The sequence below is a fragment of the Bradyrhizobium sp. S3.2.6 genome (assembly GCF_040546885.1).
GTDB lineage: Bacteria > Pseudomonadota > Alphaproteobacteria > Rhizobiales > Xanthobacteraceae > Bradyrhizobium > Bradyrhizobium cytisi.
Map to the genome: position 1 here is coordinate 113,182 of NZ_JBEPOS010000018.1, position 41,641 is coordinate 154,822.

Sequence of the window (41,641 nt, forward strand, 5' to 3'; positions counted from 1 at the left end):
GCACGAAGGGCAGGCGTGCCTGCCGGCAGGTCATGATCGCATCGGCAACGCCCTGCGCATCGAGCGGCCGGATCACTGCGAGCGGCGTCTGCGGCAGGCTCGCGCTCCAGTCGTTGCAATTGCGCGCGGGCACGTCCCTGCCGGTCAGCACGGCTGCGGCACCGAGCTTGTTACGCAACGCGGCGAGCGATGGCTCGGGATATCCCGCGGGGGTCACCATGTTCATGCGAGACCTCCTCTGGATTTGGCTGCGCCTCACGCGCGCCGCGACGGCGGAAAGGATTTGCGCCTATCTTGTATGTAAGGTACAAGATAAAAAGTAAAGCAAAAACAAGGCTCGGTAGGCTCTCTGAGATCATTGGAGATCAGGGGCTTATTCGGGAGCCGCAACAATGGGTGGTGCTATGACGGAGGCAATTCGCGGGTTCTGGGTGGCGTCGGCGACGCCGCTCGCGATGGACGGCAGCGTGGATTCCGCCAAGCTTGCCGCCCATGCCAAAAAACTCTTCGGCAAGGGCGTCGACGGCGTCGTGCTGTACGGCACCACCGGCGAGGGCACCTCGTTCAATGTCGCCGAACGCATAGCGACCATCGAAGCCGTGCTCAAGGCCGGCGTGCCGGCGGAACGCATCGGCATCGGCGGCGGCTTCCCCGCCATCGGCGACAGCATCGCGTTGACGCGCGCCGTGCTCGGCCTTGGTCTGCGCCACGTGCTGTATCTGCCGCCTTACTTCGATCGCAGCGTCACGCCTGAAGGTATCGAGGATGCGTTCGCGACGATCTTCGATGGTGTCGCCGACGATCGTCTGCGTGCCTATCTCTATCATATTCCGCAGGTCTCGGGCGTCGCGATCCCGACGACGGTCGCGGCGAATTTGCGCAAGCGTTACGGCAAGGTGGTCGCCGGCCTGAAGGACTCCAGCGGCGACTTCAAGCAGTTCCAGGCATTCCGCGCTGCTGCGCCGGAGCTCGCCATCACGGTCGGCAACGAAACCGACATCGCGCGTGCGATCGCCGGCGGCGGCGCCGGCACTATCTGCGGCATGGCCAACATCGCGCCGGAGCTGGTGAAGGCGATGTTCGACGGCAAGGATGTCGAAGCCCGCATGCAGGCCGCGGTCGATATCGTGGTGAAATCGCCATCCTTCCTCACGACGCTGAAGGCCATTCTCGCCGCACAGACCGGCGACGCCGGCTGGTTGCGCGTGCGTCCGCCGCTGCGTGCGTTGTCGGACGGCACCGCGCTCAAGGCGAAGCTGGACGAGCTGACCAGCCCTGCGCTCGCGTAGCTGCAAAAACCGCACGGCCGATCCATAACATCCGCAGCTTGTGGTCACGCCGCCACGCGACGCTTGGTTGGTACATGCGCCCTTGTTGCTGCTTGCGGAGCGACGCCGATCAGGCTGTCCGGGTCGCACGCCGCATCATAAGCGCGCCGGCGGGCGCTGTTTCGCCATCGCTCACGACTTTGCAGACGTAGATGTTTTGCTCGCTGCTCCAGTCGCAACGCTCGAGCTCGCCGTTTGGCCCTGAAACATAGATTGGCGAGCTGGGGAGCGCCGCCTTGGCCGTCAGACTCTGGCGGCGGCTCGCTACTTTCTTTGCTTTTTTGACCTTTCGCGCCGTCGTTGCCTTTTTCCCCGTCCTTGCCTTCTTTGCACGCTTTTTGGCCTTTGCCATTGCCTGTTCCTCGATGGTGCGACGTCATTGATGTCCGATTGCTATCGGCCTTTCAGATTGGTTGAGACCGCAAGCCCGACCTGCTTAGCGAAGTGCGCTTCGAGTGCTGGCAGCGCCAATTTCTGACCGCCGTTGGGCCCGAACGTAATCGTCAGATCATGCGTGCGATCGCGACTTGCCGAGAGGAGTGCTCCATTCTGGTTGATCGTCGCCTGGACGAGCGTCCAGGCTGGCGTCAGGTCGCCCGCGGTCGATATGACGAATTTGACCTCGTGAGAAATCGCATTTCGCTCGAGCGGCCCACCGGGGTCGCTGGGGGGCGAGATGTCCTGCGTCGCGACCGGTCCGACCTGCGCCTGTAGCCACTCCCTGAGCTTCAGATCACTTCGAACCAGGGGAGAGGGCGAGTTGCCCATCTGCACGCCGGCCTGGCAATACTTGCGATAGTAGAGGTCATGGATGGTATAGAAAAAGTTCAGCGTGTCGGTCCTAGTCGCGTCGGCCGAGACTGTCGCTCCTCCGGCAAGCGTGAATATCGAATTTGCCGGTGTGGGCGGCAGCCAGACCGCGTTTGGATTGAGGGACGACTTTTCTTCGATGGTCAGCGTGAGGCTGACCTGGACGCCCCAGGTCTCCAGCCACTCCGCATATCGCTTTCCGTGATTCAAACGGGCGAGTTCAAGATCGCGATTGATTACAAACTTGACGGCATTCGCAATTTCGCAGTGCACGCTGGTGACAATCGACTGGACCATGAGCTGTCCGTCGATCGGCGCGGCTGGAAATTCCTGCAAATCGGGCACTCTCAAGCCGCACCCGCCAAGAAATGCGCCAAGCAAAACCGCGGCTGTGACTCGGATGCCCATGGTCCGATCCCCCCGTTGAAGCGCCCTCCGGAAAATTCGCACGATCCGGATGAGCTCCGCAACCAAAGGTAGCTGTGCCGTTGCCGAAAGTTCCTGCGCTGTTGCGCCCAAGCAACGTCTCGATCGATGTGACGGCTTGGGGCGCATCGCGATGCCAGGATGGCTTGCATCTTGTGGCCGCGCGTTTCGCCCAGTCGCGGTAACCGGCGACCGACGCCGGCGTGGTTGGGCGGCAAGCCGATTCGCGGGCGAGTTCGCCATCGCCTGAGATCGCACGAGGGCGCGACACGTTGTCGCGAATTCGCGATCTGCGTGTCGTGCGCCCTGCGATGGCAAGCGACGATTGCCGCACGGCGAGCAACAAAGCTTAGAACGCTTCAACACTAGAGCGATTCAAGTCGCTGCCAGGTTCTCTTCATTCGCCGCGGCTGGTAGATGCGCCAACTTCAATGCTGTGACTTGGAAGTGAATCGAAAGTGCGTGCTCCTGTGGATGGCCCTCGCGTCAGTGGTCATCGAAATCGCGCCGGCAACAGCCGCGCCAGCCTTCTCATCGGAACGGCCGTGCTGCTCGCCGGATATCCCTTCGACACCACCAATGCGCAGGCGCAAACGGCGCTGCCGCCGGTGAATGTGGATGCACCGGCGCAGCGGCCGAAGCAGGCACGCGCTTCGGAGCAGTCGCAACGACGCACACAGGCAGTCGCGCGCCGTAGCCCGACGGCCGGTCCGCCCGCGGCGCCGACGCCGTCCGAACGCGCGGCGACTGAAGCCGCCGCACAACAAGCCGCAAAGCTCGGCTATCGCGCGATGCCGAGCGCGAGCACGCTGCGCTCGGGCGCATCACCGCTCGACACCTCCCAATCCGTCAACGTCGTGCCCGCGCAGGTCATCAAGGACCAGCTGCCGCGCAATATCGACGATGCGCTGGTCAACATCAGCGGCATCACCCAGACCAACACGCTTGCCGGTACCCAGGACGCGGTGATCCGCCGCGGCTTCGGCGATAATCGCGACGGTTCGATCATGCGCAACGGCATGCCGCTGGTGCAGGGCCGCAGCCTGAACGCCGCAGTCGACAGCGTGGAGGTGCTGAAGGGACCGGCCTCGCTGCTCTACGGCATCATGGATCCCGGCGGTATCGTCAACACGATCAGCAAGCGCCCAGAGCTCTATCAGCACGGTTCGGTCACGCTGCTCGGCTCGACCTACGCGAACAACCGCAACGGCGCCGACGGCACACTCGACGTCACCGGTCCGATCGGCGATGGCGGTCTCGCCTATCGCTTCATCGGCTATGGTGTTAGCGAGGACTACTGGCGCAATTTCGGCCGCCATCGGGAAATGCTCGTGAACCCGTCGCTCGCCTGGTACGGCGAGACCACGACGGTTCAGCTCACCTATGAGCACCGCGAATTCATCTATCCGTTCGACCGCGGCACCGCCTTCGTCAAAGGCGCCCCGCTGGCGATCCCCGCGACGCGCCGGCTCGACGAACCCTTCAACAACATGTGGGGCACGTCCGACCTGGTGCAGGCCTCGGTCGAGCAGAGGCTCGACGACAACTGGAAGGTCACGGCGGCTTACAGCTACAACACCGAGACCTACAGCGCCAACCAGCTCCGCATCACCAATGTCGACGCCACGACCGGCGTCGAGAAACGCAGCAACGACGGCACCCAGAACTCGCTAAGCAACGCCAGCTATGGCACCTCCTATCTGCAGGGTGACGTCTGGGTGGGCGGCTTCCGCAACGAGATCCTGTTCGGCGGTGAGGCGCTGTATCGCACGATCGATCGCCGCGACCTGATCCGCCAGGCGACGGCGAACTTCAATTTCTACAACCCCGTCTACGGGCTGGTCACGCCGGGTACGACCGTTTCTGCAATCGACAGCGAGCAGACCGACAAGCTCGGAACCCGCGGCTTCTTCGCCCAGGACACGTTCCACCTGACCAACTGGCTATCCGTGGTCGGCGGCGTGCGCTGGATGGAATACGAGCAGCTCGCGGGAAAGGGCCGGCCTCTGTTCATCACCAACACCAATCTAGCGGGCGACAAGGTGCTGCCGCTCGGCGGCGTCATCGTCAAGCTGAGCGAAGAGCTCTCCTATTATGTGAGCTATACGCAGTCGTTGAAGCCGACTTCGGTCATTGCGCAGTTCGCGGGTACGACCGTGGGTTTCGTGGTCACCGGCAATTTCGCGCCCGAGGAAGGCACACAGTGGGAAACCGGCTTCAAATTCGACGTCAACAAGCGGCTGTCGGGTACCCTGGCGTTCTACGACATCCAGAAGAAGAACGTGCTGGTCAGGGACGATCTCGGCAACGGGACGGTTTCGGCGCGAACGTCCGGCGCGGCCCGCTCGCGCGGAGTCGAGTTGGACGTGACCGGCAAGCTGACTGACGATTGGAGCATGATCGGAAGTTACGGCTATACCGATGCGCGCTTGATCAACGATCCCGATGTCGGCAACGCCAAGCTGTTCAACGCCGCGATGAACACGGCCTCGCTCTATCTCGTCTACGATTTCGGCGAGCGGCTGCCCGGACGTCTGCGGCTCGGCGGCGGCGCGCACTATGTCGGCGACCGGCCGGGCGACTCCGCTAACACGTTCGTTCTGTCGGCCTACACCGTCGCAGACGTCTTTGCGACCTACGACACGAAGATCGACAAGCTGCCGGTGACCTACCAGTTCAACGTCAAGAACCTGTTCGACAAGGTCTACTATACGTCCACCACCGGGAGCGCTTTAGCCGTCGCGATCGGCGATGCGCGGCGGTTCTCGCTGTCGGCCACGGTGAAGTTCTAGCGATGGCGATGCAGCGCAAAGCCATCGCGGTCCTGATCGCGTCGGCGTCTGCCTGCCTTGTGGCCACAGGTGCGAGTCGCGCCGAGGAGATCACGCTGTATTCGACCAGGGAGACTGCCCTGGTTGCGCCTGTTGCCGCGGCCTTCAGGGAAACGAGCGGCATCAACGTCAAAATCGTCTTGGTCGAGGACAGTCTCGTCAAGCGCCTGGCGTCGGAAGGCGAGGCATCGCCCGCCGACATCCTGCTGACAATCGGACTGGATAAGACCACCCAGCTTGCTACAGGCGATCGGACACAGGCTTTCACGTCGCCGCGTCTCGAACAGGCCGTTCCGGCCAACCTTCGCGGGGGCAGTTCGCAGTGGATCGCGCTTGCGATCCGCCCGCGCGTCGTGATGGCGCGCAACGACAGTGGAATCACGGCGATCGACTATGAAGACCTCGCGCGTTCGCAATGGCGCGGAAAGCTCTGCGTGCGTTCGCTGCTGCATCAGAACAATGTCGCGCTTGTTGCCGCCTATCTCGCTCACCATGGTGAAACGGCGACCGAGGCCTGGCTCGCCGGTCTGAAGGCCAATCTCGCCCACAAGCCTGCTGGCAAGGACAACGACGTGATCCGCGAGATCGCGCAAGGGACGTGCGAGATCGGTATCGGCAACACCGTGGCATTGGCGCAATTGCGTGACGGACGGGAAGGGGCCGACTGGCGCGCCTGGGCGATGGTGGTCAAGGCGGTTCCGACCGCTTTCAACGGCGGCGGTACGCATGTGAACCTCACCGGTGCGGCCATCGCGAAACATGCGCCGCACGTCGCCGGCGCGCAGAAATTCCTGGAGTTCCTGGTCACGTCGCCGGCGCAGTGGATGTTTGCGGCCGCGGAGCTTGAATATCCCGTGCTGGCCAATGCCAAGCGCGCGCCGATCGTTGCCGAAATGGGCTCGTTCACCGCCGATGCGCTGCCGATCGACGAGATCGGCCGGACCCAGCAAGCCGCCATCGCGCTCATCAAGAAGGCGGGCTTCGATGAGTAGGCTCGGGCACAGGATCAAGGCGGCGCTGCTTCAGGTCCATTCCATTGCCGGCCTTGTGCTCGCGCTGCTGTTGTCCCTGATCGCGCTGACTGGCGTGATCATGAGCTTCGAGGACGAGATCGTCGACCATCTGAACGCCGGCATCATGCGGGTCGTGCCACCGACTGCTCCGGCGCTGATGCCGGACGAGCTGGTCGCGCGGCTGAGGGCGGTGCCGGATGCCGGCAAGGTTGCGGCCATCATGCTGTCGAGCGATCCGTCGGCGGCCGTGCATGTTCGCTTTGCCCGCGACGAGCAGGGCGCGCGGCCGTCCTCGTTCTATGTCGATCCCTATGACGGCAGCGTGCTTGGCGTTCCGCGCGGCGAGGAGTTCTTCGCAGCGGTGCGCAGGCTGCATCGCTGGCTACTCATCCCCGGCGATGCCAAGGGCTGGGGTCGTCAGGTTACCGGTGTTGCCGCGCTGGGCCTGATCGTGATGCTGATCTCCGGGCTCGTGCTGCGCTGGCCGCGCCGGGCAAGCAGCGTGAAGATGTGGCTGAAGCCGAATTTCGGGCTCAGTGGCCGCGGCTTGTATCGCTCGTTGCACGCCGTCATCGGCACCTGGGTCCTGCCGGTCTATCTCGTGATGACCTTGACCGGGCTCTGGTACTCGTTTGACTGGTACAAGGACGGCGCGGTCTGGCTGCTGTCGCGTCCGCATGCGGCGGCGGCGAAGATGCAGCCGAAGCAATCGCGTCCACCCGGCCGTTCCGAACCGGCTCAGCCGGTCGGGTTCGATCGGGCCTGGACGACGTTCCGGCGCGAGGAGGGTGGCCGCTTTTCCAGAGCGCAGCTGACGCTCCCGGCCGGCGTGGGCACGGTGATGCGGATCCGGTCGTGGCCGAAGGACTCCACGCTCGAGTCCATGCGCGATGAGTTCCGCATCGATGCCGTCACCGGCCAGATCATTTCGGCGGAGCGCTATGCCGACAAGACGCTTGGTGAGAAGGCGATCGCGAGCGTGCTCGACGTCCACCGCGGCGCGGTCCTGGGCTGGCCCGGCAAGCTTGCGTTCATGATCGCCGCGGCGCTGATGCCGATGTTCGCAGTTACGGGTGTCCTGCTGTACCTGTCGCGTCGCAAGCTGCGGCGCCCTGCGCAGCAGCCGCTCGGGCGGCTGGTTCCGGGCGAGTGAGTTGCTGCCGCAAAGGCTAGCCAATGTCTCGACAATGGTTCAAAAGCCGATGGCCTGTCCTCGCCCAGGGTTCACGTCATGAAGCTTTCGACCGTCACCTCCGCCGATATCCGCCGCGCGCTGCTGTTGCGCGAGGAGATCGCGCTGCTCGATCTCAGGTATGAGGCGGTCTTCGCCACCGGCCATCCGCTGTTCGCGGCCAACATGGCCGTGGACCGGATCGTGATCGAGGCCGCGGTGCGGCTGCCGCGCAAGGACGCGCCGGTCGTGCTGTTTGACGACGGCGAGGGGCTGGTCGCATCCGGCGCCGAGCGCCTCGCGGCACTCGGCTACAGCAATGTCCGTGCACTCGATGGCGGGCTGAAAGCCTGGCGCGCGGCGGGCTACGAGGTGTTTGAAGACGTCAATTCCTATTCAAAGGCGTTCGGCGAGCTGGTCGAGGCGCGCCGGCACACGCCGTCGTTCAGCGCTGACGAAGTGGCAAAACTGATCGCGGACAAGGCCAACATCGCCATCCTCGACGTCCGCCGCTTCGACGAATATGCGACCATGAACATTCCGGGCTCGGTCAGCGTGCCTGGTGCCGAGCTGGTGCTGCGGGCCGGGCAGGCCGCGCCCGATCCTGACACCACCATCATCGTCAATTGCGCCGGCCGCACCCGCTCGATCATCGGCACCCAGTCGCTGATCAATGCCGGCGTGCCCAACAAGGTGCGGGCGCTGCGCAACGGCACGATCGGCTGGACGCTGGCGCAGCACACGCTCGCTCATGGTGCTGACCGGCGTGGCGCGATCGGGCCCTTCGAGGGCGGCCCGGCCAAGGCCCGCGACGTCGCCTATCGCGCCGGCGTCCGCCATATCGGCGCGAACGAGATGTCGGCGCTGGTCGCTGAGACCAGCCGCACGCTCTATCGCTTCGACGTGCGCGACGCGGAGGAGTATGCAGCCGGTCATCTCCCGGGCTTCCGCCATTATCCGGGCGGCCAGCTCGTGCAGGAGACCGACATGGCCGCGCCGGTGCGCGGCGCGCGCATCCTCCTGAGCGACGACAAGGGTGTGCGCGCCGACATGACGGCGTCCTGGCTCGCGCAGATGGGGTGGGAGGTCTATGTGCTCGAAGTCGGCTATGCCGGCACGCTCGAGGTCGGTCCTCCGCTGGGCCTGCCGAAGCCCGACCCCGCGCATCGCTACCGCCGCCCCTATGAGGGAACCGGTATCGCCGAGCGCGCGATGCAGGCCTATCTTGACTGGGAATACGGCCTCGTCGACCAGCTCCGCCGTGACGGCACGCACGGGTTTTACGTGATCTGATACCGTTATCCGTCACCCTGAGGTGTGCGCTCTGCGGCGCGATCGCGCCGCTGAGCAAGCCTCGAAGGATGACGGGTCTGGTACACCGAGCATATCTACCGCCGGCGCCATCTTCTCCCAATATCGAAAGCCTATTGTGCTGCGTGCTGTCCGCGGTCTATGAGCTGCGGCAAAACCGCTACTTACGGAGATTCCATGCCAGCCCCAGGCCAAAGCCCTGAGCGGAGCGCGAAGGCGCTGCTGCTTGAAGGTGTCAATGACAGCGCCGTGGATATGTTCAAGAGCGCGGGCTTCACCAATGTCGAGCGCCTGACCAAGGCGCTGGATGGCGAGGCGCTGCGCCGGGCGCTCAAGGGTGTCTCGCTGCTCGGCATCCGCTCCCGCACCCAGATCACCGACGAGGTGCTGGAAGCCGCCGACGGGCTGCTCGCAATCGGCTGCTTCAGCGTCGGCACCAACCAGGTCGATCTGCCGGCAGCGCGCAAGCGCGGCATTCCCGTGTTCAACGCACCGTTCTCCAACACGCGCAGCGTCGCCGAGCTCGTCATCGGCGAGATCGTGATGCTGCTGCGGCAGATCTTTGCGCGCTCGGTGTCGGCGCATGAGGGCGGCTGGGAAAAATCGGCGGCCGGCAGCCGCGAGGTGCGGGGACGTACGCTCGGCATCATCGGCTACGGCAATATCGGCTCGCAGCTCTCGACGCTCGCGGAAGCCATGGGCATGCGGGTGATCTATTACGATCGCACCGACAAGCTCCGCCATGGCAACACCGAGCCGGTCGAGAAGCTGGAAGAGCTGCTGGCGCAGAGCGACGTGGTCAGCCTGCACGTGCCGGAGACGCCGGAGACAGCCGGCATGATCGGCGAGAAGGAACTGCGGGCGATGAAGCCGGGCTCGTTCCTGATCAACAACAGCCGCGGCACGGTGGTCGATCTCGACGCGCTCGCAGGCGCGCTGCGTGACGGCCACATCGCCGGTGCCGCCATCGACGTGTTCCCGGTTGAGCCGTCCTCGAACGCGGAACGCTTCAAGAGCCCCGTGCAGGGCCTCGGCAATGTCATCCTCACGCCGCATGTCGGCGGCTCGACCGAAGAGGCGCAGGAGCGCATCGGCGGCGAGGTGGCACGCAAGCTGGTCGACTATTTCATCACGGGATCGACCATGGGGGCGGTGAACTTCCCGGAGGTGCAGCTGCATTTGCGTCCCTCCGGCGTGCGTTTCAGCCACGTCCATCGCAACGTGCCGGGCATGCTGCGCCGGCTGAACGAGGTTTTCCTCCAGCGCGACATCAACATCGCTGCGCAATATCTGGAGACGGCCGGCGACCTCGGCTATGTCGTGCTGGACGCCGATCTCGGCGGCGAGGAATCAGGCGCGCTGCTGGCGCAAATCCGTGCGCTCGAAGGCACGATCGGCGCACGGCTGGTATTCGAACACTAGACTAGGCCGCCGTCACGTTCCGGTTGCATTCCGAGGCCAAGTCTCCCTAGACTGCTGTTATCCTCGGCGTGTTACAAATCGCGTCGAATTTGAGCTTCAGTTGCGTGAGTGTCCGCCATGGAACGGGACGCCGTACTGATTGATCTCGCGCTTCAGGGCGGCGGTTCGCACGGCGCCTTCTCCTGGGGTGTGCTCGACCGCCTGCTGGAGGAAAAGTGGCTCACCATCGCCGCGATCTCCGGAACCTCCGCAGGCGCGATGAACGCGGCGGTGCTGGCGGATGGCTGGACGGCGGGCGGCGCCGAGGGCGCGCGTGATGCCTTAGAACAATATTGGCGCCGTGTCGCGAAGGCCGCGGCCTTCAGCCCGCTGCAGCGTTCGCCGCTCGATCGGCTGATGGGGCGCTGGACGCTCGATACATCGCCCTTCTACATCCTCACCGACCTGATGTCGCGGGTGCTGTCGCCCTACGATCTCAATCCGACCGGCTACAATCCGTTGCGTGCGGTGCTGGCCGAGAGCATCGATTTCGAGCGGCTGGCGCGCTCGCCGATCCAGCTCTTCGTCACTGCAACGCGGGTGCGCACCGGTCGCGGCCGCATCTTCCGCAACGCCGAGATCACGGCAGATGTGCTGCTGGCCTCGGCCTGCCTGCCGACCATGTTCCGTGCGATCGAGATCGATGGCGAGCCCTACTGGGATGGCGGCTATGCCGGCAACCCGACCATCACGCCGCTGGTGCGCGAGAGCGACGCGCACGACACTATTCTCGTTCAGATCAATCCAACCGAGCGGCTCGAGGTACCGCGGACAGCAGCGGAGATCCTCAACCGTGTCAACGAAATCTCCTTCAACTCACCGCTGATGAAGGAGCTGCGGATGATCGCGCTGCTGCGCCAGGCGGCGGATCCCGGCAGCGGCGAGGGCGCGCGCTGGGCGAAAATGCGGACGCATCGGATCAAGAGCGACATGCTGGCGAAGTTCGGCGCATCGTCCAAGCTCAATGCGGAATGGGAGTTCGTCTCGATGCTGCGTGCCGAGGGGCGCATCGCCGCGGATGTGTTCCTGGCCGAACACGGTGCGGATATCGGCCGGCAATCGACCGCCGATCTCGATGTGCTTCTGGCGGAGTGCTGAGGCATGGGGCTTCTTGGCCTCTTCGTCGGGGTGGGCCTGCTCGTGCTGTTTGCCTTTCGCGGCTGGAGCGTGCTGCTGCTTGCGCCGCTCGCAGCGCTCGTTGCTGCACTGTTCGGCGGCGAGCCGCTGCTTGCGAACCTCACTCAGGTCTTCATGGTGAACGCGGCGGGATTTCTCGCGCAGTTTTTTCCGATCTTCCTGCTCGGCGCCCTCTTCGGCAAGCTGATGGATGACAGCGGCGCGGTCACGTCGGTCGCCGCCTTCATGGCGAAACGTCTTGGCGAGCGGCGCGTGATCCTGGCGGTGGTGCTGGCCGGTGCGCTGGTCACCTATGGCGGTGTCAGCCTGTTCGTCGCGTTCTTCGTCATCGTGCCGATGGCTCGTTCGCTGTTTCGTGCCGCCGCGATTCCGCGCCGGCTGATTCCGGCGACGATCGTGCTGGGGACGTCGACCTTCACCATGTCGGCCTTGCCGGGCACGCCGTCGATCCAGAATGCGATCCCGATGCCGTTCTTCGGCACGACGCCCTTCGCCGCGCCGGGCCTGGGCATCGTCGCCTCCCTCATCATGCTCGGCACCGGATTGTGGTGGCTGCATCGCGCCGAAGCCAAGGCTCGCCGCGTCGGAGAAGGCTATGGCGATGACGTCGAGGATGTGACCGAGCGAGCCGCCGCCGATGAGCTCGTCCGCGAACGTGCGACGACGGCACGGGAGTTCGATCCGGCGGAAATGCAGCATGGCCATCGCAGCGGCGAGCCGTCGCCGGCCCTGAGTGCCGTCCTGCCGCTGGTCGTCGTCGTGGTCGTCAATCTCGTGATGTCGCTCGTGGTGCTGCCGCGGCTCGACGTCTCTTATCTCGCCGAGCAGCGTTTTGGCGGAACGTCGCTTGCCGCTGTTGCGGGCGTGTGGTCGGTCGCGGTCGCCCTGGCAGCGGCGATCGTCACGACCATCGCGCTGAACTGGGCGCGGCTGCCGGCATTGCGGCAAACCATGGACGCCGGGGCCAATGCGTCGGTGCTGCCGGCGTTCAGTGTCGCGAGCCTCGTCGGATTTGGCGCGGTTATCGCCTCGCTGCCAGCATTCGCGCTGGTGCGCGAATGGGTGCTCGCGATCGAAGGCGGTCCGCTGGTCTCGCTCGCGGTCGCGACCAATATCCTGGCAGCGCTGACCGGCTCGGCGTCGGGCGGCCTGACGATCGCGCTCGACGCGCTAGGCCAGACCTATGTCGATCTCGCCGCACGCACCGGCATCGACCTCGCGCTGATGCATCGTGTTGCAGTGATCGGTTCGGGGACGCTGGACATCCTGCCGCACAATGGTGCGGTGGTCAGCCTGCTCGCGATCTGCGGCCTGACCCATCGCGACAGCTATCTGGACATTGTGATGGTGGGCATCGTGACGTCGCTGCTGGCGCTGGTGGCTGTGATTGCGCTGGGCAGCGCCCTTGGATCGTTCTGAAGCGATTGACGCAGGCACGAAGGTTGCGTTGAATGCGGCCAACTGTCGGACGCAAAAACCGAGAAAGCCGGGTGGAAACGATGAGGTTAACAAGGGCAAGGCTGTGTGCATGGCTGGTGGGGATTGCGGCAGCGCTGAGCGCGACCGGCGCGTTCGCGGCGACACTGGCCGAGGATGCGGATACCGTCTGTAAAGGTCTCGCCGGCGGCACCGACGCCGTCAAGATCGATACCGCGACGTTTCTGGCCGCGTCCCAGCTCGTTGTTGCCGAGCGCGGACCGACGCCGTCGGGACGCATCACGCCGGCCAATCCCGCCTTCTGCAAGGTGCTCGGCCATATCGACCCGGTCGATCCCAAGGCGCCGCCAATCAAGTTCCAGGTCAACCTTCCGGTCGAGTGGAACGGGCGCTCGGTGCAATATGGCGGTGGCGGTTTCAACGGCGTGCTGATCACCGGCCTCGGTTTGCCGCCGGCCTATCCCTTCGACAAGCCGTCGCCGCTCGCGCGCGGCTTCGTCACCTACGGCACCGACTCCGGTCATGAGTCCAGACCGGGCGAGCCGCCGCAGCTGTTCGCGCTCAACGACGAGGCGTTCGAAAATTTCGCCCACGGCGCTTACAAGAAGGTGCGCGACGCCGCTGTTACGCTGATGCAGCGCGCTTACGGCAAGAAGCCGGACAAGATGTACTTCATGGGCTCGTCCGAAGGCGGCCGCGAGGGCCTGACGATGGCGCAGCGTTATCCCGACGATTTCGACGGGATCTTCGCGCGCGTGCCCGTCATCAACTGGGTTGGACTGCAGCATGCGGGCACCCGTTCCGGCATCGTCACCATGGGCGAGGGCTGGATCAATCCGGCGCAGGTCAAGCTCGTGGGCGATGCCGTGCGAGCGGCCTGCGACAAGGCCGACGGATCCGAAGATGCGCTGGTGCAGGACCCCGTGGGCTGCAAGGCAGCCTTCAAGGTCGAGACGTTGCGCTGCGCCGAAGGCAAGAGCGGCGATCAGTGCCTCACCGACGCGCAGATCAAGGCGGTCGACACGCTGCACGCCACCTACAAATTCCCGTTCACGCTCGCCAATGGTCTCGACGATTATCCAGGCTGGGGCGTGTCGGGTGAGGATACGCCGGCGATCGGACCGACCGGCGGCTGGATGGCGTGGTGGCTCGGCGCCGCGCCGCCAGCGCAGCCGCCCGCGCCCAACAACGGCATCGCCTGGATCTATGGTGCCGGCGGCATTCAATACGTGTTCGCGCGCGATCCCAAGCTCGACGTCACCACCTACAAGGTGGAGGACCACAAGGCGCGGCTGCTCGAGGTGTCGGCACTGATGGATTCGACAGATCCCGATCTCAGCCGTTTTCGCGCCCGCGGCGGCCGGCTGATCATGCTCGAGCATATGGCGGACTACGCGCAGAGCCCTTATGCCGGCATCCGCTATTTCGAGAGCGTCGAGCGCAAGCTCGGCAAGGCCGAGACGGCGGAATTCGCGCGGCTCTACACCGCGCCCGGTGTCGACCATGTCGGCTCCGGCGCGCCCGCCAATGTCGACATGCTGAGCGCGCTGGTCGACTGGGTCGAGAAGGGCACGGCGCCCGGCGATCTCGAAGTCACCGAGCAGAAGGTCGAGGCGCCGTTATTTGCGGTCACACGCGCGATGCCGCTGTGCCGCTGGCCGGCCTGGCCGCACTACAAGTCCGGCCCCGTGACGGAGGCGGCGAGCTTCACCTGCGCGCCGTAGGGACAATGCGTGCTGAGCGCGATGGCGGTGGAATCACCCCGCCGCCATCGCCTGTGCGCCGCCAAGCAATTGCGCATTGAGCCGACCGCCGGAGAACAGCATGTCGTCGAGCGCCTCGTCGATATCGGCTGACGTTACCGAGTTGCCGCCATCGCGCGCCAGGCTCGCCTGGGCCAGCCGTCGCATTAATTCCTTGATGAATGCGCAACTCGTGCCCTCGCTGCGGCGTGCCGCCTCCGTGATGACCGCATCGTCGAGCGGCAGCCCCTTGCCGTAGAGCCGGACCAGCTTGCCGCGGCCCTGCTCGTCAGGGAGCGGCACTTCGATCGCCTGATCGATCCGGCCCGGGCGGCCGGCGAGCGCGCCTTCGAGGTCCTCTGGCCGGTTGGTGGTCAGGACGAACAGGATGTCTGCATCCTCCTTCAGTCCGTCCATCTCGTTGAGCAGCTTGTTCAGCATCGATTCTTCACACGGCCCCATGTCGTCGCGATCGCGGGCAATGAGATCGACGTCCTCGATCACCACCATCGATGGCTGCAGCAGGCGCGCCAGGCTCATATAGGCGCCGAGCAAGCCGATCTGCTCCGCGGTGATGATCAGCGTCGTATGACCGGGCAAATGCGTCGCGAGATAGCGGATCGTGTGGGTTTTGCCGGTGCCCGGTGGGCCATACAGCAGGATGCCCTTCCGGGTGGACTGGCCAAGCCGGCGCAATTGATCGCGCGTGCCGACGAAAGTCAGCACGTTGCGATCGAGTAGCCGCAGGGTCTGCTCGGGCAGGATCACATCGTTGCGCGCGACCTCTGGCAATCGGTGCACGGTGATGCCGCGCGAGCGACCGCGATAGTCGGAGTCGGCATCGAGCGAGAGGATCTTGCCGCGATAGGTTCGTGCGGCCTGCACGGCCTCTTCCAGCTCGCTGAAGCACTGCTGGACCAGGGCTGCGCCTGCGGTGCCTGACGGCACCAGGATCTCGATCCGAATTCCCGGCTCGCGGCTGTATTCGCGGTGTGCGCAGAGCAACACCGCATAACGGAGACCGTCCTGCTGGCACAGCCACAGTCCGTTATCCAGACACTTGACCGGGCTCTTCTCGCCGACGTCGACGTCGGAATATTGCAGCGGGGCGATCGCGACCGCATAGCGGCCGCTCTTGAGAAGGCGCGAAATCGACAGCGTTTCGTAGCGCTGCTCCTCGTTCAGCCCGAACAACCGGATGGCTTTGCCGAAGAGCCGGTCGATCGCGGCCTGGACATCGACCCGCATGTGGCCGGGAAATTGGCGGATCGTGGTCACGAGTTTGCTGCGCGCAGTGCCGGCAAAGTGCCAGTCAAGGACGTCGCAAGCAAACTCGAAATTCTCTTCCTGTCCGCTTGCGGGCTCATCCGCTGCACGCATGCATTCGCTGCAAAGCGAGATTGTGCGATTGCCGATCCGAACGTCCGTCTGTCCCTCGGGCTTGCCGCAGAGTTCGCAAGGAGTCTTGATCGCCTCGAGCGTGACCTGCAGTTTGTGGCCGGCCAGTGTGATGGATTTTTGCGCGGACTTGAGAAGAGCCTCGGCGACGGGTTGCGGGTAAGGGCCGCAAACTCCCTTTTCCTTCTGTTCGATCTGGGTGATTAGCGCAGCCGCTTCACGCTCCGATTTGCCGAAAACCTGACGGAGCAGATCCATCACGAATTGGTCCGGCGTGTCCTCGTCACTATGAATGACGAGTTGGGTCGGCTGGGTTTCGCCACGCATACTATTCATCACCAAAGGCCTCCGGAACAATCTATGATTGAACGGAACGAATAGGGAACACAAAAAGAAGCGGCCGTCAAGCGTGACGGCCGCGGCAAATTGCAATCGACGGGCGAACCCTTAATGGGCACCGCCCCCGCCGGCCGCCTTCACCCGCCGCGTCAGCAGCACTGCGATTGCGGCCAGCACCAGCACCACGCCGATCACCGCAAAGGTGTCGGAGAAGCCCATCACCAGCGCCTGGCGTTTCACGGTCTTGCCGAGCGCGATGATGGCCTGCTCGCGTGCGGCGTTGGGGTCGGGGACGCCGTGCGCCATGAAGTAATCGGTCGTCTGGGCGATGCGGGCGCGGACCTCCTCACGGCCGAGCGTGACGGAATGGCCGATGATGTTGGAGTGGAACTGCTCGCGCTTGGTGACGATGGTCGCCAGCACCGCTGTGCCGATGGCGCCGCCGAGATTGCGCATCATGTTGGAGATGCCGGAGGCGGCGGGCGCATCCTGCGGCGCGACGCTGCCGAGGCTGAGCGCAGACAGTGGCGTCAAGGTGAGGGCCTGCCCCACCGCGCGCACGACGTTGGGGATGAAGAACTGATCGCCTGAGTAATCGAGCGACATCGTGATGTTCATGAAGGAGCTGGCGGCGAACAGCAGCAGGCCGACCGCTGCGATGTAGCGGGTGTCGAACCGCTGCATCAGCTTCGGCACCAGTGGAATCAGCAGCAGCTGCGGCAGGCCGGTCCAGGCCAGCACGTTGCCGATCTGCTCGGCATTGTAGCCCTGCACCTGGCCGAGATAGGCCGGCAGCAGATAGACCGAGCCGAACAGCGCGAAGCCGAGGAACACCGCGGCGATGGTGCCGACGCCAAAATTCCACTGTGTCAACAGACGCAGGCGGAGCAGCGGCTTCTCGACCACGAGCTCGATATAAATAAACAGCGACAGGCTGACGGCGGAGATGACGGCGAGCCGCACGATGAAGGGCGAGCCGAACCAGTCGTTCTTGTTGCCTTCCTCGAGCACGGCCTGGAGCGAGGCCAGGCCGACCGCCACGGTCGCGATGCCGAACCAGTCGCCCTCGCGCAGCAGGGCGAGATTCATGGGCTGGCGCTCCAGGGTCGCGAACAGGATCGCCACCATGACCGCAGTGGGCAGCACGTTGACGAAGAAGATGGTCTGCCAGCCGTAATTTTCTGTGAGATAGCCGCCGATGGTCGGGCCGATTGCAGGCGCAAAGGTCACCGCGAGGGAGAACATGGCAAGGCCGATCGGCTGCTGGCCCTTCGGCAGCTTGGTGAAGACCAGCGTGAAGGCCATGGGGATCAGCACGCCGCCGAAGAAACCCTGAAAACCGCGCATCGCGATCATAGAGGTCAGGTCGTGGGCAAACGCACATGCGACCGAGAAGGCCGCAAACAGCGTCGCGAAGCCCAGCATGACGTTCCGGAACGAGAACACCCGCGACAGATAGTCGGTCAGCGGGATCACGATGATCTCGCCGATCAGGTAGGACGTCGAGATCCAGGAACCGTTGTCGACACCGGTGCCGATGCCACCCTCGATGTTGAGCAGCGAGGCGTTGGTGATCTGGATGTTCAGGATCGCCATGAAGGCGCCGATCATCGCCGCGAAGACGGCGATCCAGACCGTGGCGCTGGCGCGGTTCGGATCGACGGCGACGCGCTCAGGCGTCGCGGGCGATGTTGCGGGCGTCGAGATTGAGAGGCTGTTTGACATGGCACGACCCTCCGGAAACAAGCTTCGCTTTAGATGTTGCTTGGAGCGTCGTTGCCGCTTGCGCGGCCGGCGCTGAACGGGTTGCGATCGTCGGAATCACGGACATGCCGGGCCGCAGCTCGATGGCAGGCTGCGTTTCGGCATCCAGCGCGATCTTCACCGGAATGCGCTGCACGATCTTGGTGAAATTGCCGGTGGCGTTGTCCGGCGGCAGCAGGGCGAACTCCTGGCCGCTGGCCGGCGCGATGGAATCGACATGACCGTGCACCACCTGGCCCGGGAACGTATCGACCTCGATCTCGACCAGCTGTCCGGCGCGGACGTGGGTAAGCTGGGTCTCCTTGAAGTTGGCAACCACATAGGCGCCTTCGGCAGGCACGATCGACATCAGCTGCGTGCCGGCCTGCACGAACTGGCCGACGCGGAGCGTACGGTTGCCGATGACGCCGTCGATCGGGGAGACGATCGTGGTGTAGCCGAGATTGAGCTCGGCCTGACGCTGGAGCGCGGCGGCGCGGGCGGCGGCTGCGTTGGCTTGCGCGATCTCGGCCTTCAGGAGCTCGACCTGCTTGAGGGCGGACGCGAGATTGGCAGTGTCGCGCTGGATCGCTGCGTCGGCGCCGGCGTTGCGCGATTGTGCCTGCTGTGCGTTTTGCACGCTGCCGTAGCCTGTCGCGGCGAGATCCGTGTAGCGCTTGTTCTCCTGCTGCGCGAAGGTCTTTGCGGCAGTATCGACATCGATGGTCGCCTTGGCTGCGGCGATCACCGCATCCTGAACCTCGAGCTGCGCCTGCTTGCTGGTCACCGTTGCATTCGCGGCGGCGACATCGGCCTTGGCCTGGTCGAGCGCGACGCGGAAGTCGCGGTCGTCGATCCGGGCCAGCACCTGGCCTGCCTTCACATGCTCGTTATCGCCCGCCAGAACGCGATCGAGATAGCCGCTGACTTTCGGCGCGATCGTGGTGTTGTCGGCCTTCACATAGGCGTCATCGGTGGAGACGAGGAAGCGCCCGACGGTCCAGTAGTCGTAGCCGTACTGGCTGGCGCCCGCGAGGGCGACGACCGCCACACCCGCGAGCAAGAGCTTGCGAAAACTGAGCTTTTGGCGGCGGACCGGGGGCGGTACGGCAGGCAGGATGCTCTCCGGCGGAAGGGTTGGAACAACGGTGGATTCGGACTTGGACGGGGTGGCGTGCACGGTCATGGCCGGCTCCCTGAATTAGGAAACTTGACGATTTCCAAAATAGAACTAACGTTGGGATAGTCAATGGAATGACAGGCATCATTTAAAACATGGCTCAGGCGAAATCGAAAACTGAGAGCCGTCCGCGCGGACGACCGCCAGTGCGTAGCGACGACGAGACGAAGCGGATCGTCTTCGAAGCCGCACGGCACGCCTTTGCCGTCGACGGCTATGCCGCGACCAGTACCGAAGAGCTGGCGCGGAGTGCGGGGATCTCCACCAAAACGCTCTATCGCCTATTTCCGGGCAAGGCCGCGCTGTTCGAGGCGATGTGCGCGGACCGGCTGGAGCGGCTGCTGTCCGCTGTCGATCTCCAGGCAAACGGAGACGTCGATATCGACACGGGCCTGCGTGCCGCGCTCCTTGCCTGCGCCGATCTCGCGCTCGATCCGGAGGTCGTGGCGTTGCAGCGCATGGTGCTGCAGGAATCCGCCGCGTTCCCCGATCTTGCCGCGAACTTCTACAAGAACGGTATTGCCCGGACCGCCATCGCGCTCGCACGCTGGCTTCGTGTCCAGGTCAAGAAAAAGCTCATCGCGATCGACGACGTCGACGAGGCCGCCGGCATGCTGATCGGCATGGTCGCCTCGGCGCCGCAGCGCGCGGCGATCTATGGCGGCCTGCCCTTGCCGGCGCGCAAGGATATCGAGCGGCGCGTGCGAACCTGCGCGGCCATTTTCCTCGACGGTAGTCGCGTAAAAGCGACCTAGCGGCTTCCTTTTGACAATCCAATCCCGACCGGCTATATATTTCGCATGCGAAATAAAGTAGCCGCGGCGAAACACCATCGGCTGATCTACCTCCTCAGCGTCGCACAACGTCGCCTGCAGCGCTGGATGGCGGCGCAGCCCGCGAGCGAAGTGACGCCGGCGCAGGCGGGGCTGTTGTTCATTCTCGGCAAGCAGGACGGTGTTCTGATGGGCGAGGCAGGTGCTGCGCTTGATCTCGGTCCGGCCGGCATTTCCGGCCTTGTCGATCGCACTGCGACGGCGAGGTTGGTCGAGCGTCGCGCCGATCGCGAAGACGGTCGGGCTTGGCGGGTCTGGCTGACGCCGAAGGGGCGGACCACGCTGGCGCAAGCAAAAGCGTCGACCGCGGAGATCAATGCGAGACTGACGGAAGGATTTACGAGCGCGGAGATCGACATCGTCGCGCGCTGGCTGACGAGCATTCAGGACAAGTTTCCAAGGGATCCGACAAGGGACCCGACAAGAGACCCCACAAGAGATCCAGAGGACTAGGAGAAGAGACAAATGACCGAGCATGTGCGAGTTGAGAACAACGGCGGAATTCTCACGCTCACCCTGGCGCGCCCCGACAAGAAGAACGCGCTGACGGATGCGATGTACGGCAAGCTCGCCGACACCATCGAATCCGCCGAGTTCGATCCGTCCGTGCGCGTGCTGCTGATCCGCGGCGAGGGTGACATGTTTACCGCCGGCAATGATGTCGGCGAGTTTGCGGCCGTCGCGTCAGGCAAGTCCGAAGGCAGCCGCAATGTCGGCCGCTTCATCCAGTCGCTGGCGCGCTGCACCCGTCCGCTGGTCGCAGCCGTGCAGGGCCGCGCCGTCGGCGTCGGTACCACAATGCTCCTGCATTGCGACCTCGTCGTGCTCGCCGAAAACACCCAATTGTCGACGCCCTTCGTCAGCCTCGCGCTGGTCCCGGAGGCCGCATCGAGCCTGTTGATGCCGGCGCGTATCGGATACGCCCGCGCCTATGAGATGTTTGCGCTCGGCGAGACCGTGCCGGCCAGGGCCGCGCTGGAATGGGGTCTCGCCAACCGCGTGGTGCCGCTCGACAAGCTCGACGCCGAAGCGCTTGCGCTCGCCCAGCGTCTTGCCCGACAGCCGGCCGGTGCACTCACGGCGACCAAGAAGCTGATGCGGAATGGCGAGATGCTGGTCGCGCAAATGCAGGCAGAGGGCGAGCAGTTCGCGCAGCGCCTGCGCACGGCGGAAGCGCGCGAGGCGTTCACCGCGTTTGCCGAGCGCCGCCCGCCGGATTTCACGAAGGTTTCGTGACGCCGGGCCTGCCTGAAGGTTTGGCAAATCGGGAACTCCCGGCATTTGACTACAACCTTAACGGAACATTGGCATGTCGCGGGGCAAGGTGGCCACTCCTAAAGTGGTGGCTCCGCGACTCATGACAATGTTTAAGAAATCGGTAAGTTCGCTTCTCCTGGTGCTGATGGCCTTGCTGGCAGCCGGTGCGCTCGCCAGCACGGCGATCCAGATGGTTGGGGCCTTCGGCCGCTACAGCGACAGTCTCGCGACCGCGCGGCTCGCCGCCGCCGACAAGGCGATCTTCCACGGCGTATTGTCACTGCGCAACAATCGCGGCGACGCCCAGAGCGCGCTGCTCGGCGACGACGATCCACGCAGCAAGCTCGGTGAGGCCGAGAAGGCGGAGCAGGGCGGCTATGACGGTATCGGCGCGGCGCTCGCCACGGTCGATTTCGCGCACCGCGACGAGCTCGCCAGCACGCTGAAGCAGCGCTGGGGTGAGGCCGCACCGCAATTCCAGCTGTTCTACGACGAGGCCAAGCGCCCGCGCGCCGAGCGCAAGATCGAGCGCACCAACTCGTGGTACGACGCCGTCACCAAGGTCATCGACACGGCGAACCTCGCCTCCACCGCCGTGTCGAACCGCGCCTGGATGAACGATCCCTTCATTGCCCGCATGATCCAGGTCCGCCGCCTCGCCTGGCAGGTGCGCGACCGCTATGGAATCCACTGTTCGTCACTTCGCTCCAACGTCAACAGCAGCAAGCCGCTCGACGACGCCCAGAAGCGGTCGCTGGCGCAATGGGACGGTACCATCGCCTCCGGCTGGTCCGGCATGGCCGACTTGCTGGCCGCGCCCGACGTGACAGCGGAACTGGTGACGGCAGCTACGGACGCGAAGGTCAAGACAGACGGTGTCCTCAAGCAGATCGGCGATCTCACCAAGAACTTCGACGGCAGCGGCAAGCCGGCGATGCCCGCTTCGGAATGGAATACGCTCTGCCAATCGCCGTTCCCGCTGATCGTTGCGGTCGCGACCACGGCGCTCGACCAGTCGATCGCGCGTGCCGAGACGGTGCAGGCGAAGGCGCTGACCAATCTCGTGATCCAGTCGCTCGCGTTCCTGGTCGCGCTCGCCGTGACGCTCGCCGGCGTTTACGTCGTGCGCAATCGCCTGATGCGTCCGGTGCGCGCCATTCTCGACGCCATCGCCAGGATCGGTGCCCGCGACTACGCGACGCCCGTCCCGCAATCGCGTTATCCCGACGAGTTCGGCACGATGGCGGCCGCGCTCGAAAGCCTGCGCGAGAGCGCGGCGACCGCGGAACGTCTGGGCCGGGAACGCGAATCGCAGCAGGCGCTGCAGCTCGCCCGTTCCGGTACCGTGGACGACGCGTGCCGCAGTTTCGACGCCACCGTGCAGGCAGTGATCCACAGCGTCGCCGCGTCGGCCAAGGAGCTCGATGCCACCGCGACCGATGTGCGTACGCTGGTGTCGGAATCGAGCAGCCAGACGGCTGCAGTCTCCTCCGCCGCCGAGCAGGCCACCAACAATCTCGAGAGCATTGCGGCTGCGACCGAGGAGCTCTCGGCTTCTGTCGGCGAAATCTCCGCGCAGGTGCAGTCCAGCGCGCGCGATGCGCGCGAAGCGGTGTCGCAGGTGGAGCAGACCAATGCCACGGTCGAGATCCTCGACCAGACCGCGGGCCGCATCAGCGAAGTCGTGAAGATGATCCATGCCATCGCCGGCCAGACTAATCTGCTCGCCTTGAACGCCACCATCGAGGCGGCCCGCGCCGGCGAAGCCGGCCGCGGCTTTGCGGTGGTCGCCGGCGAGGTCAAGAGCCTCGCGGCGCAAACCGCGACCGCGACCGAGGAAATCTCGCGTCAGGTCGAGGAGATCCAGGGCGCGACCGGGCAGGCGGTCGCCGCCATCCGCTCGATCGGCGGTGCCATCAGCGGCATCGACGAGAAGATGACCGCGATTGCCGCCGCCGTCGAACAGCAGCGTGCGGCTACCACCGAAATCTCGCGCAACTTCCAGCATGCCGCCCAAGGCACCCGTGAGGTCACCGACACCATCGGCAGCGTCGCCAAGCTCAACCAGGAGACCGGCAACGCCGGCACGGTGCTGTTCCAGTCCGTGACAAAGATGTCGGCCGACGCCGACCGTCTCCGCGTCGCGGTCGAGGGCTTCCTTGGCGCGGTAAAGACAGCTTAAGATTTCATTCCCTGTTCCAACGGCGCGGATCGGCATTGCAGCCGATCCGCTCGCCGGGTACATCTGTCGCGCCGCACGAGCGCGGCGACAGCTGTAAGAGATGGCTGTAAGAGAATTTTGGGGATGGAGAGTTAGATGCCGGTTACGCCACAGCACAAAGCCCAGCGCCCCTATCGCGGCGTGTTCCCGGTCGCGCCCACCATCTTCGATGAACGCGGCGAGCTCGATCTCGAGGGCCAGCGCCGCTGCATCGATTTCATGATCGATGCCGGTTCGCACGGCATCTGCATTCTCGCCAATTTCTCCGAGCAATTTGTGCTGACCGATGCCGAGCGCGAGACCGTGATGCATGCGGTGCTGGAGCATGTCGCGGGCCGGGTGCCCGTGATCGTCACCACCACCCATTTCAGCTCGGCCGTCTGCGCGGCGCGCAGCCAGCAGGCCGAGGCCGCCGGTGCCGCGATGGTGATGGTGATGCCGCCTTATCACGGCGCGACCTTTCGAGTCCCGGAGAAAGGCGTCGTCGAATTCTTCAGGGTGCTTTCGGGTGCGATCAACATCCCGATCATGATCCAGGACGCTCCGGTGGCGGGCACGCCGCTGGCGGTCGAGCTGCTGGCGCGGCTGGCGCGCGACTTCGCCAACATTCGCTATTTCAAGATCGAGGTCGCAGGCGCGGCGTCAAAGCTCCGCAGCCTGATCGAGGTGGGCGGCAAGGACATCGAGGGTCCCTGGGACGGTGAGGAGGCGATCACGCTGCTCGCCGACCTCGATGCGGGCGCGACCGGCGCCATGACCGGCGGCGGCTATCCCGACGGCATCCGCCAGATCATCGATCCCTATTTCGCAGGCGATCGAGAGAAGGCGAAGGCCGCCTATGAACGCTGGCTGCCGCTGATCAACTACGAGAACCGCCAATGCGGCCTGATCGCCTGCAAGGCGATGATGCAGGCCGGCGGCGTGATCAAGTCGGACGCGGTGCGGCATCCCCTCCAGCCGCTGCATCCGGCGACGCGGGCGGGATTGCTGGAATTGGCCAAGGAGCGCGACGCGCTGGCGTTGCGGTGGGGGAAGTAGCCTCCGCCGTTGTCCCGGACAAGCGCGCCCCAAGCGCGCGCAGATCCGGGACCCATAACAACAGGGAGAACTTTGGCGAAGACTGGGAGTTATCAGTCCGCTCCATAACTCCTCCCCGGGGTTATGGGTCCCGGCCCCCGTGCGCAATTGCGCACTAGGCCGGGACGACATCGAATGTGATGCGCGCGCCCCAGCCTGATCCCGCCGGCTTCCATCTGGCTGAAGGCGTCGAATTGGTACGGTTCGGGCCGTTTCCCGCGGCCCGGCGATGACCTATTATACGCTCGCCAACCAGGCCCGCGGAGCATCTCAAGACATCGCGTAACAGCTCTTCATTATGCCGCTATCCCGAGCCAGGTTGGAGCGAGCCAACGAAACAGGGAGGTAGTGCCATGACGATGAGGCCGGACCCCACCTTTCACGCATCGCCCAAGCTTGCGATGGAAGCACCTGCGGAGAACTTCGCCTACACGTTGCTGCTCAGTCCAGATTTCTCAAAACCGGACGCTCTCGCGGTCATCGACGTCAAGCCGGGATCGCCGACCTACAGCCGCATCGTCCACACCGTGACGATGCCCAACAAGGGCGATGAATTTCATCACTTCGGCTGGAATGCCTGCTCCTCCGCATTGTCGCCGCTAGCCGGACACGCCTTCATCGAGCGGCGCTATCTCATCATCCCAGGGCTGCGTTCGTCGCGAATCTATATCATCGATACCAAGCCCGATCCGACCAAAGCCAAAATCCACAAGATCATCGAGCCCGAGGAAGTCTTCAAAAAGACCGGCTATTCGCGGCCGCATACCATCCATTGCGGGCCGGACGGCGTCTATGTGAGCACGCTGGGCGGCGGCGGCAAAGACGGCACCAACGGGCCTCCAGGCGTCTTCATCATGGATTGCGAGACGTTCGAGGTCCTTGGGCGATGGGAGATCGACCGCGGTCCGCAGACGCTGCATTATGATTTCTGGTGGAACCTGCCGCGCGACTACATGGTGACGAGCGAATGGGCCTTGCCGCCGCAGTTCGAGAGCGGGATCGTCCCGGAAGATCTGCTGGCGAACAAATATGGTCATCGTCTCCACTTCTGGGATCTCCGCGCCCGTCGCAACGTGCAGACCATCGACCTCGGCGCCAATCATCAGATGGCGCTGGAGGTGCGGCCCGCGCACGATCCGGTTCGCGAATACGGCTTCGTAGGCGTTGTGGTCGACACCACGAATCTCGAAGCATCGATCTGGACCTGGTGGCGCGAAGGCGACAAATTCCATGCGGAGAAGACGGCGACGATCCCGCCCGAGCCCGCGCCAAAGGAGCAGCTCCCGCCGCTGCTCCAGGGCTTTGGCGCCGTGCCGCCGCTGGTGACCGACATTGACCTGTCGATGGATGATCGTTTTCTATATGTCTCGTGCTGGGGCACGGGTGAAATGCGCCAGTACGATGTGAGTGATCCGCGAAAGCCGAAGCTTGCGGGCTCGGTTCACGTCGGTGGCATCGCGCGCCGCACCCCGCATCCGAACGGCAAGGCATTTGCGGCCGGCCCGCAGATGGTCGAGATCAGCCGCGACGGCCGGCGCGTGTACTGGACCAATTCGCTCTATTCCACCTGGGATGACCAGTTCTATCCGGACGGCGTTCCGGGTGTGGAGGTCATGGCCAATGTCGGTCGCAACGGCGGCCTCGAGCTCGACAAGAACTACTTCGTGAGCTTCCCCGACGGATATCGTGCGCACCAAATCAGGCTGGAGGGCGGCGATTGCTCGACGGACTCCTTTTGCTATCCGTCGGCCTAGATTGGGGGCACGCGAATCCGGCGCTCGGCTGGCTGTGGCTCGCTCTTGTCGCGAGCGGTCTCTATCACGGGGTCAATCCGGGAATGGGATGGCCGCTCGCCGTTTCGGCCGGGCTCATGGACAAGACCCCGCGCGCGCTCTTCCGTGCGTTGTGGGCCCTGGCGGCCGGACATCTCCTGGCGACACTTCTCGTGCTGCTGCCGTTCGCGTTCCTGCTCGTGCTGGCCGAGTGGCAGCGTTCGATCCAACTCGGCGCGAGCCTTCTCGTCATCGGCTTCGGCGCCTATCGGCTGATCGAGCGGCGCCATCCGCGCGCGCTGGCACGAATCCCGCCAACCCAATTGGCGCTCTGGTCATTTGCCGTTGCCCTTGCTCACGGCGCCGCCTTGATGCTCGTGCCGATCTATCTCGGGCTCTGCCGGGCCTTCGAACTCGATGCCGGCCATGAGGCGGCGGGCGCGCTGATGAAGGCGAGTCTCGGGATGGCGGTGCTGGTGTCCCTGGTGCACGTTGCCGCCATGATCAGCGCCGGCGGATGTCTGGCGTGGCTGGTCTACCGCTATCTGGGATTGAGGTTCGTCTCGCGAAGCTGGTTCAATCTGGATGCGATCTGGGCGACCAGCCTTATTCTGGTTGGCGTTGTGGCGCTCGCCTTCAATCTTGCGAGCTGGCAATGAAGCCTACCGCGGCAAAGCCCACTCGCCGATGATGCGGAAGCGCGCCTTCGCATCGTCCTGCTTGAACAGCGTAATGCGGTCGATCTCGAGTGTATCGAGACCAAGCTCCGCAAACCTCGCCCGCAGCATCTCCAGAATCGGCCCGCGCCGCTCCGCGTCCAGCCGTCCCGTCAGCGTCATGTGGAAGCGGAATTCTTCCATCACGTAGGGATAGCCCCAGCGGTCGAGATACTCGCGCTGCCGCGCGCTGAGCTTTTCGGGTTTTCGCCGCGCGCGGTCTTCCGCCGTCAGGGGCCGACGAAATGAATCGAAATCGCGAACACAGTCGGCCGCGAGTTGCAGGAGCGCGTCGACCGGCTCAGCCGGAATGACGGCGATGAAGCCGCTGATGGCATCGACCACCGGCTGGATCACCGGCATCGGCCGCGCCTTCGCGGCGAATGTCGCGCAGGCAGCCTTGAGCTCGGCCTCTGTCTTGCCTGATACCAGCGCCATCGGCGCCTTCAGCGTGCCGTGAAAGCCGTATTTGCGGGGATCGGCGGTAATGTCGCGCCAGTCCGGCACGGCATGCAGGGTGCCTTGCGGAAACGAAACCTCGTCGCTCGTATAGGCATCATAGCCGAGCAACTCGGCGCCGAAGCGGGACAGCGCATTGTCGGCGCCGGCGGCGAAATAGATCGCGTAGCGGGAAAAACCTGTCATTGCCGGAGCATAACCAATTTATGCCGCGACGACAGTTTCGCGCGGCGTCACCACCGGGCCGAGCAGCCGCGTCGTATCGGTGAGATGAACGAGCCGGCCTGCGGCGATCACCGCGACCAGCCGCGGCCGCAGCAGCGCGCTATCGTCGACCAGCAAGATGTCGGCGCGATGGCCCGCGGCGAGCGTGCCGCGATCGGTCAGGCCCGTGGCTTGCGCCGGTGCCGACGAGATCAGCTTCCAGGCCTCCGTCAGCGGCAGCACGCCGTCTGAAGCAAGCCGGAATGCGGCGAGCAGCGGCGCCGGATAGTAATAGTCGGATGCCAGCACCGAGCAGAGCCCCTTCGCGATCATGTCCGAGGCCTTGGTCCAGCCAGTGTGGCTGCCGCCGCGCACGACGTTCGGCGCGCCGTAGACGATGGCGTCGCCATGATCTGCGGCCTCGCGCGCCGTCTCCTCGTTGATCGGAAATTCGGCGAGCGTCACGCCGAGGCTGCGAAAGTCCCTGCGCATCGCCGGGGTCGCATCGTCGTGCGAGAGCATCCGCACCTCGGCGCTGCGTGCCGCCGCAGCGAGCCGGGTGATCGAAGCCGGAACATCGGCGGCGCGCGAGACAATATGCACGACGAGCTTGTCGAACTCCTCGCTCGACAGGCCGGTGCGCTCTACCATGCGGTTGCGCTTGCGCGGATTGGAGATGTCGGCGACGACCCCGTCCATGTGGTCGTTGAAGGCGAACAGGTCGACGCGACCCTCGGCGAGCCACTGGCCGATCTCGGCCTCGGCATCGAGATTGTAGGTCTCGTGCCGCAGGTGGAAGCGGGTATCGGCGGCGAAATGCGGACGTTGCCGCTCGATCGCCTCCAGCAGCCGCCGTGCATTGTCGCCGCTGCGCAGCCCCGGCTCCCACGACCAGGTCGTGGCATGAAACACCGTGGTGATGCCGTTGCTGATGGCCTGGCGATCGGTGTCGGCCAGCGCGACGTCGATCGGGAAATCGACGCCGGCGCGCGGCATCATCTGCCGCTCGAAAGCGTCGCCGTGCAGATCGACGATACCGGGCAGCACCAGCAGCTTGCGCGCATCGATCGCCAGCCGCGCGCGGCCGCGAGATGCATCGATCTGCGCGATGTCGGATCCCGATACTGCAAGGGAGGTTTCGGCGAGCTCGGAGCCGATCAGGGTCCGGCCACCCTCGATGAAAATGTCTGTCACGCGACCGCGCTTCGTTTGCTGGAAGAGGAACTTGCCCCTGCTTCGTATGTCGTCAGGAAATCTTCAATCGCGAGCTTGCGGAAATCGGGCAGCGCTTCACGCAATTTGTCGTGATCCCAGTCCCACCATGCCAGTTTTGCAAGCCGTCCGGCAACCTCTTCGGAGAACCGCCGCCGCACGATGCGCGCTGGATTGCCGGCGACGATGGTATAGGCCGGCACGTCCTTGGTGACGATGGCGCCGGCCGCGATCACCGCGCCGGTGCCGATATTGCGGCCGGGCAGCACGACCGCGCCATGGCCGATCCAGACGTCATGGCCGATATGGACGTGATGCTGGCGCCGCCAGTCGAAGAAATCGGTGTCGTCGCTCTCGCCCGGGAAGTAGGCGCTGGAGCGGTAGGTGAAGTGCGCCTGCGTGGCGCGATGCATCGGATGATTGCCCGGATTGATCCGCGTCATCGCCGCGATCGAACAGAATTTTCCGATGGTGGCGTAGGTGATCTGCGCGTCGTTGACGACGTAGGAATAGTCGCCCATCGCCACTTCATGCAGGATCGTGCGCGCCCCCACCTCGGTATAGGCGCCGAGCCGGGTCTCATGCAGCTGCGCCGAAGGATCGATAGTCGGTTGGACCGAAAGCACCTTGGCCATGCTGCATCCGAGAATTCGAGGGCGGGCGCTCGTCATCAAGCGGCTTGATGACAAGACAATGACGATGCGATGACAGGGGATGAGGTGTGTAGCAACGCCGCACCGCACCGCGCGTGTCACACAAGTGTCAAGCGTCGGCGATAGCGGTAGGTCCCAGCTACTCTGGAGCCCTGCATGCTGGTGGTTGAAGGTCTGACGTGCCGCTTCGGCGCAAAAGCCGCGGTGGACGACGCCTCGTTTCAAATCTCGCCCGGCGGCTTCGTCGGTGTGATCGGGCGCTCCGGCGCCGGCAAGTCGACCTTGCTGCGGACCATCAATCGGCTCGCGACGCCGACGCAGGGGCGTATCGTGTTCGACAGCCTCGACGTCACCGCGCTGCGCGGCAAGGAGCTGCGGCAGTGGCGTGCGCGCTCGGCGATGATTTTTCAGCAGTTCAATCTGGTCGGCCGGCTCGACGTGCTGACCAATGTGCTGATGGGCCGTCTCGCAAAGATGCCGGCTTGGCGCTCGTTGTCGCAGACCTGGCCGGAGCAGGACAAAGCGCTGGCGATGTCGGCGCTGGAGCAGTTCGACATCGCTTCGCTCGCCGCGCAGCGCGCCGACCAGCTCTCCGGCGGCCAGCAGCAGCGCGTGGCGATTGCCCGTGCACTGGTGCAGCAGCCCGACATCATCCTCGCCGACGAGCCGATCGCATCGCTCGATCCGCGCAACACCAAGATCGTCATGGATGCGCTGCTGCGCATCAACAAGCATTTCGGCATCACGGTGCTCTGCAATCTGCATTCGCTCGATCTGGCGCGCAGCTATTGCGACCGCCTGATCGGCATGGCCCAGGGGCGCGTGGTGTTCGACGGCGCACCGGCTGATTTGACCGATCACGTTGCCCGCGAGCTCTACGATCTGGAGGCCGCCGATGTCATGGGCGGCACACCTGCGCCGGCGCCCGAGGGCGTCCCGGCACTCGGAACGGCGGCCGCCGCCTGAGCGGCGGCGCATCCGTCATTGCCAATTTTGCGTCAACCGAACCCAACAGATGAAGAGGGTATCATGATCACTCGCAGACTCGTTCTTGCCGGCGCCGCCGCGCTTGCGTTCACGACTTCAGCCTCCGCCGAGGACTGGAAGGTCAAATATCCCGAACTGACCTTCGCGGTCATTCCGGCGGAGAACGCCTCGGGCGTGACGGAGCGCTGGGCGCCGTTCATGAGCTATCTCTCCAAGGAACTGGGCGTGAAGGTCACGCTGCGCATCGCCAACGACTATGCCGCCGTTATCGAAGGCCAGCGCGCCGGCAACATCCACATCGCGAGCTACGGCTCGGCCTCGTTCGCACGCGCCCGCCTGACAGGCGTCAAGACCGACGCCTTCGCCAACGACATCAATGCCGACGGCTCGACCGGCTATTACTCGGTGTTCTTCGTCAAGACGACCAGCCCCTACAAGAAGGTTGACGACCTCAAGGGCAAGAACCTGGGCCTCGTCGACCCGAACTCGACCTCCGGCAACAACGTGCCGCGCTTCGAGCTCGACAAGATGGGCATCCCCGACGCCGACACTTATTTCAGCAAGGTCGTCTTCACCGGCAGCCATGAGAACGCGATCCTGGCGCTGGCGCAGGGCACGGTGGATGTCGCCGCCAACCAGTGGACCAGCGACGACGATTCGACGCTGGCGCAGATGCTGACCAAGGGCATGCTGAAGAATGCCGACGGTTCGCCGATGAAGAAGGACGATTTCCGCATCATCCACAAATCTGCGCCGATCATCAACGGCCCCTATGCTTATAACTCCGGCCTGCCGGAAGAGGCCAAGGCGGCGATCGCCAAGGCGTTCTTCGACGCGCCGGTCAAGGACAAGGCAGCCTTCGATCGTCTCCAGGACGGCCAGAAGAAGGGTTTTCATCCCGCCACCACCAAGGACTGGGATGGCACGATCGAGCTGATCAAGTTCGTCGATGCACTGCGTAAGAAGAAGGCGTCCTGAGTTTCGGGGCGATGCACTGGAGCCGGGTCGATGGACCCGGCTCATTCTCTTTTGACGGACCAGTCTCTATCCGATGACCGTCGCCGTTTCGATTCTCCCCGAGCAGCAGCTTGCTGCGCTGAACGCAGCCTATAACAAGGCGGTCTTGCGCAAGCGGCTCCGTCTCCTGTTGGGAGCCGCGATTTTTGCCGCGGCGCTGCTTCTCGCTGCGATCGGCGCAGAAGTGAATCTGCGGACCCTGTTCACTTACTTCGGCAACTTCCTCAGCTATTTCGATCGCATCCTCACGCTCGATAGCGGCCAGCGGGTCTGGACCGATGTCGGCGAATGGCTGTGGGGCTGGCGCAAATGGCTGAAGATGCTGGGTGAGACGCTGCTGATCAGCTATGTCGGCACATTGATCGGCGCCATCTTCGCTTTTGCCCTGAACTTCTTTGCGGCCGAAAACACCTCGCCCCGGCCATGGCTTCGCTTCGTGGTGCGGCGCCTGCTCGAGTTCGCCCGCACCGTCCCGGGCATCGTGTTCGCGCTGATCTTCGTCATCGCCTTCGGCCTCGGGCCGATGGCGGGCGTGCTCGCGATCGCGATTCACTCTACCGGCGCGCTCGGGAAACTGTTTTCCGAGATCGTCGAGAACGCCGACATGAAGCCGGTCGAGGGTATCCGCTCGACTGGTGCGAGCTGGCTATCCTGCATGCGCTTTGCGATCCTACCGCAGGTGACCGCTGGCTATGCCAGCTACGCGCTGCTGCGTTTCGAGGTCAACGTCCGCGAAGCGTCCGTCATGGGCTTTGTCGGCGCCGGCGGTATCGGGCAGGAGCTCGTCGTCGCCATCCGCAAGTTCTATTATTCGGACGTCAGCGCGATCCTGCTGCTCATCATCGTCACGGTCTTCATGATCGACATCTCGACCGGCTGGTTGCGCGGCCGCCTCTTCGGCAAGGAGGCGCGGACGTGACAGGGCCGCAGGAGGTCGACACCGCGCAGATCCGCGCGCGCTACCCTGATGTGTTCGAGCGTCCGGCCGCGGCACGGCTTGCGACGCCGGCCATGATCGTCGCGGCGCTCGGCATCTTCGTTTATGGCCTGATTGATCTCGATTTCTCGCCGTCGCGGCTCTTCAGCGGCCTCAGCCAGCTCGGCTGGATCAGCATGATGATGATCCCGCCCGATCCCGGCTCGTCGCTGCCGATCTATCTGAAGGCGATGGGCGAGACGTTGTCGATCGCGTTGCTCGGCACCACACTGGCCGCGCTGCTCGCGCTTCCGGTCAGCTTATTTGCTGCACGCAATGTCGTGCCGTCGATCATCCTGCGCTTTCCCGTGCGCCGTTTCCTCGATTCGATCCGAGGCGTCGACACGCTGATCTGGGCGCTGGTATGGATCAACGTGGTCGGGCTCGGCCCGTTCGCCGGCGTGCTGGCGATCGCAGTGTCGGATTTCGGTGCGTTCGGCAAACTGTTCTCCGAGGCGATCGAAGGGGCTGATCAGAAGCAGGTCGAGGGCATCCGCGCCTCCGGCGGCAGCGCGCTGCACGAGATCCGTTTCGGCCTGTTGCCGCAGGTATTGCCTGTCATCGCCGGCCAGGTGCTCTACTTCATCGAATCCAACACCCGCTCGGCAACCATCATCGGCATCGTCGGCGCCGGCGGCATCGGTCTCCAGCTCGCCGAACAGATCCGTGTGCTGGAATGGCAGAAGGTGTCGTTCCTGATCCTGATGATTCTGGTCGCGGTCGCCGCGATCGATTTCATCTCGGGCAAGCTGCGGTTTGCGATCATTGGGCGAAGGGCTGTGGCCTGAGTTCGCCTCTCCCCGCCTGCGGGGAGAGGCCGGAATTTGCGAGAGCAAATTCCGGGTGAGGGGGCTCTCCGCGAGTCCGTCTGCCACCGTGATCGCGGAAGCAGCCCCTCACCCCGACCCTCTCCCCGTAAGAACGGGGCGAGGGAGAGCGCCCTACGGCTCCACCAAGAACTCCACCCGCTCCGCCGCAAACCGCGAGTGCTTGGTCACCAGCGGCTTGCCCTCGAGGTCGAGGTCGGTGGCATCGACCACCAGGATCGGCCGGCCCAGCGGGAGATCAAGCCGCGCGGCGTCGGTGGCGTCGACGATGCCGGCGGTGATCCGGGTCGCGCCGCGGTGATAATCGCGGATCCCGTAGTGCTCGAGCATCTTCGTCATCGAGCGTGTCGCGGCAAACACCGTGCCCGCGCCCGGAAACAGTTCCGCAGACAGCCAGGTGGTGGAGACGCAGATCGGCGTGCGATCGGCGAGGCGGATGGCCTCGATTCGGACCAGCGGTGCGCCGGTCTTCAATCCCAGCTCCCGCGCCAGCTCGCGGGTTGCGACATCTTCCGACGTCTCGATCATCCGGCCATGCGGCTCGCGGCCGCCGGCGCCGACGATCTCGGAGAACCGCGTGCGCGAGCGCAGCGGATAAGCGAGCTTCTGCGCTTCGACATAGGTTCCGCTGCCGCGCTCGGCGCGCACGATGCCGCGCTCTGCAAGCGCCGCCAGCGCGCGCCGCACGGTGTGGCGATTGACGCGGTAGGTTTCGGCGATCTCCATCTCGCCCGGCAACCTGTCGCCTGCGGCAAAACGGCCGTCGGCGATGCCGCGCTCGATGCCGTCGGCAACGAGGCGCCATAGCGCGACGCCCGAAGAGGCGGTGTCCTGCATGCTCATGTCGGTGGCCAGCCTAGCTCGAAAATCACACCTTTGTCACGAAACAGTCATGGCGCTCTCGTATCAAGTTGTCTAGTATCATAGACAACTTGGATTCGGCAAGTTCTGTAGAAGAGATCGGTGGATTCGGTGACCCAGCACAACACCCAGCAAGCCCAGCGCCAGGCCGCCATGGCCGTGCTGGCGCACGCGGAGGCGGGCGAGATCGCCGCCCGCCTCCGCACGATCCCCTTGCCTGGCCACCAGGATTTGCGCGCGCCCGAAAACGGCCTGGTGATGCTGCGCGGCCGGGTCGGCGGCGACGGCGCGCCGTTCAACCTCGGCGAGGCGACGGTATCGCGCGCCGCGGTGCGGCTTGCGAGCGGTGAGGTCGGCTTCGGCTACACGCTCGGGCGCGACGGTGAGAAGGCGCGGCTGATCGCTCTGTGCGATGCGCTGGTGCAGTCCCGGGATTTTGGTGCAGCCGTTGAGCGCGACGTTATCGCGTCGTTGCGCGAGCAGCTTATGGTCAGGCGCAAGCAGGCGGCGGAAGAGACCGCTGCGACGAAGGTTGATTTCTACACCATGGTGCGCGGTGAGGGGTGAGGCCATGACCACGATTGCGGAACTGCCGCCCGGTTTCGTCGACAAGGTGTTGTCGGCGCAATCGACCTTTCGTTCGGTCATGGATGCGATGGCGCGGCCGGGTTCGGTCCAGCGCATCGTGCCGATGGCGGGAGCGCCTGATACGATGATGCGCGGCACCGCCGCGATTGCGCTGACGCTGTTTGACCACGACACGCCGCTCTGGCTTGATGCGCGGATGTCGGAAAGCTCCGACGTCCTGAAATGGCTCAAGTTCCACACCGGCGCGCCGGTGGTGCCGGACTCCTCGATCGCGGCCTTTGCGCTGATCGGTGACGGCGGTGCGCTGCCCTCGCTCGAGCGTTTTGCGCTCGGCACCAACGAATATCCGGATCGTTCGACCACACTGATCATTCAGGTCGACAGCCTCGACGCAGGCCGCAGCTTCGAGCTGCGCGGCCCCGGCATCGACGGTGTCGCAACGCTCGAGGCTTCGATCAAGCCGTTCGACCTGTTTGAACGCCTGCGTTTCAACGAGACGCTGTTTCCGCGCGGCATCGACGTGGTTCTGGTCGCCGATGATGCTGTGGTGGCGATCCCGCGCAGCACGCGTGTCATGAGCAAAGGAGGCTGACGCATGTATGTCGCAGTCAAAGGCGGCGAACGCGCCATCGAGAACGCCCATCGCCTGCTCGCCAATGCGCGGCGCGGCGACCAAAGCGTCGCGGAAGTCTCGCTTGACCAGATCTCGGAACAGCTTGGGTTGGCCGTCGACCGCGTCATGAGCGAAGGTTCGCTCTATGACCGCGAGCTCGCAGCGCTGGCGATCAAGCAGGCCCGCGGCGACCTGATCGAGGCGATCTTCCTGGTTCGCGCCTTCCGCGCCACCTTGCCGCGCTTCGGTGCGAGCGAGCCGGTCGACACCGGCGCCATGCGGGTGCAGCGGCGGGTATCCTCGACCTTCAAGGACATTCCGGGCGGCCAGATCCTCGGGCCCACCTTCGACTACACCCATCGCCTGCTCGATCCGTCGCTGGCCCAAGGCTTTGTGCCGGAAGCGCCGGCTGTTGGCGAAGCCTCGACCGCGCCGACGCCGCGCGTGACTGACATTCTGGGTCGCGACGGACTGATCGAGACCTCGCCGCAGACCGAAGATGGCGCCAGCGTCGGCGACCTCACCCGCGAGCCGCTGAACTTTCCCGCGGACCGTGACTTGCGCCTGCAGAATCTCGCACGCGGCGACGAAGGCTTTCTGCTGGCGATGGGCTACTCCACCCAGCGTGGCTACGGCCGCAACCATCCCTTCGCCGGCGAGATCCGCTTCGGCGAGGTCGAGGTGGAGTTCGCTGCCGAAGACGTCGGCTTTGCTGTGCCGCTGGGCTCGATCGAGCTGACCGAGTGCCAGATGGTCAACCAGTTCAAGGGCTCGGCAACGGAAGCGCCGTGCTTCACACGCGGCTACGGCCTCGCCTTCGGCCAAAGCGAGCGCAAGACCATGTCGATGGCGCTGGTCGACCGCGCGCTGCGTGCCCGCGAGCTCGGTGAAGAGGTCGGAGCCCCCGCGCAAGATGAAGAATTCGTGCTGTCGCATTCCGACAACGTCCAGGCGACCGGCTTCGTCGAGCATCTGAAGCTGCCGCATTATGTCGACTTCCAGTCCGAGCTCGGCCTGCTGCGCAAGCTGCGCAAGGAGTTTGCCGAAGCCTCTGCCGAGGCCGATGCGCCCGATGCCATGAAGGAGGCCGCGGAATGAACGCGCCCGCCTACAATTTCGCCTATCTCGACGAGCAGACCAAGCGGATGATCCGCCGCGCGATCCTCAAGGCGATCGCGATCCCCGGCTATCAGGTGCCGTTCGCCAGCCGCGAGATGCCGATGCCTTATGGCTGGGGCACCGGCGGCGTGCAGGTGACCGCCGCGATCCTGGGACCGCAGGACGTGCTGAAGGTGATCGACCAGGGCTCCGACGACACCACCAACGCGATCTCGATCCGCAAATTCTTCGCCAAGACTGCCGGCGTCGCCACGACGACCTCGACGGACGAGGCGACCGTGATCCAGACCCGTCACCGCATCCCGGAGACGTCGTTGCACGCGAACCAGGTGCTGGTCTATCAGGTGCCGATCCCGGAGCCGCTGCGCTTCCTCGAGCCGCGCGAGACCGAGACGCGGCGCATGCACGCGCTCGCCGAATACGGCCTGATGCATGTGAAACTCTACGAGGACATCGCCCGTTTCGGCCATATCGCGACGGCCTACGCCTATCCGGTCAAGGTGAATGCGCGCTATGTGATGGATCCGTCGCCGACGCCGAAATTCGACAATCCCAAGATGGACAATTGCCCGGCGCTGCAACTGTTCGGTGCCGGCCGCGAGAAGCGCATCTATGCGATCCCGCCTTATACCCAGGTGGTGTCGCTCGACTTCGAGGATCATCCGTTCGAGCCGTATCGTTTCAACGCGCCCTGCGCGCTGTGCGCGGCCGAGAATTCCTATCTCGACGAGATCGTCACCGACGACAAGGGCAGCCGCATGTTTGTCTGCTCCGACACCGACTATTGCGAGGGACGTCAGGCCGCCGGCCATCACGGTGCCCTAAGTGCTGCGCCCTACAAGGACAAGGCGCAGGAGGCCTCCAATGGCTGAGCAGGATCTGCTCGAAACCGATCAGCCGCTGCTGGTTGCGGAGAGCCTCAGCAAATCCTACGGCCGCATCGCCGCGTGCCGTGACGTATCGTTCTCGCTCTATCCCGGCGAGGTGCTGGCGATCGTCGGCGAATCCGGCTCCGGCAAGTCGACGCTGTTGCAACTGCTGTCGGGCCAGCTCGCGGCGAGCGGCGGGCAGGTGTCGTACCGGATGCGCGACGGCGTCACCCGCGATCTCGCCGCGCTTGGCGAGGCCGAGCGGCGCCTGCTGTTCCGCACCGATTGGGGCTTTGTGCATCAGGATCCGGCGCAGGGCCTGCGCATGGCGGTCTCCGCCGGTGCCAATGTCGGTGAGCGGCTGATGGCGGTGGGCTGGAACCATTACGGCCGCATTCGCGAGTCCGCCTCCGACTGGCTGACGCGGGTCGAGATCGACGTCGCGCGTATCGATGATGCGCCGCGCACCTATTCGGGCGGTATGCGCCAGCGCCTCCAGATCGCGCGTAACCTCGTCACCGGTCCGCGGCTGGTGTTCATGGACGAGCCGACCGGCGGGCTTGATGTTTCAGTCCAGGCCCGCCTGCTCGATCTCCTGCGCAATCTCGTCGCCGAACTGCATCTCGCCGTCGTCATCGTCACCCACGATCTCGCGGTCGCACGCCTTCTGTCGCATCGCGTGATGGTGATGAAGGGCGGCCGCGTCATCGAGACCGGCCTCACCGATCAGGTGCTGGACGATCCGCGTGAGCCCTACACCCAGCTCCTCGTCTCCTCGATTTTGCCGCCATAAGCCTTCCAACAAGAGTCTTCCGATGACCGCCATGATCGACATCGCCGACGCCAACAAGACCTTCACGATGCACCTACAGGGCGGCATCGAACTGCCTGTCGTGCGCGGCGTGACCTTCCACGTCGATCCCGGTGAGTGCGTCGTGCTGTCCGGTCCGTCCGGTGCCGGCAAATCCTCCATCCTGAAGATGATCTTCGGCAATTACCGTTGCGATTCCGGCCGCATCGGCATCCGCCATCGCGGCGAGGTGATTGATCTCGCCACCGCCGAGCCGCGGCAGGTCCTCAACGTCCGCCGCGCGACCTTCGGCTATGTCAGCCAGTTCCTGCGTGCGGTGCCGCGGGTCGCCACCATCGACGTGGTCGCCGAGCCCTTGATCGTCAACGGCATGACGCGCGCTGATGCGCAAGCGCGCGCCGGCGAGCTGTTGCATCGTCTCAATATCCCCGAGCGGCTCTGGCAGCTTCCGCCCGCGACCTTCTCCGGTGGCGAGCAGCAGCGCGTCAACATCGCACGCGGCTTCATCTCGGAGCTGCCGATCCTGTTGCTGGACGAGCCGACCGCCTCGCTCGATGCCGCCAACCGCGCCGTCGTGGTCGCGCTGGTTGCCGAGAAGAAGCGCCAGGGCGTCGCCATGGTCGCGATTGTGCATGACGACGAAATCCGCCATCTGATTGCCGACCGCATCGTCGACGTCACCAGCTTTGCCGCCGCGGCCTGAAGGAAGAGGGACATGAACGCCAAGCCGAAGGATATCGTGATCGCCAACGCCAGGATCGTGCTGGCGGACCGGGTGATCGAACAGGGCTGGCTTGCTCTTTCGGACGGACGCATTGCCGAGATCGGCGAGGGCAGGGCCCCTGCCGGTGCGGAGGATGCCGGCGGCGATCTGATCATGCCTGGCCTGATCGAGCTCCACACCGACCATCTCGAAGCCCATTACGTGCCGCGCCCAAAAGTGTTCTGGAATCCGGTCGCGGCCGTCGTCTCCTATGACGGCCAGCTCGCGACGTCAGGCATCACCACCGTGTTCGATTCGCTCCGCGTCTGGCGCGAGGACGGCGCCGAGGAGGTCGATGGTCGTGCCGGCGTGCTTGCCGCCGCAATCACGACCGCGCGTGATTCGAGCCTGCTGCGCGCCGACCACTTCCTGCATCTGCGCTGCGAAATCCCGATGCCGAGCGTGGTCGAGGAAGCCAGGGAGCTGATCGACCGTCCCGACGTCAAGCTGATGTCGCTGATGGACCACACACCCGGCCAGCGCCAGTTCCGCGACGAGGTCAAGCTGCGCGACTATTATCGCGGCAAGGGCGGCGGCAAGACCGATGCCGAGCTCGACGAGCTGTTCGCAAAGCGCTTCGACTACCAGAAGAAATACGCTGCGACCAACATGCGCGAGATCGTAGCGCTGGCGCACGCGTACAAGATTCCGTTGGCGAGCCATGACGACACCACCGAGGAGAACGTCGCTGACGCCGTGCGCGACGGTGTCGCGGTGGCGGAGTTTCCGACCACGATCGAGGCCGCGCGCGGCCTGCATGAGGCCGGCATCGACATCCTGATGGGGGCGCCCAACGTCGTGCGCGGCGGCTCGCATTCGGGCAACATCGCCGCGGTGGATCTCGCCCGGGAAGGGCTGCTCGACATCCTGTCGTCGGACTACATTCCCTCCAGCCTTCTGATGGGCGCGTTGCAACTGCCCGAGCATGCGCCGTCGATCAGCCTGTCGGCGGCCGTTTGCACCGTGACGAAGGCGCCCGCCGACGCCGTCGGCCTCACCGATCGCGGCGAGATCGCAATCGGCAAGCGCGCCGATCTGATCCGCGTCCATGTCGCGGGCAGCGTTCCCGTGGTTCGCAGCGTCTGGCGCGAAGGCGGCCGTGTCGCATGAGCGAGACCGGCACGACGGCGAAGGACGCGGCGGGCACGATTGGACCGGGGCGGCTGGTGCTCGTGGTCGGCCCGAGCGGCGCCGGCAAGGACACGCTGCTGCGGCTGGCGCAGGCAGCGTGCGTCGACGATCACGACATCGTCTTCCCGCGCCGCATCGTGACACGCGAGTCCTCCGCCGACGAGGATAACATGGCGATGAGTCCCGACGAATTTCGCGGTGCCCGCGAGCACGGCGATTTCGCGGTGCATTGGGACGCGCATGGGCATTCCTACGCCCTGCCGCTGGAGATCAACGACGACATCCGCGCGGGGCGCGCCGTCGTCGCCAACGTCTCGCGCACGGTCATTGGCACGCTGCGCCAGGTCTATGCCAACGTCGTCGTGGTCGCGATCACGGCGCCGCCGGACGTGCTGGCGCAGCGCCTTGCCGCCCGGGCACGGCACAGCGACGGCAATCTCGCCGAGCGGCTTGCGCGCGGCGTCGACGAGGCCTCCGCCAATGCCGATGTCACTATTCTCAACGCCGGCAGCGCCGACTATCACGGCCGCCAGCTCGTGCGCGTCATCAGGAATGAGTGCTGGCGCGAGTAATCGTCGGCTGAACAGGAGAGAGTGGAATGACGGTGATCAGGACGGTCGAGGAACTCGAAGCCATCTACGGCGCCACCAATGATGCCTCGACCGTGAAAGTCGCCGACCACGTCACCCCGCTTTATCGCATCTTCATCGAGAAGGCGCCGTTCGCCGCACTCGCCACGATCGGGCCCGAGGGCATCGACTGCTCGCCGCGCGGTGACCTTCCGGGCTTCGTCCGCATCCACGATCCCAGGACGCTGATGCTGCCGGATCGCCGCGGCAACAACCGGGTCGATTCCCTGCGCAACATCGTGCGCGATCCCCGGGTGTCGCTGATGTTCCTGATCCCCGGCTCTGGCAACGCGGTCCGCGCCAACGGCCGCGCGCATCTCTCGATCGATCCGGACTTGCTCGTTTCGTTCAAGGTCGAGGGCAAGGTGCCGCGCAGCGTCATGGTGATGAATGTGGAAGAGATCTACTTCCAGTGCGCCCGTGCCATCGTTCGCTCCGACCTCTGGAATCCCGACAAGCGCATCGACCCGAAGACGCTGCCGACGCCGGGGCAGATCCTCGCCGAGATGAGCCAGAACGAGATCGGCGGAGCCGAGTACGATCGCATCTGGCCGGAGCGGGCTGCGGCCACGATGTGGTGAGTGCTTTCTTCCCCTCTCCCCCTGTGGGAGAGGGTGGCTCGCCTGTCCAGACCGGATAGAGAGGTAACACAGTAGACCGGATGGATGGGTGACAGTTCTCTGTCGGCTGGGAGGATCAGCCGATGCCTTGGCGGGAGA

39 protein-coding genes (1 of these 39 cut by a window edge) are annotated in these 41,641 nt (G+C 64.8%); 29 read left to right on the forward strand and 10 right to left on the reverse strand.

Annotation, left to right across the window (positions count from 1 at the left end):
• Positions 1–226: the beginning of an FAD-binding oxidoreductase gene (locus tag ABID58_RS26995; RefSeq protein WP_354035796.1), read on the reverse strand. The gene continues 1,187 nt to the left of window position 1, outside the view; only the first 226 of its 1,413 coding nucleotides appear in the window; the start codon lies at positions 224–226; its stop codon lies beyond the left edge, outside the window.
• Positions 227–404: 178 nt separating this feature from the next.
• On the opposite strand from ABID58_RS26995, the gene ABID58_RS27000 reads away from it, so the two are divergent.
• Entirely contained in the window at positions 405–1,289 is an 885-nt protein-coding gene (locus tag ABID58_RS27000) for a dihydrodipicolinate synthase family protein (protein ID WP_354035798.1), read from the forward strand.
• Positions 1,290–1,398: 109 nt separating this feature from the next.
• Here ABID58_RS27000 and ABID58_RS27005 read toward each other — a convergent pair whose 3' ends face one another.
• Together ABID58_RS27005 and ABID58_RS27010 are read right to left on the reverse strand one after the other, a co-directional pair.
• Positions 1,399–1,680, reverse strand: a complete 282-nt coding sequence (locus tag ABID58_RS27005; protein WP_354035799.1) for a hypothetical protein — start codon at positions 1,678–1,680, stop codon at positions 1,399–1,401.
• Positions 1,681–1,721: 41 nt separating this feature from the next.
• Positions 1,722–2,546 (reverse strand): hypothetical protein, encoded by an 825-nt coding sequence (locus ABID58_RS27010; protein ID WP_354035801.1) that lies wholly within the window; start codon positions 2,544–2,546, stop codon positions 1,722–1,724.
• Positions 2,547–3,022: 476 nt separating this feature from the next.
• On the opposite strand from ABID58_RS27010, the gene ABID58_RS27015 reads away from it, so the two are divergent.
• The 8 genes from ABID58_RS27015 (at position 3,023) to ABID58_RS27050 (ending at position 14,649) form a co-directional block, all read left to right on the forward strand.
• The gene (locus tag ABID58_RS27015; RefSeq protein WP_354035802.1) at positions 3,023–5,356 is read left to right on the forward strand and encodes a TonB-dependent siderophore receptor; all 2,334 of its coding nucleotides are present in this window, start codon (positions 3,023–3,025) and stop codon (positions 5,354–5,356) included.
• Positions 5,357–5,358: 2 nt separating this feature from the next.
• Positions 5,359–6,387 (forward strand): extracellular solute-binding protein, encoded by a 1,029-nt coding sequence (locus ABID58_RS27020; RefSeq protein WP_354035803.1) that lies wholly within the window; start codon positions 5,359–5,361, stop codon positions 6,385–6,387.
• Positions 6,380–7,561 (forward strand): PepSY-associated TM helix domain-containing protein, encoded by a 1,182-nt coding sequence (locus ABID58_RS27025; RefSeq protein ID WP_354035805.1) that lies wholly within the window; start codon positions 6,380–6,382, stop codon positions 7,559–7,561. The genes ABID58_RS27020 and ABID58_RS27025 overlap by 8 nt, the downstream gene beginning before the upstream one ends.
• Positions 7,562–7,639: 78 nt before the next feature.
• Positions 7,640–8,872 (forward strand): rhodanese-like domain-containing protein, encoded by a 1,233-nt coding sequence (locus ABID58_RS27030; RefSeq protein ID WP_354035806.1) that lies wholly within the window; start codon positions 7,640–7,642, stop codon positions 8,870–8,872.
• 195 nt (positions 8,873–9,067) lie between these two features.
• Complete coding sequence (serA, locus tag ABID58_RS27035) at positions 9,068–10,312, forward strand: phosphoglycerate dehydrogenase (protein WP_354035807.1); 1,245 nt, start codon at positions 9,068–9,070, stop codon at positions 10,310–10,312.
• A 117-nt stretch (positions 10,313–10,429) separates the two neighbouring features.
• Positions 10,430–11,449 (forward strand): patatin-like phospholipase family protein, encoded by a 1,020-nt coding sequence (locus ABID58_RS27040; protein WP_354035808.1) that lies wholly within the window; start codon positions 10,430–10,432, stop codon positions 11,447–11,449.
• 3 nt (positions 11,450–11,452) lie between these two features.
• Positions 11,453–12,907 carry a GntP family permease gene (locus ABID58_RS27045; RefSeq protein ID WP_354035809.1) on the forward strand — a complete coding sequence of 485 codons (1,455 nt, stop codon included), beginning with the start codon at positions 11,453–11,455 and terminating at the stop codon, positions 12,905–12,907.
• 80 nt (positions 12,908–12,987) lie between these two features.
• Entirely contained in the window at positions 12,988–14,649 is a 1,662-nt protein-coding gene (locus tag ABID58_RS27050; RefSeq protein ID WP_354035810.1) for a tannase/feruloyl esterase family alpha/beta hydrolase, read from the forward strand.
• Between the two features lie 33 nt (positions 14,650–14,682).
• Here the strand turns inward: ABID58_RS27050 and ABID58_RS27055 are convergent, their stop codons facing one another.
• The 3 genes from ABID58_RS27055 to ABID58_RS27065 all read right to left on the reverse strand — a co-directional run bounded on the left by ABID58_RS27055 (position 14,683) and on the right by ABID58_RS27065 (position 19,333).
• Positions 14,683–16,401 (reverse strand): ATP-dependent Clp protease adaptor ClpS, encoded by a 1,719-nt coding sequence (locus ABID58_RS27055; RefSeq protein ID WP_354035812.1) that lies wholly within the window; start codon positions 16,399–16,401, stop codon positions 14,683–14,685.
• Positions 16,402–16,512: 111 nt separating this feature from the next.
• Positions 16,513–18,129: an MDR family MFS transporter gene (locus ABID58_RS27060; protein WP_354035814.1), complete on the reverse strand. Its 1,617-nt coding sequence runs from the start codon at positions 18,127–18,129 to the stop codon at positions 16,513–16,515.
• Complete coding sequence (locus ABID58_RS27065; RefSeq protein WP_354035815.1) at positions 18,077–19,333, reverse strand: HlyD family secretion protein; 1,257 nt, start codon at positions 19,331–19,333, stop codon at positions 18,077–18,079. The genes ABID58_RS27060 and ABID58_RS27065 overlap by 53 nt, the downstream gene beginning before the upstream one ends.
• Before the next feature lie 140 nt (positions 19,334–19,473).
• Between ABID58_RS27065 and ABID58_RS27070 the strand changes: the two genes are divergently transcribed.
• From ABID58_RS27070 to ABID58_RS27100, 7 genes are all read left to right on the forward strand, one after another.
• The gene (locus tag ABID58_RS27070; protein WP_354035816.1) at positions 19,474–20,082 is read left to right on the forward strand and encodes a TetR/AcrR family transcriptional regulator; all 609 of its coding nucleotides are present in this window, start codon (positions 19,474–19,476) and stop codon (positions 20,080–20,082) included.
• 45 nt (positions 20,083–20,127) lie between these two features.
• Positions 20,128–20,613, forward strand: a complete 486-nt coding sequence (locus tag ABID58_RS27075; protein WP_354035817.1) for a MarR family winged helix-turn-helix transcriptional regulator — start codon at positions 20,128–20,130, stop codon at positions 20,611–20,613.
• A gap of 12 nt (positions 20,614–20,625) precedes the next feature.
• Entirely contained in the window at positions 20,626–21,396 is a 771-nt protein-coding gene (locus tag ABID58_RS27080) for an enoyl-CoA hydratase (protein WP_354035819.1), read from the forward strand.
• 121 nt (positions 21,397–21,517) lie between these two features.
• Positions 21,518–23,599 carry a methyl-accepting chemotaxis protein gene (locus ABID58_RS27085; protein WP_354035820.1) on the forward strand — a complete coding sequence of 694 codons (2,082 nt, stop codon included), beginning with the start codon at positions 21,518–21,520 and terminating at the stop codon, positions 23,597–23,599.
• 135 nt (positions 23,600–23,734) lie between these two features.
• A complete protein-coding gene (locus ABID58_RS27090) occupies positions 23,735–24,676 on the forward strand; it encodes a dihydrodipicolinate synthase family protein (protein ID WP_354035822.1) in 942 nt (313 codons plus the stop codon).
• A 392-nt stretch (positions 24,677–25,068) separates the two neighbouring features.
• Positions 25,069–26,469, forward strand: coding sequence for a selenium-binding protein SBP56-related protein (locus ABID58_RS27095; protein ID WP_354035823.1), 1,401 nt, complete (start codon positions 25,069–25,071; stop codon positions 26,467–26,469).
• Between the two features lie 83 nt (positions 26,470–26,552).
• Entirely contained in the window at positions 26,553–27,146 is a 594-nt protein-coding gene (locus ABID58_RS27100; protein ID WP_354035853.1) for a hypothetical protein, read from the forward strand.
• 3 nt (positions 27,147–27,149) lie between these two features.
• Here the strand turns inward: ABID58_RS27100 and ABID58_RS27105 are convergent, their stop codons facing one another.
• Genes ABID58_RS27105 through ABID58_RS27115 form a run of 3 tightly spaced genes read right to left on the reverse strand, consistent with a single transcriptional unit; the run spans position 27,150 to position 29,713 of the window.
• Positions 27,150–27,848, reverse strand: a complete 699-nt coding sequence (locus ABID58_RS27105) for a DUF1045 domain-containing protein (RefSeq protein WP_354035825.1) — start codon at positions 27,846–27,848, stop codon at positions 27,150–27,152.
• An 18-nt stretch (positions 27,849–27,866) separates the two neighbouring features.
• Complete coding sequence (locus ABID58_RS27110; RefSeq protein WP_354035826.1) at positions 27,867–29,060, reverse strand: alpha-D-ribose 1-methylphosphonate 5-triphosphate diphosphatase; 1,194 nt, start codon at positions 29,058–29,060, stop codon at positions 27,867–27,869.
• Positions 29,057–29,713: a transferase hexapeptide repeat family protein gene (locus ABID58_RS27115; protein WP_148749859.1), complete on the reverse strand. Its 657-nt coding sequence runs from the start codon at positions 29,711–29,713 to the stop codon at positions 29,057–29,059. The genes ABID58_RS27110 and ABID58_RS27115 overlap by 4 nt, the downstream gene beginning before the upstream one ends.
• Before the next feature lie 174 nt (positions 29,714–29,887).
• Here ABID58_RS27115 and phnC point away from each other — a divergent pair, with 174 nt between their 5' ends.
• From phnC to phnE (ABID58_RS27135), 4 genes are all read left to right on the forward strand, one after another.
• A complete protein-coding gene (gene phnC / locus ABID58_RS27120; RefSeq protein WP_354035827.1) occupies positions 29,888–30,697 on the forward strand; it encodes a phosphonate ABC transporter ATP-binding protein in 810 nt (269 codons plus the stop codon).
• A 63-nt stretch (positions 30,698–30,760) separates the two neighbouring features.
• Positions 30,761–31,696: a phosphonate ABC transporter substrate-binding protein gene (phnD, locus tag ABID58_RS27125; RefSeq protein ID WP_354035828.1), complete on the forward strand. Its 936-nt coding sequence runs from the start codon at positions 30,761–30,763 to the stop codon at positions 31,694–31,696.
• Positions 31,697–31,769: 73 nt separating this feature from the next.
• A complete protein-coding gene (phnE, locus tag ABID58_RS27130) occupies positions 31,770–32,654 on the forward strand; it encodes a phosphonate ABC transporter, permease protein PhnE (protein ID WP_354035830.1) in 885 nt (294 codons plus the stop codon).
• Positions 32,651–33,499, forward strand: a complete 849-nt coding sequence (gene phnE, locus ABID58_RS27135; protein WP_354035831.1) for a phosphonate ABC transporter, permease protein PhnE — start codon at positions 32,651–32,653, stop codon at positions 33,497–33,499. The genes phnE (ABID58_RS27130) and phnE (ABID58_RS27135) overlap by 4 nt, the downstream gene beginning before the upstream one ends.
• Before the next feature lie 153 nt (positions 33,500–33,652).
• Here the strand turns inward: phnE (ABID58_RS27135) and phnF are convergent, their stop codons facing one another.
• Entirely contained in the window at positions 33,653–34,381 is a 729-nt protein-coding gene (gene phnF / locus ABID58_RS27140) for a phosphonate metabolism transcriptional regulator PhnF (RefSeq protein ID WP_354035833.1), read from the reverse strand.
• 120 nt (positions 34,382–34,501) lie between these two features.
• Between phnF and phnG the strand changes: the two genes are divergently transcribed.
• From phnG to ABID58_RS27185, 9 genes are read left to right on the forward strand one after another with little or no spacing between them, the layout of a single operon-like run.
• Positions 34,502–34,966, forward strand: coding sequence for a phosphonate C-P lyase system protein PhnG (gene phnG / locus ABID58_RS27145; protein ID WP_354035834.1), 465 nt, complete (start codon positions 34,502–34,504; stop codon positions 34,964–34,966).
• Between the two features lie 4 nt (positions 34,967–34,970).
• Complete coding sequence (gene phnH, locus ABID58_RS27150) at positions 34,971–35,579, forward strand: phosphonate C-P lyase system protein PhnH (RefSeq protein ID WP_354035835.1); 609 nt, start codon at positions 34,971–34,973, stop codon at positions 35,577–35,579.
• Positions 35,580–35,582: 3 nt separating this feature from the next.
• Complete coding sequence (locus ABID58_RS27155; RefSeq protein ID WP_354035836.1) at positions 35,583–36,698, forward strand: carbon-phosphorus lyase complex subunit; 1,116 nt, start codon at positions 35,583–35,585, stop codon at positions 36,696–36,698.
• On the forward strand, positions 36,695–37,591 hold the full coding sequence (locus ABID58_RS27160; protein ID WP_354035837.1) for an alpha-D-ribose 1-methylphosphonate 5-phosphate C-P-lyase PhnJ: 897 nt from the start codon (positions 36,695–36,697) through the stop codon (positions 37,589–37,591). Before ABID58_RS27155 ends, ABID58_RS27160 begins: the two co-directional genes overlap by 4 nt.
• Entirely contained in the window at positions 37,584–38,381 is a 798-nt protein-coding gene (phnK, locus tag ABID58_RS27165) for a phosphonate C-P lyase system protein PhnK (RefSeq protein WP_354035839.1), read from the forward strand. The genes ABID58_RS27160 and phnK overlap by 8 nt, the downstream gene beginning before the upstream one ends.
• Positions 38,382–38,403: 22 nt before the next feature.
• A complete protein-coding gene (gene phnL, locus ABID58_RS27170; RefSeq protein WP_354035840.1) occupies positions 38,404–39,102 on the forward strand; it encodes a phosphonate C-P lyase system protein PhnL in 699 nt (232 codons plus the stop codon).
• A 12-nt stretch (positions 39,103–39,114) separates the two neighbouring features.
• A complete protein-coding gene (locus ABID58_RS27175; RefSeq protein WP_354035841.1) occupies positions 39,115–40,272 on the forward strand; it encodes an alpha-D-ribose 1-methylphosphonate 5-triphosphate diphosphatase in 1,158 nt (385 codons plus the stop codon).
• A complete protein-coding gene (gene phnN / locus ABID58_RS27180; RefSeq protein WP_354035842.1) occupies positions 40,269–40,865 on the forward strand; it encodes a phosphonate metabolism protein/1,5-bisphosphokinase (PRPP-forming) PhnN in 597 nt (198 codons plus the stop codon). The genes ABID58_RS27175 and phnN overlap by 4 nt, the downstream gene beginning before the upstream one ends.
• A gap of 26 nt (positions 40,866–40,891) precedes the next feature.
• Complete coding sequence (locus ABID58_RS27185; RefSeq protein WP_354035843.1) at positions 40,892–41,503, forward strand: pyridoxamine 5'-phosphate oxidase family protein; 612 nt, start codon at positions 40,892–40,894, stop codon at positions 41,501–41,503.
• The last annotated feature ends 138 nt before the right edge of the window (positions 41,504–41,641 follow it).

Coding starts and splice junctions, on each gene's coding strand:
- ABID58_RS27000 (WP_354035798.1), top strand. CDS start 405: ATGACGGAGGCAATTCGCGGGTTCTGGGTGGCGTCGGCGACGCCGCTC.
- ABID58_RS27005 (WP_354035799.1), bottom strand. CDS start 1,680: ATGGCAAAGGCCAAAAAGCGTGCAAAGAAGGCAAGGACGGGGAAAAAG.
- ABID58_RS27010 (WP_354035801.1), bottom strand. CDS start 2,546: ATGGGCATCCGAGTCACAGCCGCGGTTTTGCTTGGCGCATTTCTTGGC.
- ABID58_RS27020 (WP_354035803.1), top strand. CDS start 5,359: ATGGCGATGCAGCGCAAAGCCATCGCGGTCCTGATCGCGTCGGCGTCT.
- ABID58_RS27025 (WP_354035805.1), top strand. CDS start 6,380: ATGAGTAGGCTCGGGCACAGGATCAAGGCGGCGCTGCTTCAGGTCCAT.
- ABID58_RS27030 (WP_354035806.1), top strand. CDS start 7,640: ATGAAGCTTTCGACCGTCACCTCCGCCGATATCCGCCGCGCGCTGCTG.
- serA (WP_354035807.1), top strand. CDS start 9,068: ATGCCAGCCCCAGGCCAAAGCCCTGAGCGGAGCGCGAAGGCGCTGCTG.
- ABID58_RS27040 (WP_354035808.1), top strand. CDS start 10,430: ATGGAACGGGACGCCGTACTGATTGATCTCGCGCTTCAGGGCGGCGGT.
- ABID58_RS27045 (WP_354035809.1), top strand. CDS start 11,453: ATGGGGCTTCTTGGCCTCTTCGTCGGGGTGGGCCTGCTCGTGCTGTTT.
- ABID58_RS27050 (WP_354035810.1), top strand. CDS start 12,988: ATGAGGTTAACAAGGGCAAGGCTGTGTGCATGGCTGGTGGGGATTGCG.
- ABID58_RS27055 (WP_354035812.1), bottom strand. CDS start 16,401: ATGAATAGTATGCGTGGCGAAACCCAGCCGACCCAACTCGTCATTCAT.
- ABID58_RS27060 (WP_354035814.1), bottom strand. CDS start 18,129: ATGTCAAACAGCCTCTCAATCTCGACGCCCGCAACATCGCCCGCGACG.
- ABID58_RS27065 (WP_354035815.1), bottom strand. CDS start 19,333: ATGACCGTGCACGCCACCCCGTCCAAGTCCGAATCCACCGTTGTTCCA.
- ABID58_RS27075 (WP_354035817.1), top strand. CDS start 20,128: ATGCGAAATAAAGTAGCCGCGGCGAAACACCATCGGCTGATCTACCTC.
- ABID58_RS27080 (WP_354035819.1), top strand. CDS start 20,626: ATGACCGAGCATGTGCGAGTTGAGAACAACGGCGGAATTCTCACGCTC.
- ABID58_RS27085 (WP_354035820.1), top strand. CDS start 21,518: ATGACAATGTTTAAGAAATCGGTAAGTTCGCTTCTCCTGGTGCTGATG.
- ABID58_RS27090 (WP_354035822.1), top strand. CDS start 23,735: ATGCCGGTTACGCCACAGCACAAAGCCCAGCGCCCCTATCGCGGCGTG.
- ABID58_RS27095 (WP_354035823.1), top strand. CDS start 25,069: ATGACGATGAGGCCGGACCCCACCTTTCACGCATCGCCCAAGCTTGCG.
- ABID58_RS27100 (WP_354035853.1), top strand. CDS start 26,553: ATGGGATGGCCGCTCGCCGTTTCGGCCGGGCTCATGGACAAGACCCCG.
- ABID58_RS27105 (WP_354035825.1), bottom strand. CDS start 27,848: ATGACAGGTTTTTCCCGCTACGCGATCTATTTCGCCGCCGGCGCCGAC.
- ABID58_RS27115 (WP_148749859.1), bottom strand. CDS start 29,713: ATGGCCAAGGTGCTTTCGGTCCAACCGACTATCGATCCTTCGGCGCAG.
- phnC (WP_354035827.1), top strand. CDS start 29,888: ATGCTGGTGGTTGAAGGTCTGACGTGCCGCTTCGGCGCAAAAGCCGCG.
- phnD (WP_354035828.1), top strand. CDS start 30,761: ATGATCACTCGCAGACTCGTTCTTGCCGGCGCCGCCGCGCTTGCGTTC.
- phnE (WP_354035830.1), top strand. CDS start 31,770: ATGACCGTCGCCGTTTCGATTCTCCCCGAGCAGCAGCTTGCTGCGCTG.
- phnF (WP_354035833.1), bottom strand. CDS start 34,381: ATGAGCATGCAGGACACCGCCTCTTCGGGCGTCGCGCTATGGCGCCTC.
- phnH (WP_354035835.1), top strand. CDS start 34,971: ATGACCACGATTGCGGAACTGCCGCCCGGTTTCGTCGACAAGGTGTTG.
- ABID58_RS27155 (WP_354035836.1), top strand. CDS start 35,583: ATGTATGTCGCAGTCAAAGGCGGCGAACGCGCCATCGAGAACGCCCAT.
- ABID58_RS27160 (WP_354035837.1), top strand. CDS start 36,695: ATGAACGCGCCCGCCTACAATTTCGCCTATCTCGACGAGCAGACCAAG.
- phnK (WP_354035839.1), top strand. CDS start 37,584: ATGGCTGAGCAGGATCTGCTCGAAACCGATCAGCCGCTGCTGGTTGCG.
- phnL (WP_354035840.1), top strand. CDS start 38,404: ATGACCGCCATGATCGACATCGCCGACGCCAACAAGACCTTCACGATG.
- ABID58_RS27175 (WP_354035841.1), top strand. CDS start 39,115: ATGAACGCCAAGCCGAAGGATATCGTGATCGCCAACGCCAGGATCGTG.
- phnN (WP_354035842.1), top strand. CDS start 40,269: ATGAGCGAGACCGGCACGACGGCGAAGGACGCGGCGGGCACGATTGGA.
- ABID58_RS27185 (WP_354035843.1), top strand. CDS start 40,892: ATGACGGTGATCAGGACGGTCGAGGAACTCGAAGCCATCTACGGCGCC.